Annotated in this window: 61 protein-coding genes and 2 tRNA genes (1 of these 63 running past the window's edge); 30 read left to right on the top strand and 33 right to left on the bottom strand. The window is 58.8% G+C overall.

What is annotated here, in order from left to right:
* Positions 1-104: 104 nt before the first annotated feature.
* The 3 genes from DXY37_RS11870 to DXY37_RS11880 are packed head-to-tail and all read right to left on the bottom strand — an operon-like array spanning position 105 to position 3,111.
* Positions 105-1,109: a glycine betaine ABC transporter substrate-binding protein gene (locus tag DXY37_RS11870; RefSeq protein WP_244277126.1), complete on the bottom strand. Its 1,005-nt coding sequence runs from the start codon at positions 1,107-1,109 to the stop codon at positions 105-107.
* Entirely contained in the window at positions 1,082-1,981 is a 900-nt protein-coding gene (locus DXY37_RS11875; protein WP_371638173.1) for an ABC transporter permease, read from the bottom strand. Before DXY37_RS11875 ends, DXY37_RS11870 begins: the two co-directional genes overlap by 28 nt.
* On the bottom strand, positions 1,978-3,111 hold the full coding sequence (locus DXY37_RS11880) for a glycine betaine/L-proline ABC transporter ATP-binding protein (protein ID WP_115127026.1): 1,134 nt from the start codon (positions 3,109-3,111) through the stop codon (positions 1,978-1,980). The genes DXY37_RS11875 and DXY37_RS11880 overlap by 4 nt, the downstream gene beginning before the upstream one ends.
* Before the next feature lie 246 nt (positions 3,112-3,357).
* Between DXY37_RS11880 and DXY37_RS11885 the strand changes: the two genes are divergently transcribed.
* From DXY37_RS11885 to aroC, 4 genes are read left to right on the top strand one after another with little or no spacing between them, the layout of a single operon-like run.
* Positions 3,358-4,200, top strand: coding sequence for a class I SAM-dependent methyltransferase (locus tag DXY37_RS11885; RefSeq protein ID WP_115126876.1), 843 nt, complete (start codon positions 3,358-3,360; stop codon positions 4,198-4,200).
* 3 nt (positions 4,201-4,203) lie between these two features.
* Positions 4,204-5,061 carry a cyclopropane-fatty-acyl-phospholipid synthase family protein gene (locus tag DXY37_RS11890; RefSeq protein WP_115126877.1) on the top strand — a complete coding sequence of 286 codons (858 nt, stop codon included), beginning with the start codon at positions 4,204-4,206 and terminating at the stop codon, positions 5,059-5,061.
* Between the two features lie 44 nt (positions 5,062-5,105).
* Positions 5,106-5,564, top strand: coding sequence for a cupin domain-containing protein (locus tag DXY37_RS11895; protein ID WP_115127027.1), 459 nt, complete (start codon positions 5,106-5,108; stop codon positions 5,562-5,564).
* A gap of 34 nt (positions 5,565-5,598) precedes the next feature.
* Positions 5,599-6,687 carry a chorismate synthase gene (gene aroC, locus DXY37_RS11900; protein WP_115126878.1) on the top strand — a complete coding sequence of 363 codons (1,089 nt, stop codon included), beginning with the start codon at positions 5,599-5,601 and terminating at the stop codon, positions 6,685-6,687.
* A gap of 16 nt (positions 6,688-6,703) precedes the next feature.
* Here aroC and DXY37_RS11905 read toward each other — a convergent pair whose 3' ends face one another.
* From DXY37_RS11905 to DXY37_RS11940, 8 genes are all read right to left on the bottom strand, one after another.
* Positions 6,704-7,375, bottom strand: a complete 672-nt coding sequence (locus DXY37_RS11905; protein WP_115126879.1) for a hypothetical protein — start codon at positions 7,373-7,375, stop codon at positions 6,704-6,706.
* A 52-nt stretch (positions 7,376-7,427) separates the two neighbouring features.
* Positions 7,428-8,081: a bifunctional 4-hydroxy-2-oxoglutarate aldolase/2-dehydro-3-deoxy-phosphogluconate aldolase gene (locus DXY37_RS11910; RefSeq protein ID WP_115126880.1), complete on the bottom strand. Its 654-nt coding sequence runs from the start codon at positions 8,079-8,081 to the stop codon at positions 7,428-7,430.
* Positions 8,056-9,909: an ATP-dependent zinc metalloprotease FtsH gene (gene ftsH / locus DXY37_RS11915; protein WP_115126881.1), complete on the bottom strand. Its 1,854-nt coding sequence runs from the start codon at positions 9,907-9,909 to the stop codon at positions 8,056-8,058. Before ftsH ends, DXY37_RS11910 begins: the two co-directional genes overlap by 26 nt.
* A gap of 46 nt (positions 9,910-9,955) precedes the next feature.
* The gene (gene sat / locus DXY37_RS11920) at positions 9,956-11,122 is read right to left on the bottom strand and encodes a sulfate adenylyltransferase (RefSeq protein WP_115126882.1); all 1,167 of its coding nucleotides are present in this window, start codon (positions 11,120-11,122) and stop codon (positions 9,956-9,958) included.
* A gap of 128 nt (positions 11,123-11,250) precedes the next feature.
* Positions 11,251-12,072 carry a photosystem II manganese-stabilizing polypeptide gene (gene psbO / locus DXY37_RS11925; protein WP_115126883.1) on the bottom strand — a complete coding sequence of 274 codons (822 nt, stop codon included), beginning with the start codon at positions 12,070-12,072 and terminating at the stop codon, positions 11,251-11,253.
* 34 nt (positions 12,073-12,106) lie between these two features.
* Positions 12,107-12,337 carry a hypothetical protein gene (locus DXY37_RS13525; protein ID WP_170951896.1) on the bottom strand — a complete coding sequence of 77 codons (231 nt, stop codon included), beginning with the start codon at positions 12,335-12,337 and terminating at the stop codon, positions 12,107-12,109.
* 40 nt (positions 12,338-12,377) lie between these two features.
* Positions 12,378-13,640, bottom strand: coding sequence for a bifunctional phosphopantothenoylcysteine decarboxylase/phosphopantothenate--cysteine ligase CoaBC (coaBC, locus tag DXY37_RS11935; RefSeq protein WP_115126885.1), 1,263 nt, complete (start codon positions 13,638-13,640; stop codon positions 12,378-12,380).
* 4 nt (positions 13,641-13,644) lie between these two features.
* The gene (locus tag DXY37_RS11940) at positions 13,645-13,848 is read right to left on the bottom strand and encodes a DUF2555 domain-containing protein (protein ID WP_115126886.1); all 204 of its coding nucleotides are present in this window, start codon (positions 13,846-13,848) and stop codon (positions 13,645-13,647) included.
* A gap of 71 nt (positions 13,849-13,919) precedes the next feature.
* Between DXY37_RS11940 and DXY37_RS11945 the strand changes: the two genes are divergently transcribed.
* The 6 genes from DXY37_RS11945 (at position 13,920) to DXY37_RS11965 (ending at position 16,750) form a co-directional block, all read left to right on the top strand.
* Positions 13,920-13,992 (top strand) — tRNA-Ala (locus DXY37_RS11945).
* A gap of 10 nt (positions 13,993-14,002) precedes the next feature.
* The gene (locus DXY37_RS11950) at positions 14,003-14,176 is read left to right on the top strand and encodes a PCP reductase family protein (RefSeq protein WP_115126887.1); all 174 of its coding nucleotides are present in this window, start codon (positions 14,003-14,005) and stop codon (positions 14,174-14,176) included.
* 3 nt (positions 14,177-14,179) lie between these two features.
* A complete protein-coding gene (locus DXY37_RS13530) occupies positions 14,180-14,332 on the top strand; it encodes a hypothetical protein (RefSeq protein ID WP_170951895.1) in 153 nt (50 codons plus the stop codon).
* A gap of 65 nt (positions 14,333-14,397) precedes the next feature.
* Positions 14,398-14,598: a hypothetical protein gene (locus DXY37_RS11955; RefSeq protein ID WP_006042295.1), complete on the top strand. Its 201-nt coding sequence runs from the start codon at positions 14,398-14,400 to the stop codon at positions 14,596-14,598.
* Positions 14,599-14,953: 355 nt separating this feature from the next.
* Positions 14,954-15,166 carry a DUF565 domain-containing protein gene (locus DXY37_RS13810; protein WP_369818483.1) on the top strand — a complete coding sequence of 71 codons (213 nt, stop codon included), beginning with the start codon at positions 14,954-14,956 and terminating at the stop codon, positions 15,164-15,166.
* 78 nt (positions 15,167-15,244) lie between these two features.
* Positions 15,245-16,750 (top strand): NAD(P)/FAD-dependent oxidoreductase, encoded by a 1,506-nt coding sequence (locus DXY37_RS11965; RefSeq protein ID WP_115126888.1) that lies wholly within the window; start codon positions 15,245-15,247, stop codon positions 16,748-16,750.
* On the opposite strand, the gene DXY37_RS11970 is transcribed toward DXY37_RS11965, so the two are convergent.
* The gene (locus DXY37_RS11970; RefSeq protein ID WP_115126889.1) at positions 16,699-17,739 is read right to left on the bottom strand and encodes an aspartate carbamoyltransferase catalytic subunit; all 1,041 of its coding nucleotides are present in this window, start codon (positions 17,737-17,739) and stop codon (positions 16,699-16,701) included. The two genes, DXY37_RS11965 and DXY37_RS11970, sit on opposite strands and share 52 nt — an antisense overlap.
* Positions 17,708-18,385, bottom strand: coding sequence for a DNA-3-methyladenine glycosylase (locus DXY37_RS11975; RefSeq protein ID WP_244277130.1), 678 nt, complete (start codon positions 18,383-18,385; stop codon positions 17,708-17,710). The genes DXY37_RS11970 and DXY37_RS11975 overlap by 32 nt, the downstream gene beginning before the upstream one ends.
* 224 nt (positions 18,386-18,609) lie before the next feature.
* On the opposite strand from DXY37_RS11975, the gene DXY37_RS11980 reads away from it, so the two are divergent.
* Genes DXY37_RS11980 through gatC form a run of 4 tightly spaced genes read left to right on the top strand, consistent with a single transcriptional unit; the run spans position 18,610 to position 20,664 of the window.
* Positions 18,610-19,386 carry a queuosine precursor transporter gene (locus tag DXY37_RS11980; RefSeq protein ID WP_115126891.1) on the top strand — a complete coding sequence of 259 codons (777 nt, stop codon included), beginning with the start codon at positions 18,610-18,612 and terminating at the stop codon, positions 19,384-19,386.
* Positions 19,387-19,390: 4 nt separating this feature from the next.
* The gene (locus DXY37_RS13535) at positions 19,391-19,534 is read left to right on the top strand and encodes a hypothetical protein (protein WP_170951897.1); all 144 of its coding nucleotides are present in this window, start codon (positions 19,391-19,393) and stop codon (positions 19,532-19,534) included.
* Between the two features lie 51 nt (positions 19,535-19,585).
* Positions 19,586-20,374, top strand: coding sequence for a creatininase family protein (locus DXY37_RS11985; protein ID WP_115126892.1), 789 nt, complete (start codon positions 19,586-19,588; stop codon positions 20,372-20,374).
* Positions 20,371-20,664, top strand: coding sequence for an Asp-tRNA(Asn)/Glu-tRNA(Gln) amidotransferase subunit GatC (gene gatC, locus DXY37_RS11990; protein WP_115126893.1), 294 nt, complete (start codon positions 20,371-20,373; stop codon positions 20,662-20,664). Before DXY37_RS11985 ends, gatC begins: the two co-directional genes overlap by 4 nt.
* On the opposite strand, the gene crtR is transcribed toward gatC, so the two are convergent.
* Both crtR and DXY37_RS12000 read right to left on the bottom strand, forming a co-directional pair.
* Positions 20,665-21,699: a beta-carotene hydroxylase gene (crtR, locus tag DXY37_RS11995; RefSeq protein WP_115126894.1), complete on the bottom strand. Its 1,035-nt coding sequence runs from the start codon at positions 21,697-21,699 to the stop codon at positions 20,665-20,667. It lies immediately after the preceding gene.
* A gap of 54 nt (positions 21,700-21,753) precedes the next feature.
* Positions 21,754-21,835 (bottom strand) — tRNA-Leu (locus DXY37_RS12000).
* Between the two features lie 54 nt (positions 21,836-21,889).
* On the opposite strand from DXY37_RS12000, the gene DXY37_RS12005 reads away from it, so the two are divergent.
* The gene (locus DXY37_RS12005) at positions 21,890-22,426 is read left to right on the top strand and encodes a Ycf66 family protein (RefSeq protein WP_115126895.1); all 537 of its coding nucleotides are present in this window, start codon (positions 21,890-21,892) and stop codon (positions 22,424-22,426) included.
* A 22-nt stretch (positions 22,427-22,448) separates the two neighbouring features.
* Positions 22,449-25,358: an isoleucine--tRNA ligase gene (ileS, locus tag DXY37_RS12010; RefSeq protein ID WP_115126896.1), complete on the top strand. Its 2,910-nt coding sequence runs from the start codon at positions 22,449-22,451 to the stop codon at positions 25,356-25,358.
* On the opposite strand, the gene DXY37_RS12015 is transcribed toward ileS, so the two are convergent.
* Both DXY37_RS12015 and DXY37_RS12020 read right to left on the bottom strand, forming a co-directional pair.
* Positions 25,359-25,652: a hypothetical protein gene (locus DXY37_RS12015; protein ID WP_115126897.1), complete on the bottom strand. Its 294-nt coding sequence runs from the start codon at positions 25,650-25,652 to the stop codon at positions 25,359-25,361.
* 2 nt (positions 25,653-25,654) lie between these two features.
* Positions 25,655-26,266 carry a DUF3177 family protein gene (locus DXY37_RS12020; protein ID WP_115126898.1) on the bottom strand — a complete coding sequence of 204 codons (612 nt, stop codon included), beginning with the start codon at positions 26,264-26,266 and terminating at the stop codon, positions 25,655-25,657.
* A gap of 70 nt (positions 26,267-26,336) precedes the next feature.
* Between DXY37_RS12020 and DXY37_RS12025 the strand changes: the two genes are divergently transcribed.
* The 4 genes from DXY37_RS12025 to DXY37_RS12040 are packed head-to-tail and all read left to right on the top strand — an operon-like array spanning position 26,337 to position 30,626.
* Positions 26,337-27,641, top strand: coding sequence for an FIST N-terminal domain-containing protein (locus DXY37_RS12025; RefSeq protein ID WP_115127028.1), 1,305 nt, complete (start codon positions 26,337-26,339; stop codon positions 27,639-27,641).
* Positions 27,641-28,348, top strand: coding sequence for a tRNA (guanosine(46)-N7)-methyltransferase TrmB (gene trmB / locus DXY37_RS12030; protein WP_115126899.1), 708 nt, complete (start codon positions 27,641-27,643; stop codon positions 28,346-28,348). The genes DXY37_RS12025 and trmB overlap by 1 nt, the downstream gene beginning before the upstream one ends.
* Complete coding sequence (locus DXY37_RS12035; RefSeq protein WP_115126900.1) at positions 28,348-29,646, top strand: IctB family putative bicarbonate transporter; 1,299 nt, start codon at positions 28,348-28,350, stop codon at positions 29,644-29,646. Before trmB ends, DXY37_RS12035 begins: the two co-directional genes overlap by 1 nt.
* Positions 29,643-30,626 carry a BadF/BadG/BcrA/BcrD ATPase family protein gene (locus DXY37_RS12040; RefSeq protein ID WP_115126901.1) on the top strand — a complete coding sequence of 328 codons (984 nt, stop codon included), beginning with the start codon at positions 29,643-29,645 and terminating at the stop codon, positions 30,624-30,626. The genes DXY37_RS12035 and DXY37_RS12040 overlap by 4 nt, the downstream gene beginning before the upstream one ends.
* Here the strand turns inward: DXY37_RS12040 and glmM are convergent.
* The gene (glmM, locus tag DXY37_RS12045) at positions 30,613-32,001 is read right to left on the bottom strand and encodes a phosphoglucosamine mutase (RefSeq protein WP_115126902.1); all 1,389 of its coding nucleotides are present in this window, start codon (positions 31,999-32,001) and stop codon (positions 30,613-30,615) included. The two genes, DXY37_RS12040 and glmM, sit on opposite strands and share 14 nt — an antisense overlap.
* A gap of 86 nt (positions 32,002-32,087) precedes the next feature.
* Positions 32,088-32,291 (bottom strand): hypothetical protein, encoded by a 204-nt coding sequence (locus DXY37_RS12050; protein WP_115126903.1) that lies wholly within the window; start codon positions 32,289-32,291, stop codon positions 32,088-32,090.
* A 25-nt stretch (positions 32,292-32,316) separates the two neighbouring features.
* Between DXY37_RS12050 and DXY37_RS12055 the strand changes: the two genes are divergently transcribed.
* The gene (locus DXY37_RS12055; RefSeq protein WP_115126904.1) at positions 32,317-34,398 is read left to right on the top strand and encodes a lytic transglycosylase domain-containing protein; all 2,082 of its coding nucleotides are present in this window, start codon (positions 32,317-32,319) and stop codon (positions 34,396-34,398) included.
* Here DXY37_RS12055 and DXY37_RS12060 read toward each other — a convergent pair.
* The gene (locus tag DXY37_RS12060; RefSeq protein ID WP_115126905.1) at positions 34,360-34,869 is read right to left on the bottom strand and encodes a hypothetical protein; all 510 of its coding nucleotides are present in this window, start codon (positions 34,867-34,869) and stop codon (positions 34,360-34,362) included. The two genes, DXY37_RS12055 and DXY37_RS12060, sit on opposite strands and share 39 nt — an antisense overlap.
* Before the next feature lie 121 nt (positions 34,870-34,990).
* Between DXY37_RS12060 and DXY37_RS12065 the strand changes: the two genes are divergently transcribed.
* Both DXY37_RS12065 and thyX read left to right on the top strand, forming a co-directional pair.
* Positions 34,991-35,536 (top strand): thioredoxin domain-containing protein, encoded by a 546-nt coding sequence (locus tag DXY37_RS12065; protein ID WP_115126906.1) that lies wholly within the window; start codon positions 34,991-34,993, stop codon positions 35,534-35,536.
* Between the two features lie 68 nt (positions 35,537-35,604).
* Entirely contained in the window at positions 35,605-36,330 is a 726-nt protein-coding gene (gene thyX / locus DXY37_RS12070; protein ID WP_115126907.1) for an FAD-dependent thymidylate synthase, read from the top strand.
* A 28-nt stretch (positions 36,331-36,358) separates the two neighbouring features.
* Here the strand turns inward: thyX and dcd are convergent, their stop codons facing one another.
* Together dcd and DXY37_RS12080 are read right to left on the bottom strand one after the other, a co-directional pair.
* Positions 36,359-36,952 (bottom strand): dCTP deaminase, encoded by a 594-nt coding sequence (dcd, locus tag DXY37_RS12075; protein WP_115126908.1) that lies wholly within the window; start codon positions 36,950-36,952, stop codon positions 36,359-36,361.
* Positions 36,952-37,560 carry a cob(I)yrinic acid a,c-diamide adenosyltransferase gene (locus tag DXY37_RS12080; protein ID WP_115127029.1) on the bottom strand — a complete coding sequence of 203 codons (609 nt, stop codon included), beginning with the start codon at positions 37,558-37,560 and terminating at the stop codon, positions 36,952-36,954. The genes dcd and DXY37_RS12080 overlap by 1 nt, the downstream gene beginning before the upstream one ends.
* 143 nt (positions 37,561-37,703) lie before the next feature.
* Here DXY37_RS12080 and rph point away from each other — a divergent pair, with 143 nt between their 5' ends.
* The 4 genes from rph to DXY37_RS12100 all read left to right on the top strand — a co-directional run bounded on the left by rph (position 37,704) and on the right by DXY37_RS12100 (position 40,943).
* Entirely contained in the window at positions 37,704-38,429 is a 726-nt protein-coding gene (gene rph / locus DXY37_RS12085; protein WP_115126909.1) for a ribonuclease PH, read from the top strand.
* A gap of 75 nt (positions 38,430-38,504) precedes the next feature.
* Positions 38,505-39,239 (top strand): global nitrogen regulator NtcA, encoded by a 735-nt coding sequence (gene ntcA / locus DXY37_RS12090; RefSeq protein WP_067098506.1) that lies wholly within the window; start codon positions 38,505-38,507, stop codon positions 39,237-39,239.
* Between the two features lie 58 nt (positions 39,240-39,297).
* Positions 39,298-40,509, top strand: coding sequence for a DUF3084 domain-containing protein (locus DXY37_RS12095; protein WP_115126910.1), 1,212 nt, complete (start codon positions 39,298-39,300; stop codon positions 40,507-40,509).
* Complete coding sequence (locus DXY37_RS12100) at positions 40,506-40,943, top strand: resolvase (protein ID WP_115126911.1); 438 nt, start codon at positions 40,506-40,508, stop codon at positions 40,941-40,943. Before DXY37_RS12095 ends, DXY37_RS12100 begins: the two co-directional genes overlap by 4 nt.
* Here DXY37_RS12100 and DXY37_RS12105 read toward each other — a convergent pair.
* Genes DXY37_RS12105 through psbH form a run of 4 tightly spaced genes read right to left on the bottom strand, consistent with a single transcriptional unit; the run spans position 40,921 to position 42,276 of the window.
* Entirely contained in the window at positions 40,921-41,178 is a 258-nt protein-coding gene (locus DXY37_RS12105) for a DUF3146 family protein (protein WP_115126912.1), read from the bottom strand. The genes DXY37_RS12100 and DXY37_RS12105 overlap by 23 nt on opposite strands.
* Positions 41,178-41,807 (bottom strand): aminoacyl-tRNA hydrolase, encoded by a 630-nt coding sequence (gene pth, locus DXY37_RS12110; protein WP_115127030.1) that lies wholly within the window; start codon positions 41,805-41,807, stop codon positions 41,178-41,180. Before pth ends, DXY37_RS12105 begins: the two co-directional genes overlap by 1 nt.
* A 6-nt stretch (positions 41,808-41,813) precedes the next feature.
* A complete protein-coding gene (locus tag DXY37_RS12115) occupies positions 41,814-42,053 on the bottom strand; it encodes a TatA/E family twin arginine-targeting protein translocase (protein ID WP_115126913.1) in 240 nt (79 codons plus the stop codon).
* Between the two features lie 22 nt (positions 42,054-42,075).
* A complete protein-coding gene (gene psbH, locus DXY37_RS12120) occupies positions 42,076-42,276 on the bottom strand; it encodes a photosystem II reaction center phosphoprotein PsbH (protein WP_066904734.1) in 201 nt (66 codons plus the stop codon).
* 86 nt (positions 42,277-42,362) lie between these two features.
* Here psbH and psbN point away from each other — a divergent pair, with 86 nt between their 5' ends.
* Positions 42,363-42,503, top strand: a complete 141-nt coding sequence (gene psbN, locus DXY37_RS12125; protein ID WP_115126914.1) for a photosystem II reaction center protein PsbN — start codon at positions 42,363-42,365, stop codon at positions 42,501-42,503.
* On the opposite strand, the gene DXY37_RS12130 is transcribed toward psbN, so the two are convergent.
* Positions 42,491-45,481 (bottom strand): alpha-mannosidase, encoded by a 2,991-nt coding sequence (locus DXY37_RS12130; protein ID WP_115127031.1) that lies wholly within the window; start codon positions 45,479-45,481, stop codon positions 42,491-42,493. The genes psbN and DXY37_RS12130 overlap by 13 nt on opposite strands.
* 61 nt (positions 45,482-45,542) lie before the next feature.
* Between DXY37_RS12130 and DXY37_RS12135 the strand changes: the two genes are divergently transcribed.
* Entirely contained in the window at positions 45,543-45,662 is a 120-nt protein-coding gene (locus DXY37_RS12135; protein ID WP_006172424.1) for a photosystem II reaction center protein I, read from the top strand.
* A gap of 112 nt (positions 45,663-45,774) precedes the next feature.
* Positions 45,775-49,005 (top strand): DUF3769 domain-containing protein, encoded by a 3,231-nt coding sequence (locus DXY37_RS12140; protein WP_244277132.1) that lies wholly within the window; start codon positions 45,775-45,777, stop codon positions 49,003-49,005.
* Between the two features lie 12 nt (positions 49,006-49,017).
* Here DXY37_RS12140 and DXY37_RS12145 read toward each other — a convergent pair whose 3' ends face one another.
* The 6 genes from DXY37_RS12145 to glyA form a co-directional block, all read right to left on the bottom strand.
* Positions 49,018-49,491: a pentapeptide repeat-containing protein gene (locus DXY37_RS12145; RefSeq protein ID WP_115126915.1), complete on the bottom strand. Its 474-nt coding sequence runs from the start codon at positions 49,489-49,491 to the stop codon at positions 49,018-49,020.
* An 80-nt stretch (positions 49,492-49,571) separates the two neighbouring features.
* Complete coding sequence (locus tag DXY37_RS12150) at positions 49,572-50,186, bottom strand: 3-isopropylmalate dehydratase small subunit 2 (RefSeq protein WP_115126916.1); 615 nt, start codon at positions 50,184-50,186, stop codon at positions 49,572-49,574.
* A gap of 62 nt (positions 50,187-50,248) precedes the next feature.
* Positions 50,249-51,652 carry a 3-isopropylmalate dehydratase large subunit gene (gene leuC / locus DXY37_RS12155; RefSeq protein WP_115126917.1) on the bottom strand — a complete coding sequence of 468 codons (1,404 nt, stop codon included), beginning with the start codon at positions 51,650-51,652 and terminating at the stop codon, positions 50,249-50,251.
* 43 nt (positions 51,653-51,695) lie between these two features.
* Entirely contained in the window at positions 51,696-52,967 is a 1,272-nt protein-coding gene (locus DXY37_RS12160) for a competence/damage-inducible protein A (RefSeq protein WP_115126918.1), read from the bottom strand.
* The gene (locus DXY37_RS12165; RefSeq protein ID WP_115126919.1) at positions 52,960-54,105 is read right to left on the bottom strand and encodes an MraY family glycosyltransferase; all 1,146 of its coding nucleotides are present in this window, start codon (positions 54,103-54,105) and stop codon (positions 52,960-52,962) included. The genes DXY37_RS12160 and DXY37_RS12165 overlap by 8 nt, the downstream gene beginning before the upstream one ends.
* A 90-nt stretch (positions 54,106-54,195) precedes the next feature.
* Positions 54,196-54,605: the end of a serine hydroxymethyltransferase gene (gene glyA, locus DXY37_RS12170; RefSeq protein WP_115126920.1), read on the bottom strand. Its footprint extends 880 nt past the window's final position; the window shows 410 of its 1,290 coding nt (coding positions 881-1,290); its start codon lies beyond the right edge, outside the window; its stop codon occupies positions 54,196-54,198.

Here is a 54,605-nt window from a genome sequence, read left to right on the forward strand (position 1 = left end):
ACGATTCAGGTCAACTGAATCGGAAAGCCCCCTCTCACGAGGGGGCTTTTTGCTGGCTAGCTGGTCGGTCAGTGAGCTGTTGGGTCAGTGAGCAATGCAACGGCTCAGGTTGCCGACATCTCTCCAGTAACCCAATACCGAACCCGTGCCGGATGAGAGGCGATGTAGTCATCCACTGCAGCCTCAGCCGTCTGATCATTGGCCTGCAACAGCAAATCCGACATCTCCTGATCGGGCAAATGGAAGCGAGTCAGGAAACCAGCCAGATCTTGCATATCTAAATCCAGCTGAGGGCGACCGAGCGCATGAATCCACTCAATACCGCCAAACACCCGTTGTGGATCCTGAAGGAAACGCAACCTGTAACGAGCGAACATCCAATGCGGCGTCCAGCTGGTGACCACCACCCACCGTTGCTTGCGAATGGCCTGATCAAGCACCGCCGTCATGGCAGCACTGCTTGACGCAACCAGCTCCAGATCGTTGAGGCGATAGTTCTTGAGTGCCTCAGCCGAAGCCTGATTCAGGCCCGAGCCAGGATCAATCCCCTGCACGCGGTTGTCGAACCGCCCCGCCAGGGAAGGGTCGCGTAAGTCAGGAATCGCAGAAAGCTCCGAGGCAGGCACGTAATCCGGCACCACCCAGCCCAGACGGCCTGAATACATCGAACCGAAATCGACAACCCGATCGCGCACCCGCCGGTAATAGTCACGGTGCGTCAACGGCAACCATGCCATCAGCATCAGATCCAGATCACCGCGAGCGATGGAGGCGTACTGGATACCGATGTCGGCAAGCACGCGCTCAACATTCACGTCGTAAGCCTGTTGGATCACTCTCTGAGCAATGAGGCTCACCACTTCAGCGTCAGCCCAGGGTGACCAACCAAGGCGCAGTGTGGGTCTTGCGGATGCAGAACTGGGCAGCGAGCTGCGGGAGCCCGCCACACCTCCCTTGCCAGCGGGGGGCGAAAAGCTCACCGAGGAGGATGGTGCACTGAGCTTGACCAAGCTGGCTGCGGAGATCCCCGCGACCCCCAGGCCTCCGAGCAGGACAGCTCGTCGTCGGATCTGTCGACCGCTCATGACGACCTCCAAACAGCCATCCATGCGCGCAGGCGTTGTTGAAGTGATGATCCGCGTCGCCCGGCGAAGCTCTGACTGAGACGGTCGAGGATCACCGCCAAGATCACCACGGCGATCCCACCTTCAAACCCCATCCCCACATCAAGCTGCTGAATCCCACGCAACACCACATCACCGAGACCTCCGCCACCGATCATCGAAGCGATCACGACCATTGAAAGAGACAACATGATCGTCTGATTGACCCCGGTCATCACGGTGGAAATGGCACTGGGCATCTGCACCTTCCAGAGCAACTGGCGATCGCTGCAGCCGAAGGAGCGACCGGCTTCGATCAGGTCATCCGGAACCTGGATGATTCCCAGATGCGTGAGACGGACCACCGGCGGCATGGCGAAGATCAAAGTGGCGAGAATCGAAGGAACTGCACCCGTGCTGAACAACATCACTGCTGGAATCAGATAAACAAAAGCAGGCATCGTCTGCATCAGGTCCAAACAGGGACGTACCAGCCTCCAGACCAATCGTGAACGTGCCGAGAGAATGCCCAGCGGCAGGCCGATCAACAGAGCCAGACCGGAGGCTGTGATCACCAGCGAAAGGGTGGCGATCATCTCGCTCCAAAGCGCCATGGAGAGCACCACATTGAAGCCGAGCAGCACGAACAGCGCGAACCCACCATTGACTCGCCAAAACCCCAGCGCCGCGGTGATCAGAGCGAACATCCAGGCCGGTGGCCACTCCAACACCATTTCAGTGACAGAGACCAGGGCCAGCACCGACACCTTGATCAGATCAAACAATCCCTGGGCGTTGGCCAACAACCACTCAACAGAAAGATCGATCGCCTGACCAAGCCAACCGGGTTGATGAGCAGCAGCAAGGATCAGCGTCAACCGCCTGCCTCCATTGCGAGCAGCAACTGACGCGCGCTGATCACGCCCAGCAGCCGTTGCTCGTCATCCAGCACGGGCACTGGCTCAGAACTGGTTGCCACCACATCAATGGCCGCCTTCACCGATGTGCCTATCGACAATGTCTTGATGGCAGCCATGTCGACCCAGCCGAGACCTGGTCGGATCAGACCGCGAAAATGCTGCAGACGATCCGTCACATACATCGTGACGACCCCGTCATCAGGCAGAGGTTCGCCCACATCGCAAACACTCAGACGAGGAGGAGGCTGCACAATCGCTTCCACTGTCAGAACGGACGCCACATCGACGTCGCGGAAAAAGCGTCTGACCTCGTTATTGGCTGGATGCTGCAGCAACCGCTGAGCGGTATCGCACTGCAATAGACGCCCGGCCTGCATCAAGGCAATCCGGTCACCGATCCTGATTGCCTCATCAAGATCATGGGAAATGAACACCACCGTGCGACGGTGCTCGGCCTGCAGGTCCAGCAACAGATCCTGCATGTCCTTGCGGATCAAAGGGTCCAAGGCAGAGAAGGCCTCATCCATCAGCAAAATCGGCGGGTCAAGGGCCAGAGCCCTAGCTAAACCGACCCTTTGCTGCATACCGCCTGACAGCTCGCGTGGTCTTTTACGGGCCTCTGCGGCCAGTCCTACACGCTCAAGAGCCTGCATGGCGCGATCAGTCCTCGCCTTGCGAGCCATGCCCGCAACCTCAAGACCAAAAGCAGCATTTTCAAGCACGTTGCGATGTGGGAAGAGCGCGAACGACTGAAAAACCATCGCCATCTGATGACACCGCAGCTCCGCGAGCTGGGGTGCCGTCATCGAGTTCAGCGAACGGCCCTTGACAGTCACCTCCCCCTCGCAGGGGGTGATCAGACCATTCATCATCCTCAGCAAGGTGGATTTACCTGAGCCAGAAAGACCCATCACCACAAAGATCTCGCCGGCACGAACCTCCATCGAGACATCCTGGACAGCAGCCCGCACGCCGCGACTGGCATGAAGATCCTCAGGATCCGCACCTGAGCGCAGCTGCTCAATCAACTCTGCAGAGGATTTGCCAAACAGCTTCCAGACCGACTCGATGGAGATCTCTGACTGCACTTCAGAGCCTCCGCCCAAGCCTGAGCTGCTTATAGCAGTGGCCTGACCTGCTGATCAGCGGTCAGTCACCATCCGTTTTCCACAAAGCATTCATCTTCGTAGCTGACAGCTTCAAACGCCGTGATTAGGTTGCGAATTGAGCCAGTTTCGCAATGTCGATACAGCTCAGAGGGTCGGTAACGAGCTGTCAGACAGCGCCGCTGCTGTCCTTCGCACCGCCCCCGCGCAGTAGAGGAGCCGACCGGCATGACCACACTCAGAAGCCACCCTTCAGCGGAATCCGGTGATGCGCAACGCTTCGGGCAGCGACCCGAACGCGTCCGGGAAACGGATCATTATCAGCAGGAATACATTGAGCAATTCGCAGACCGCTGGGATCGCCTGATTGATTGGGATGCCAGGGAAGAAGCTGAAGGCAACTTCTTTGTGCGCCTACTGCACGAGCACGGCGCCCGCTCGGTCCTGGATGTGGCGACAGGCACGGGCTTCCATTCCGTCCGTCTGTTACGCGAGGGCTTCGATGTGGTGAGCGTGGATGGCAGCCCCAACATGCTTGCCCGTGCCTTCAAAAACGCCCGGGAACGCGATCTGCTGATGCGCACGGTTCATGCGGACTGGCGCTTTCTGAACCGCGACATTCACGGCGAGTACGACGCCGTGATCTGCCTGGGTAACTCATTCACCCACCTGTTCCGCGAACGAGACCGTCGAAAGGCCTTGGCCGAGTACTACGCGGTGCTGAAGCACAACGGCATTCTGATTCTTGATCACCGCAACTATGACCGCCTGCTGGAGGGAACCTCCACAAGCGGCAAGAGCAATGTCTATTGCGGTAAAGACGTTGAAGTGGGACCGGAACACGTCGACGATGGACTGGCCCGTTTCCGTTATGCCTTCAGCGATGGAAGCACCTATCACCTGAACATGTTCCCGCTGCGGCAAGGCTATGTGCGGCGCCTGATGCGAGAGGTGGGCTTCCAGCGGATCACCAGCTATGGCGACTATCAACGCGGCCACGATGATCCCGACTTCTACGTGCATGTCGCTGAGAAGGAATATCTGTTCGACACCGACATCACAGCGATCTGAGCGATGACGAGCACCTATTCCGCAGCAGCCAGCACCGCGGCCAACTACTACGACAGTGATGATGCCGATCGGTTTTACGCAGGCATCTGGGGCGGCGAGGACATTCACATCGGCCTTTATGAGAGTGCGGAGGAACCGATCGCAACCGCAAGCCGTCGCACTGTCGACGCCTTAATCGCCTTGATCGGCCAGCCTCTTCCCCCGAACCAAGCGACCACACTGAGGGTGGTGGACTTCGGGTCTGGCTACGGGGGAGCCGCTAGGAGACTCTGCAGCAGCCCTGGGATCCGGGTGGATGCCATCAACATCTCTGCAGTTGAGAACAACCGACATCGGCTGCTCAATCAAGAGGCCGGCCTCTCTGAGTGCATCACCGTTCACGATGCTTCCTTCGAGGCAGTTCCCCTCCCCGATAGCTGCGCCGATGTGATTTGGAGTCAGGACGCGATTCTCCACTCCGGTGACCGACGGACGGTGATGCAGGAAGCAGCACGTTTGCTGAAACCTGGTGGCGTGATGGTGATGACCGACCCCATGGCAGCCGATGGTGTCAATGCTGATTCACTGACGGCGATTCTCAGTCGCATTCACCTTGCAGATCTCGGATCCCCAGAGCGGTATCACCGCTGGGCTACCGAGGCAGGGCTAACGCGTACGGCATGGCATGACCGCACACCGATGCTGATTGAGCACTACAAAAGGGTCCGCCTGGAGTTGCGACGACGCCGTGAGGATTTGGAAAGCAGCATCACGCCGGCTTATCTGGAGCGGATGGATGCCGGGCTAGGCCATTGGGTTGATGGTGGCCACTCAGGGAAACTTAGCTGGGGCTTGATGCGTTTCAGCAAACCCCTGAACTGATGGAGCCAATCTCAGAGGAGACCCCATCTTCGAGCCACTCACCGATGGAGGTCGTCCATCAACTGATTCAGGACTGGAGCCTCGAACCCCATCCAGAGGGTGGCTGGTTCCGTGAGCTCTATCGGAGCTCATCACTGGTCACCCGTGCCGATGGCCAGCAACGAACAGCCATCACCAGCATCCTCTACCTGCTGGATGCGGGGTCCAGAAGCCGTTGGCATGCAGTGCATCAGGCCGATGAGGTCTGGACCCATCTCCAGGGAACACCCTTGAGTCTCTGGACTCTTGAACCAGACGGAGGCCAAGCCATGCAGCATGTGCTCTCGATGCATAATCCTGTTCACGTGGTGCCCGCAGGCCACTGGATGGCCGCACGCGCGGAGGGGCATTACTCCCTGGTGAGCTGCTGTGTAGGACCAGGTTTCGACTTCAACGACTTCGAGATGCTTCGGGACCGGCCGGCTTCTGAACAGCCTTCAGGGGCCCTGAGCGAGCTGATCTGAGCTCTCTTACGCTCGAACGAGAGAAAGCATTCCATTGGGCAGCAGTTTCGGCACCCTGTTCCGCATCAGCACCTTCGGCGAGTCCCATGGCGGCGGGGTCGGCGTGATCCTGGAGGGTTGCCCGCCACGACTGGAACTCGACGTGCCAGCGATTCAGGCCGAACTAGACCGGCGCAAACCAGGCCAGAGCAAAATCACCACACCGCGCAAGGAAGCCGATCAGGTGGAGATCCTGAGCGGTGTCATGGATGGCATGACCCTGGGCACACCGATTGCCATGGTGGTGCGCAACAAAGATCAGCGACCCCAGGATTACCAGGAGATGGAGGTTGCCTTTCGACCCTCCCACGCCGATGCCACCTATCAAGCGAAATACGGCATTCAGGCGCGCAGCGGCGGCGGCAGGGCATCGGCGCGCGAAACGATCGGCCGCGTGGCGGCTGGTGCCATTGCCAGGCAGTTGCTGAGCAAGGTCCATGGCACGGAGGTCCTGGCCTGGGTCCGGCGCATTCATGACCTCGAAGCCACGGTGGACATCAATGCTGTGAACCGCGAAGCCGTGGAAGCCAACATCGTGCGATGTCCGGATGCTGCGATGTCCGATCGGATGATCGAGCGGATTGAGGCGATCGGCCGCGAGGGCGACTCCTGTGGAGGTCTGATCGAATGCGTTGTACGCAGGCCTCCTGTGGGCCTTGGGATGCCTGTGTTCGACAAGCTGGAAGCAGATCTGGCTAAGGCGGTGATGTCACTACCCGCGACCAAAGGGTTCGAAATCGGCTCAGGTTTCGCCGGCACACGGCTGAAAGGGAGCGAGCACAACGATGCCTTTCTGCCCAGCGACGAAGGCCGGCTGCGCACAGCCACCAACAATTCCGGTGGAATTCAGGGAGGCATCAGCAACGGCGAGCCGATTGTGATCCGGGTGGCCTTCAAGCCCACCGCAACGATCCGCAAAGAGCAGCAAACAATCAACGATCGCGGACAGGCCACAACCCTCGCCGCGAAAGGTCGACATGACCCGTGTGTGCTGCCCAGAGCCGTGCCGATGGTGGAGGCCATGGTGAATCTGGTTCTGGCCGACCACCTGCTCAGACAACAGGGTCAGTGCAGCCTCTGGTGAGGCTGCACTTGTTGATTCAGCTGCGAGCCGGAGACGTAATGCCGCTTGCGCTCCCCAGCTGAGCTGCGGCCTTGGCCATGCGTCCGGCCACTGACCCGGATGCCGATGACTTGGTCGCCTTGCGGGCACGACGAGCCGAGCGTGGCTTGCTCGCAGTGCTCACGGTTGTCGACGTTGTCGTCGTCTTTTTGGCGGCTCTCGTCATGGCCGGCTTCCGTGAAGCGGATTTCTTCACGGAAGTCTTGGCGACTGCAGCTTTCGCTGCGGGAGCCTTGGCCGTGGAAGCCTTCACGGCAGCACGCTTTTTGGCAGCGGGCTTTTTGGCCACAGATTTCTTGGCCGCAGGCTTTTTAGCGGCAGGCTTTTTGGCAGCTGACTGACGTGCAGGCTTACCAGTGGACTGGCGGTTGCGATGGCTCAACACCATCACCCACTCCTCGTCGCTGAGTGAAGAGGGTTTGCTGCCATGGGCATTGGCCAGCTTGGCGGCCTTTTCAATGTCCTGAATGAGATTGACCCAGGAGGTTGAGAAACGCTTGTCGGACTGCGAGCGAGCCCCGCTTTCGACAAGGGTCTCCACGACGCCGGAGGCGGTGACCTTCTTGCGACGTCGATTGAAAATTTCCTTCTGCAACTGAGCGATCAAAGCATCAGCTTTGTCGCTCAACTTGATGGATAGCTGAGACATCGTTCCTGAAACATCTCTCTTATCTGTAGCAGATGGGTCTCATCGCTACCACTCATGCGCCAATCCAGGCGGCAAGGGAGGGATCAAAATCATTGTTTTCGAACACAGTTCGACCAAGCGCGATGGCGTCATATCCAGCATCGAGCCAGGAGTAGAGGTCACCGGCACGCAAGCCTCCAGCAGCAATCATGAAAGGGAGATTCCCCATCGGCGCAGCGATCTGACGATAAAAGCTGCGCCCAACCACGCTTGCCGGAAACAACTTCACCAAACGACAACCCAGATCACAGGCTTGCCTGATCTCGGAGGGAGTCATCACACCTGGGACCAACAAAAAATCAAGCTGCTTCGCTTGTTGCTGTAACTCCCGATCCAACAGCGGCGACATGGCGTAGCTGAATCCAAGCTCAGCAACCTGCTGCAGAGCCGATTGCTGCGTGATCGATGCCGCTCCAAGGGACAGACGTGGATGACGAGACCTCGCTGCGATCGCAAGATCACGCCAGCGGGGATGATCAATCCATGCGATCTCTACATGCTGAACACCCGCCTCTACCAGCTGATCGAGCTGACGGCAGAGACGGGTGGTAATAAAAACTGCCTCCAGATCAATGCGTTCTGGACGCAAAACAACCAGAAGGGGTTGGATCCGCAACGAGCGAATCAACCCCAGATCAGTTTCAGACGTATTCGGCAATACGGACATCACTGCGGATCAGCAGTTCCTGAAACTCTTCGGCATCCACAGTTTCCTGGTCCACAAGCATGTCTGCGAGCTCATCGAGCACAGAGCGGTTGTCGACAAGAACCTTGGTGGCACGCTTGTAGGCCAGAGCAACAAGATCAGAAACTTCTTCGTCGATGGTTGCCGCAGTGTCTTCAGAGAAATCACGTTCAGCCGCGATATCACGTCCGAGGAACATGCCTCCCTGGGAACGACCAAGGGCTACAGGACCGAGTTTGTCGCTCATCCCGAAGCGGGTGATCATCTGTCTTGCAGTTGAAGCAACTTGCTGGAGGTCATTGGAAGCACCTGTGGTGACTTCGTCCTCTCCGTAGACGATCTCTTCAGCAACACGACCGCCGAGCGCAACGGCCATCTGGTTCTGCAGGTAAGTGCGGGAATACAGGCCTGACTCCATCCGCTCCTCACTGGGAGTAAAGAAGGTCAGACCGCCGGCATTTCCACGGGGAATGATCGAAATCTTCTGAACCGGGTCGTAGTCAGGCATAAGGGCACCAACCAGAGCATGACCAGCCTCGTGATAGGCAACGAGCCGCTTACGGCGATCACTCATCACGCTGTCCTTTTTCTCAGGACCCGCCATCACCCGCTCGATGGCATCACTGATCTCGTCATTACTGACTTCGCTCAGATCACGCCTGGCAGCAAGGATTGCAGCTTCGTTTAGCAGGTTGGACAGATCGGCCCCCGTATAGCCAGGAGTTCGGCGAGCCACCTTGTCGAGGTCGACATCTTTGGACAGCGTCTTGCCGCGGGCATGCACTCCGAGGATCTGTAGACGACCTGCGTAGTCGGGTCGATCCACCGTGACCTGACGGTCAAAACGTCCCGGACGCATCAGAGCTGAGTCGAGGACATCAGGGCGGTTGGTGGCCGCAACAATGATGATTCCGGTGTTGCCCTCGAAACCATCCATTTCGGTGAGCAACTGATTCAGTGTCTGTTCACGCTCGTCATTGCCTCCACCCATGCCAGCTCCACGCTGGCGACCGACCGCATCGATTTCGTCGATAAAAATGATGCAGGGTGCGTTTTTCTTCGCCTGTTCAAAAAGATCGCGAACACGGCTCGCTCCAACGCCGACAAACATCTCGACAAACTCCGAACCAGAGATCGAGAAGAAAGGAACGCTGGCCTCACCAGCCACAGCTTTGGCAAGAAGAGTCTTACCGGTACCTGGAGGGCCGACCAGCAGAACACCTTTAGGGATCGTGGCTCCTACTGCGGTGAAGCGGTCAGGGTTCTTGAGGAAGTCAACAACTTCAGTGAGTTCGAGCTTGGCTCCTTCAACACCCGCAACGTCACCAAAAGTGGTTTGCGTGGAAGGCTCCATTTGCACACGAGCCTTGCTTTTGCCAAAGTTCATGGCCTGATTACCGCCGCCGCCACCGGACTGGGCACGACGGAAGAGGAAAAACAACCCACCCAGCAGGAGCAAGGGGAAGATCAGGCTTGAAGCGGCCTGCTGCCAAGCGCCAGGCTGGCGGGAGGGCTGAACAGCGATATCAACGTTGTGATCGGTGAGCAGCTTGAGGAGGTCCTTGTCGGGCGCGAGATTCACCTCAGCGCGGCGACCATCGGTCTCGACAACTTGAGCAGTACCACGATCGGGGGAAAGAAGCACTCTGCTGACCTGATCTTCCTGGACCCTCTCTACAAAATCGCTGTAGCGAAGTGAGCGTGCCTCGGGTTGAGGGTTACCAGCGCCACCAAAGAAAGCCGGTGCGATGACAACGATCGCGAGCACGAGGAGGGCACCAAGGCCGATGTTCCGCCAACGTTTGTTCAAGGGTCTTCCGCCTCTGATGAAGGAATGTTAATAGGTAGTTGAGAGCTCAGGTGGACCGGAGTACATCCACGACGCTCTTGAAGGCAAACCACTCGGGGATCTCTTCACCGCTGCGCAGCATCTTGCGGAACTGAGTGCCGCTGAGCTTCTTCACGTGCAGCCCTCTGGCCTCGGCGTGTTCCGCGGTGACGTAGCCCTCCTCCTCGGTGTAGACGAGGTTGAGAGAGGGCACGGTTTCCATCGTGAGCTCAGGCGCACACTCCTTGGCAAAGTTCTGAGCGTCGTAGGGACCGTAGAAGTCATCACCGCTCAGGGAAGACTTACAGCCGGCCATGTCACGCCCAATGATGAAGTGGGTACAGCCGTAATTACGGCGAATGATCATGTGCTGCAAAGCCTCACGGGGGCCTGCCATATGCATGGCGTAGGGCAGGTAAGCCCAGCGGATCCGAGCGTTATCCACCTCGGCCGCAAGTCGCTCGTAGGTCTGGAATCGAACAGCTCCAGGAATGTCATCCTGCTGGGTGGGCCCGCAGGTTGGATGCACTAGCACCACTGCGTTCTCACTGACGTTGCTGGCATGCAGGGCCCGAGTGAACAGCTCGTAATGGGCTCTGTGGATGGGATTGCGACACTGGAAGGCCACAACGTCCTCTCCTTCAGGAAGGCCAGCACGGACCTCAGCCGGGGTTTTGCAGGGGAACACACGCGACGGCAGTTCAAGGCCCTGAATCAGACCACCGAGGTAGAAACGGCGACGCTCTGTGGCGATCATGCGCACAGCTGGATGTTCCAGGGATGTGGTGCCGTAGCAACCCTTGGCCTCAATGACCTTGTCTGGCTCCCACTTGTCCTCAACGGTGAGCACAGCAAGATCCTGGCCCTTGTAGGTGAGCAGAATCTTCTGCCCGACTGTGATGTCCTCACGGTCGGTGTCCATCACGATCGGCAGTCCGAAGAGATACCCCGAGGTGGTGCGGTTTCCGGCCACCACGGCGTCGTAGTCGGCATGGTGCATAAAACCCCTTTCAGGGGAGAAGCCACCGACCACCAGCAGCTCAACGTCACAGGCATTGCGATCGGAGCATTCGATGCTGCTGCTGGCTGAGGCCTTCACTGCAGCTTTGTCACCCTCTGGAACCATCAAATCAACCAGGGTGCCGCCATAGGGAGCGATCACACCGGTCTGAGAGGAAGGGGAGCTGGCAGTCATGACAGGCCGGAGTGGATTGGAAAGACGGCGCGATTCTCCCAGACAACAGCCTGAGACTTCAGCGAACAGGGGTCACAACAAAAAAGGGGCCGAAGCCCCTCGTTGCTGAGCGAACTGTTTTGAAGCAATCAGGCTTCTTCCAGCTGGCCGTAAAGCTCTCCGGTGATCTTCACGTCAACAACTTCACGACCACCCATATCGGAGTCGGAAGGCTGAATGGCGGAGAACACTCCAGCGAATTCGCCGGTTTCGGGATCGACTTTAGTGATGGACAGGCTCATCACACCCTGGCCGTCGATGTAGCGCTTCTTGTTTTCCTTATCGAGCTTCTGGTAATCACCACCGAGGCCGATCAGGCCCTGGGGATAGTCCACACCGGTTGTGAGAGCACGACCCTTGGGATCGATGAAGTTACTGGTGCGGTAGCTCGGTGTGCGGTACTCACCTTCGAAGTCCGTGCTGGTGGTGATGGCAGCGCCCTCAGCCTCAGCCTTGAGGTTCTTGCTGGAGAAGGTGAACGGGAACTCCTCACCACCGGGAACCAGAACGGTGATGGGCTGGAAGTCAATACCCCCTTCTTCTTTGAAGGAGAGGCCGTTCTGACCGACAACGAGGTCTCCGTAGACCTGGTCAAGACTTGAGGTGTAACGGGTAAGGATCTTGCCCTCAACGAACTGGGCTTCCTGACGCTTGTTAGCAGGCTCACCTTTGACGAAGACCTGGCTGGGATGCATGCAGATCGCAGTCAGCTGATAGTCGTTGCCGGGAGTCAGCGGAATGGAACCACGAGCGGATTCAGGCAGCGTGGGGCAATCATTCGCCTTGCCGGTGTTACGGATGTCGTCGTACGTGATGTTCGAGCGATCAACTGCCTGAGCATCTCCGCTGCAGGCAGTGACGAAGGTCAGACAGAAAGCCAGCACAAGGGCCAGCAGAGGACGGATGCGCATGGAGGAAAAGCCGAAACGCCGGCTGTTGACGAAGTCAACCGGTCAGGCGGATCTTACAGGTGTCAAACGGCCGCACAGGCTTGCCTTTTGCACGTCTCAACAACGTGAAGTGTTCTCCATGCAACACGACGGCAGTGAAACCATCCAGGACGATGCGTTTTGGGCAAGCCTTCAGGAACCGCCCAAAGCTGTTCGCATTGTTTAAAACGATAGATCGCAGCAGCAGCTGGCCCTCTTTCGCCCGCCTGCAACTGCGCACATTCATCGACCTTCTGGAGCAGGACCCCGCCGATATGGCTGCTTGATCAAGAGGGCTGCTTGATCTCTGACAGTCGATCCAGCAAGCGATGAGACAACACGAGCTTGTCTTCGAGGAGACAGATCTGATGGCGATCGCCTGGACCCAAAAGCCAGCCGGCGTTCTGATCACTGTCGAGCCCCTGACCGATTCGGTCTACAGGATTGACCATCAACAAATCACAGCCCTTGGCCTGAAACTTTCGGCGACCGAGCTCAAGCAGTTGCTCATCGGTTCCTGTCAGGGCGGCAAAACCCAGCACAGACTGACCCGCGGGGCGCCTACTCACCAGTGACTGAAGCAGATCAGGCACTGGCTCCCAACCACCCTCCAGCGACTCAATCAGCTGGTCTTTCGGCAGCTTCTCAACATCAGTGGGACTGGTACGGCGCAAATCGGCGACAGCAGCGCACATCAACACCGCATCTGCTTTCGGCTGCAGCTGTTGGATCCTGTCGTCCATGGCGGCACTTCCCACCACTGCATGACACTGCAGACCTTCCAACCAGGACGGCGGAACTTGCAGCGGGCCATGCACCAAATCAACGGTGGCACCGCGCAGATGAGCGGCCTGAGCCAACAGAACACCCATGCGGCCACTGCTGCGGTTAGAGAGAACGCGGACACAGTCCAAAGCTTCCAGAGTTGGACCGGCGCTCACCAGCACATGCCTCCCGCGCCAGTCGGATTTGAGGTGGCCCTCAGCATCGGCTTGCAAGAGGGCGCTGGCGGCAGCCAGTTCAATCCTGACGGGATCAGCCATGCGGCCCGTACCCAGACGGTCACAGGCAAGCAGACCGCCCTCAGGCGCCAGGGGCAGCACTCGAGGATCGTCAAGCAGAAGGCCCCAATTGCGCTGCACAGCTGGGTGTGTCCACATGGCTGTGTTCATCGCTGGCGCCGCCAGAACTGGGCACTCACAAGCCAGAAGAAGGCTGGCCAGCAATCCCTCACCATCACCCTGCACCCAGCGGGACAGTGATGTTGCACTGAGCGGGGCCACCACCACGAGATCCGCCCATTCAGCCAGTTCGATATGCAGTGGGCGAGGGCACGCAGGGTCCCACTGGTCGGCGTCCTGCAAGCAGGGTTGACGACTGAGCGTTGCCAGAGCCACCGGGCTCACCAAACGGGCAGCACTTTCAGTGAGCACACAGCGGACCTGAGCCCCGGCCTGCACAAGCGCGCTGACCAACAGCGGAGTCTTGACAGCCGCAATACTCCCAGAGGCAGCGACCAGCACCCGTCGTCCTTTGAGTAGCCCCGGCATTGGCTCAGTCCTCGTCGAAGGGTTCCTGATCGATCAAATGGACGTATGGAGCGGTGAGCTCCGGTCGATGAATGGCGAGGGCTCTCAAGAGATGCCAGTCATTCAGACCTTCAAAAGGTGTTGGGTAGTCGTCGTACTCCAAACGGCGCGCCAGTGTCGCAACAGATGCCTCATCAAATGAAGCCAGTCGCTCCGGAGTGATCAGCATTCAGGCATGAAGCACTGATGATCATTTTGCCTTCGAGTGCGTTGGAAAACCGGCGCTAAGTTGCTCTGCCCGGGGAATTAGCTCAGCTGGTAGAGCGCTGCGATCGCACCGCAGAGGTCAGGGGTTCGAATCCCCTATTCTCCATCGAGGTCTCATGAGATCAGGGTTGAATTGGAGTGCTGATGCAGAACAGTCGCTCAAGGAAGTTCCTTTTTTTGTGCGACCAGCTGTTCGCCGCAGAGTTGAATCAATGGCACAGGAGTGCCAGCTCGACTTCATCGATTCAGCGTTTTACGCCGAAGCCAGGGCGAAATTTGAGAAGCGCTGAATCATGATCAGGCCCACACTTGGCTATCGACAGGCGATCAGGCCTTCACTGCTGCTGGCGCTCAGCATCACGGCCTGTCTTTCAGTGCTCGTCAGACCTTCCGCTCTTTTGACCTACGGTCTGATTCTTCTGGCAGGTGGCCTTTCCCGCCGCTGATTAACGCACTTGAGAGCGTTCATTCAGGCCATGCGGTAAAAGAGAGGCTGAGAAAGCCACGATTGATGTCTCAGTCGAAAAGAGAACAGGTAGTGAGCCATCTGCGCTACATCCGCCAAGAACTCCGCGAAATGCATCAGGGCGTCATGGAAGACGGCCTGCTGCCAGAAGCCGGTGAAGTGCGAGGCGTCATGGCCCAAATGGAAGCGCTACTTGAACTACTGGAAGGCAAAAGCTCTCGCAAAGCAAAAGCTGAATCCGACTGAATCTTCAAGTTTCCACTTGCCAAGCAGAGCTGTTCAGGCTTTTCTACGAAAACAACCAGGTCATCAACCGGACAATTTTGGGCTTTTTGCATCAAAAGCCTCAATATGTAGCGGTTGATAGAGGCAATCACCCCATAGATGGTGTATACATTGGAGAGCAGGGTTCGGGCCGGGTGATGGGGATCATCGGTTGTTGTCCCTGCCTCTCTTTGAAGAGGTTGCAAAGTTGACAGCGCGTCTTCAAGCAACTCGACTTCAGCGAACATTCGGAGAAGCTGCGACCAGGCTGGACCTGTGGGCGACTAATCCATGGAGACGAACATCACTCCTTCTCATCGCGCTAACAGGAAGTTTCATGATCGGGAACGGCGTTGCTTCCGTCTCTGGTGCTCTCAATCTGATGGACCCTGTGGCAGCGATGCTGACCGTGGGGCTGATGGAACTGATGGTGCGGGCGAGAAGGCACTGGGCCAAAGATCGCGGCAGTCACTTAGGTCGACAATTGCTCGACATGACACGAATTGGGCTGCTTTATGGCCTCCTACTAGAGGGATTCAAGTTGCTTTAACCCGCTTCAAGTGATTGAAGGCGCAGACAAAACTGTTTGGCATCCATACGCTGAATTCAGATTGTCAAGGTTGTATCCATGGCTGGAGAGCATTACTACCTCGAGCTGGATCCACCCGAAGAGCGTCTGAGAAACGCGCCCCACGTAGTCATTGTGGGCGGCGGATTTGCGGGTGTTCGTGCCTGCAAGGCTCTGGCCAAGGCAGACGTTCGCATCACCCTGATCGACAAACGCAACTTCAATCTGTTCCAACCTCTGCTCTATCAGGTTGCGACGGGACTGGTCTCCAGTGGTGATGTAGCGACTCCGCTGCGGCAGCTGGTTGGAAGCCAAAGCAATGTGCAGGTTTTGCTTGGGGAAGTCACTGAGATCAAGGCTGAAGACAAGCAGATCATCTTCAGCGGCAAGGCCTACAGCTATGACCACCTTGTGCTGGCAACAGGATCGGGAAGCACCTTCTTCGGTCATGAAGAGTGGCGGACCTTTGCCCCACCGATGAAAATTCTTGAACACGCCGAGGAGATTCGGCGGCGTCTGCTGATGGCCATGGAGCAGGCCGAACAGACTCCTGACCCTGAGGCACGTCGTTTCCTGCAGACAGTCGTGATCGTTGGGGGAGGGCCCTCCGGTTGCGAAATGGCTGGAGCCGCTTCGGAGCTGATGCGCAATGCCATGCGCAAGGAATTCCGCCAGCTGAATCTGGAAGACACCAGGATCGTTGTGGTCGACCCAGGCGACCGCGTACTGAGAGCGATGCCGGAAGAGCTATCTCAGGCTGCACAGAAAACTTTGTCGGCTCTCGGTGTGGAGTTTCTATTCAAAGGGCGTGTGCAGAGCATGCAACCCGGTGAAGTGATTGTGGGAACACCAGATGGTGAGCTCAAGCTGCAGGCAGCAACAGTGATCTGGACCGCCGGAGTACGGCCATCTCATCTCGGCCGCAAGTTGGCGGATTCCGTGGGCTGCAAGACGGACCGTGCCGGCCGCGTGATTGTGGAGCCAGATTTCTCCATGAAGGATCATCCCGAGATCCGGGTGGTGGGCGATCTCTGCTGCTACAAGCACACTCGAGATGGAAATCAACTGCCTGGAATGGCAGGGCCTGCAACCCAGGCCGGAGGGTTTGTGGGCAAAGACATCGCCGCAATTGTGGCCGGAGGATCACGGCCGAACTTCAGCTGGTTTGATTTCGGCAGCATGGCCGTACTGGATCGTGTCGATGCGGTCGCAGACTTGCGTGGATTCAAATTCAAGGGCGGTCTTGGCTGGCTGCTTTGGGCCGCTGCTCACCTCGCCTTCATGCCCAATGAGGAGAATCGCTTCTCATTGCTCCTGAAATGGATCTTTGCGGTGGTCTCTCAGGCCAGAGCTTCGATGTTGCTGACGGGCATGCCTAGTCAGCACATGGGCTTGGATGCTCCGGATGCTGCGTTCCCGATGGCACCAGGAGTAGGCCCATCCATCTCAGAGCCCGGAGCAGCACTGCGGGCAGCGATGGACTACTACTCCAATCAGGTTTCCGGTCTTTCGCCTCAACCCAAAGCAGGAGAGTCCACAGAGGATTCCGCCGCTGCCATCAAATAAAGCAAGGCCATCCTGATTGGGATTCCATTGCTCACCTGACTCTCCACCAGGTTGGCGTTCAGGTCATCAAGCAGGGCCCCACTCATCTCGACCCCCCTATTGACCGGGCCTGGGTGCAGTACCGGGATTGAGGCTCCGCATCGAGCCAATCGATCATGGCTGAGACCGTAATCACGGTGGTAACGATCAAGCCCACTGAGCAGGTGCTGACGCATGCGTTCCTTCTGCAAGCGCAGGGTCATCACCGCATCCGCCCCCTTGAGTGCGGCATCTAGGTCGCGGCAGATCGTCAACGACCCGCGTTTGTCAACAGGATCGCTGGCCTGGCCTGGAGGTGGTTCAGCGAGGAAATCGGCGAACGCATCTGGCAGCAAAGTGGGCGGACCGCAGAGCACGACCTCTGCACCACAAGCCGTCAAAGCCCAGAGATTCGAGCGCGCCACACGTGAGTGCAGGATGTCTCCCACGATCACAATCCGACGACCTTGCAAAGACTCGAGGCGGAGATTGCTGGCATCAAAGTGATAAGCAAGCGTGTAGAGATCCAGCAGTCCTTGACTGGGGTGGCTGTGCAAGCCATCACCGGCATTGAGGATCACGGTGCGCTCACCCGTGCGCTCCAAAGCTTCAGCCAGCTGCCGAGGCACACCAGTACAGCGGTGCCTCACCACCAGCATGTCAGCGCCCATCGCTACATAGGTGCGGGCGGTATCGAGCAGTGATTCCCCCTTGCTGAGCGAACTACTGGAAGGCGAAAAACTGGAGACGTCTGCAGAAAGGCGCTTGGCAGCCAGCTCGAAACTGCTGCGGGTCCGCGTGCTGGGCTCAAAAAAGAGGGTGGCCACCAAGCGACCCTGCAGCGCAGGCAGGCGACGAGCACCTGTGGCCGGCATCGATCTGAAGCGATGAGCCAACTCCAGAACAGTCGCGAAGTCCTCTAACGAAAAGGCCGCGAGATCAAGGATGTGTCGGTGTGTCCAGGCGCTCAACTGGCCTCACCTCACTGAGACCCATCGTAGAGGCGCACAGCTCAGCTGCCCAGCTTGGGTTGGGTCGCAAGGCTTCACTGGGTTTCGGGGAACGATCCCCGCGAGCCCGTTTGCTAACGCTGCGACTGGCCTGCAGGTACCAGCGCAGAGGCAGATCCTCGCCCTGACTGACCCCGATCCGGGTGGTGGTGACCACAGCAGGTTCGCTCAGCTCGGCGGGGCGAGAGGCCAACCAGAGATCACCGCCTCCACAGACCGACAAAGCATCACAACGGCGATCGATTCCGAAACGGCGGGCTAACAAGCCCGGTCCGGCCGCAACCCGTTCGGGTTCATCGGGAAGCGCCACAGCCCTTAACAACACTCCGTTCGCCCATTCGGGACGATCGGTCACCACATTCACGCAGTGGTGAATGCCATAGCTCACGTACACGTAGAAACGACCAGGCTCACCAAACAGCGTTTCGTTCTGCGGTGAACGGCGGCGGTAACCGTGACAGGCAGGTTCATCCTGCGAATACGCCTCCGTTTCCACAATCACGCCCCAAAGCAAACATCCATCTGCCTGACGTTTCACCAGCCGGCAGCCCACCAGCTCAGGTCCCACCACCTCAGCAGGGCGGCAGAAGAAGGTCTGGGGCAGCACTGGGCAATTGGAAGTGATGAGCTGAGTGACGATGAGTGTTCTTTGAGCAACAGCGTCAATGCGCTTCCTGCAGCTTTGCAGTGGAGATTCAGGTGCTTAGGCCGATTCCAAAGACTCCGAAACATATTGGCGATTGGCAGCGTGATGGCCCCCGACCAAGACGTCAGGGCAACAGCAAGCGCACGCAGAACCTGGCAGCCTGAAAGCATTGGTGATTGTCACGGATGAATCCTGCGCTTCAGCAACGGCGTGAGTTCTGCTTTCTAGTGCTTGCCGGGCTGTTTCTAGGGACGCTGGGCATGCTCAACATTCTTGGCCTGACCCGCTTCCTTGAACTGGGGCACATTGGTTCCTGGCCAGTTGTGGTGGCCGTGGGTGCTCTGCCTTACCCGATCACCTTTCTCTGCACGGATCTAATCAGTGAGCTCTGGGGCGAGAAGAGGGCCGCGCAGGTGGTTTGGGTTGGCCTGCTGCTCAATGGCTGGGTCGTGCTGATCCTTTGGCTGGGAGGAGTTTTGCCAGGAGTGGAAGGCGCGCCTGATGCCACCTTCTTCGACATCCAACGCCTGGCCTTCGGATCAGTCATCGCCTCCATGGCTGCCTATCTGACGGCTCAGTTCGTGGATGTGCGCATGTTCCATTTCTGGAAAAGAGTGAGCAATGGCAAGGCACTGTGGCTGCGCAACAACGGCTCCACGCTGGTGAGCCAGTTGGTGGACACGAGCGCTGTAGTGCTGATCAGCCATTACGCCTCGGGCGTTCTCCCCGTGCGTCCGGGCGAACCGGTGGCTCCGCAACTGATTTCGTTCATCGCCAGCGGCTATTTGTTCAAGTCGGCCGCTGCACTAGCGGACACCCTGCCATTCATCTGGATCACTGGTCGACTGAGACAGTGGCTTGAGATCCCCCACAGCGGCAGTGAGATCGGGGGCGATGACGATCCCTGCATGCAAGTGATGACAAGCACCAATCCGCTGTCAGGCTTGGAGAAACCGATCTAAAGCCATGGATGCTGCACTCTCCGGTTTCAACCTGGGAACGGTGTTGCTGTTCAGCAGCGGCTTCTTCGTGGTGACCACGTTCTTGTTCGGCACCATGGGCGGCTACTACAACACTGATCAATACGACGGCAACGGCACAGCGCACTAAAGCCAGCTCTCACGATCCACGATCGATCATCAAGCCAACGCCACGTTCGGCATGCCTTCCATCCTCCCCGGCCCGGCCGCTAACAACGACACCATTCGCCTGGCCCTGCAGAGCTGGCCTGACGTTGATCAGTACCTGCAGAGCTGCAAAGGAATCATTGTTCCGCTTGGATCCACTGAGCAACACGGCCCGACAGGAGCCATCGGCACCGACGCCCTGACCGCCGAGGCCGTAGCTCTTGAGCTCGGACGGCTGAGCGGCGTCCTGGTCACGCCTGTGCAAGCTTTCGGCATGGCCGAACACCATCTTGGATTTGCAGGCACCATGAGCCTTCAGCCCGCAACCTTGCTGGCTGTGATGCATGACCTTGTGATCTCACTGGCCACCCACGGCTTCGAGCGGATCCTTGTGGTGAACGGTCATGGCGGCAACATCGCCACAAGCAAGGCAGCCTTCGCTCAGGCCTATGGCACCGCAGCAAGCCGCAACCTGGAGGTTGCCCCGCGTTTGCGCTGCAGGCTGGCGAACTGGTTCATGGCCGGTCCGGTGATGAGGCGAGCCCGTGAGCTCTATGGCGACCGCGAAGGACAGCACGCCACCCCCAGCGAGATTGCCGTCACCCTGCATCTCCACGACAGCCTGATCAGCAAGCAGAGATCGCTGCCAGATCCAGCACCCTGCGGATCGATTCATGGGCCTGCGGACTTCCGCCGCCGCTACCCCGACGGACGCATGGGATCAGACCCTTTTCTGGCCAGACCAGAACACGGCCTGGAGCTCTTGAACACGGCAGCGAAGGCGTTGCGCGAGGATCTGGAAACTTTTCTCGCCGCTGCATGAGCAAGATCACCGCCGACGACGTGCGCAAGGTGGCCCATCTGGCCCGCCTCGATCTGCCTGAGGAGAAAATCACGACCTACACAGGGCAGCTCGAGCGGATTCTCGATTATGTGGATCAGCTCCAGGGCGTGGACACCGAAGGTGTTCCTCCCACCACCCGTGCGGTGGAAGTGGTGAATGCCACCAGAACAGACAAGGTGGAACCCACCCAGGTGCGAGAAGAACTTCTGGAACAGGCACCTTTGAGAGAAGGAGACTTCTTCCGAGTGCCAAAAATCCTGGCCGAATGATCAGCGAGAGGAAGAGGACGAACGCTTTGACTCGGTTTTAATCGCAATCTCGTTAACAAATCCCAGCCAGGGTCTTTGTAGCCGACGCAAAGGCATAAATCTGGCGACACGGCGCATTTTTCCCCTGCGGCGTTTGTGGCTACGAACCCCAACAAGAATGTCGTAGAGAAAGTTATATCCATCGCGGCGTGTTTCAAAAATTCCCAGCCGCTGCGGGGAGCCTTTGGAATCCAATAAAGGCTTAGTTGCTTCATAGGCAGGTTTGTAATCAAACCAGGGAATCGATGGCCATAGATGATGGATGAGGTGATAGTTCTGACCCATGATCAACCAATTCATGAGCCGGCCTGGATAGATCCTGGAGTTCTTCCAGCGATTACGCGATGTAAAAGGTCGGTGGGGTAAGTAATCAAAAAACAGACCGAGAGTCACTCCAACCATGAGAGCTGGAGCAAACCAGCAGTTGAAGACAAAGGGAAGAAACTGAAATTTGGCCGCAGCAACAACAATCACCAGAAAAATACTGCGCTCGAAACCCCACTGCATTAATTCCCAGCGCTTCCACAATCTGCGCTGAAAGAAAAACCACTCGTGATAGAAAAATCGTGGAGCGATTAACCACAGAGGTCCGAAGGTGCTCACGATGTGATCCGGATCATTATTGGGATCATTCACATGGGCGTGATGCTCGAGATGAACCCTGGTGAAAACAGGGAAACTGAAGCCGAGCAACAGTGCTGAGCCATGCCCCATGGCCTGATTGATCCAGGGGACAGGATGCGCTGATTTATGGCAGGCGTCATGGATGACGGTGCCCTCTAAGTGCAGAGCCAGAAAACCGGTTGCCAACAACACTGGTAGGGGCCATCCCGCCACAAACCAACCCCAGATGGTCAATGCGGCCAGCACATAACCACCAAGAAACAACCCCACGGTGAGGTTCAACGCTGCAGGTGGTGCCAAGAATTCCCTCGGCACAGAGCGCAGACGAGTCTGAGCGCCTTGCGTTGCAGGTTGTCCGAGGGCCTGTGTCATCAACGAGGGGAGATTGGCTGACCGCAGTAAGTGGAACCAAATTAGGGAAACGGATGCCCACCGGGGGACTTGAACCCCCACGACCGAAGCCACTGGTACCTAAAACCAGCGCGTCTACCAATTCCGCCAGATGGGCAGGTTGCAACTCTAGGCAGGCAACCAGAATGCACCCAGACATGCTGCTTCTTTGATGCTGGCCACAATCGCTGGAGACCTTTGTCTGCTGTTGGGCCTGGCGGTCCTGCTGCTGCCATTGCTCGCCACGGAACTGAGTCGGCCCAGAGACGGGATCTGGGGAGGCATTGTGCTGCTGCTCGGCCTGGTTTTGGTCACCAGTAGTGACCGCCTGCGCGGTGCACCGATGCTCGCCGTCATCTGCAGCGCTTTGCTGATAAGTCGACTCGGCGCAGAGGTGGCCCAATCACGCTGGCAACGACTCAGCCAAGAGGAGCAACAGCGACTGCAGTCAAAAGAACGTTGGGCGACGAGCGCGCAACAGCTCAGCACGTCGGTCACCACATTGCTGACCAATCTGCAGGCTGCTATCGGCAGCCTGAAAACCGAACCACCTGCTGACAATCGTGAAGAGGGCAGTAGCCGCAGCGGCAAACGCTGGGTTCGCCCTGAGCACTCCAATCAGCCAGACACCACGGAGGACGCACTTTCAACAACCCTGGAGAAGCCCAAGGAAGCAACGGCACCCAACTTGGCCAGCGAGGACGGATAATTCCGTCTGCAGCTGCCCAACCGTGAGCAAGGAGACGCGCGACGCCAACGCCGAAGGACGTCCCTCCTACAAGGACACGCTCAACCTGCTGCAGACCAGCTTCGGCATGCGCGCCAATGCCGTGAAGCGAGAACCAGAGCTGCAGTCGTTCTGGAGTGAGAACGGGATCGACCTGAAGCTGGGCCTGCAGAACTCAGGGCCGATCTTCACCCTGCACGACGGACCGCCTTACGCCAATGGCCCCCTGCATATGGGCCATGCCTTGAACAAGGTTCTCAAGGATGTGATCAATAAATATCAGATCCTGCGAGGACGCAAGGTTCGTTACATCCCTGGCTGGGACTGCCATGGCCTACCGATCGAACTGAAGGTTCTGCAGTCGATGGATCAGGATCAGCGCCAAGCGCTCACACCGATCAAGCTGCGCAAAAAGGCCGCCGTCTATGCCCGCAAGCAGGTGAACGGCCAGATGAAAGGGTTTCAGCGTTGGGGGATCTGGGCCGACTGGCAAGAGCCTTACCTCACCCTGCAAAAGAACTACGAAGCCGCCCAGATCAAGGTCTTCGGCGAGATGGTGCTCAAAGGGCACATCTACAGGGGTCTCAAACCGGTGCATTGGAGCCCCAGCTCGCAGACAGCACTAGCAGAGGCAGAGCTCGAGTACCCCGATGGCCACACCAGCCCCAGCGTTTACGTCGCCTTCCCGGCGGTTGAACTACCCGCACCGCTGCGCGACGCCCTCAGCACAGAGGGCATCGAATTGCCCGGTGATGCCGACGCACTCGGGAAGACCCTTCAGGTGGCGATCTGGACCACAACCCCCTGGACGCTTCCGGCCAACCTGGCGGTCTCCGTCAATGAACGCCTGGACTATGCCCTCGTCGACGATGGCGAGGGGCGGCTGCTTGTGGTGGCCGCTGACCTGATCGACTCCCTCGCCACAACGCTGGAGCGACCACTCGTCCGCAAAGCCACGGTGAAGGGAGCGCTGCTTTCCGGACTGACGTACCGCCATCCCTTGCTGGACCGCACCAGCCCCGTTGTGCTCGGCGGTGAATACATCACGACAGAATCGGGCACAGGCCTCGTGCACACGGCACCAGGCCATGGAGTCGACGACTTTCACACAGGCCAGAAAAATGGCCTACCTGTTCTGTGCCCTGTCGACGAAGCTGGCACGCTCACGGACGAGGCGGGACCCTTCGCCGGTCTCAATGTCCTGAAGGACGCCAACCCAGTGATCATCGACGCGCTCGAGACGGCAGGGGCACTGCTGAAGCAAGAGACCTACGGACACCGCTACCCCTATGACTGGCGCACCAAAAAGCCCACGATCTTCCGTGCCACCGAACAGTGGTTCGCCTCCGTCGATGGCTTCCGTCAGCAGGCCCTGGATGCCATCGATCGAGTCGAGTGGACACCCGCTTCAGGTCGAAACCGCATTGAGGCGATGGTCAAGGAACGGGGCGACTGGTGCATCTCCCGACAGCGCACCTGGGGTGTGCCGATCCCCGTCTTCTACAACCGCAGTGGAGGCGACGTCCTGCTCAACGCCGACACCCTCGCGCACATCGAAGCACTGATCGCCGAACACGGTGCCGATGTTTGGTGGGAAAAAGACGAAGCTGATCTTCTGCCTCCCGCCTATGCCGATCAGGCTGAGCAATGGCGCAAGGGCACCGACACCATGGATGTGTGGTTCGACTCCGGCTCCAGTTGGGCCGCAGTCTCGAGCCCACAAGAGGGCCTTGGCTATCCCGCCGATCTGTACCTGGAGGGCTCTGACCAACATCGCGGCTGGTTCCAGAGCTCATTGCTGACATCCGTGGCAGTCAATGGTCATGCCCCCTACCAGCGAGTGCTCACTCACGGTTTCGCCTTGGATGAAAAAGGTCGCAAGATGAGTAAATCGTTGGGCAACGTTGTTGACCCGATGGTGATCATCGAGGGCGGCAAGAACCAGAAGCAAGAACCTGCCTACGGCGCTGATGTGCTGCGCCTGTGGGTGAGCTCGGTTGACTACTCCGCTGATGTGCCGATCGGTGCCGGCATCCTTCGCCAACTCGCGGATGTCTACCGCAAGGTGCGCAACACCAGCCGCTACCTACTGGGCAACCTCCACGACTTCAATCCAGCCGACGACGCCATTCCTGTGGAGAAGCTGCCGTTGCTGGACCGCTGGATGCTGCAGCGAACTGCGGAGGTGATGGATGAGATCACGGAAGCGTTCGAGAGCTTTGAATTCTTCCGCTTCTTCCAACTACTGCAGAACTTCTGCGTGACCGACCTGTCGAACTTTTATCTCGACATCGCCAAGGACAGGCTCTATGTGAGCGCACCCTCCGACCGACGACGACGGAGCTGTCAGACCGTGATGTCGCTGATCATCGAACGACTGGCTGGTCTGATCGCTCCTGTGCTGTGCCACATGGCCGAGGACATCTGGCAGAACCTGCCCTACGAGGTAGAGGAGACATCGGTTTTCCAGCGCGGTTGGCCAACTGTTCCAGCCGAATGGCGCGATCCCAGCCTCAGTGAACCGATCCAGCGATTGCGAGAGCTGCGTGCTGCGGTGAACAGAGTTTTGGAGGACTGCCGAAGCAGACAGGAACTGGGGGCATCGCTGGAGGCAGCCGTCAGAATCGAAACTCGCAACCCAGAGCTGGAGTCAGCCCTCAACTGGTTGAACGAGAACGGCGATGCGGAGGCTGATGGTCTGCGCGACTGGCTGCTGGTCTCTCAGCTGCAATTAGGAGGAGAGCCCTGGGCCGAACTCCTCGCCGACCAGACAGACGACACCGCGATCATCGAGGTGAGCAGAGCCCGTGGGATCAAATGCGAACGCTGTTGGCACTACGAGAGTGATGTGGGCCAGCACACCCAGCATCCAACCCTGTGCGGACGCTGTTGCAATGTTCTGAATCGTCGCTGATCACCAGCTGGCCTGAGCCAGCAGTTCTTCCGGATTCACAGGCCCGACAAGCCTGGTTTCGCCGGAGGGGTCCAGCGGGCCCTGCAGCAATTCCGCCCAATCCAAGCGCGTGCCATCGGGGAGAACCGATGCATCTGGATCGAAGGCTGTGGAATGGGTTGTGCTGCTGCTGAAGCCACGAAAGATCAACAGTTCAAACGGCTCATCCAACACAAACCCGTGCAACCTCACCACCCGATCAGGGCTCAGACGCGTGCGCTCTTCCAGCTCCTGAACGAGGGCGGTGGATTCCATGATCAGAAATCCCCCGCGACACGTCCCTGCTTGGGAAGACGCACCAGAGCCCACTGCAGCAGACCGACGACGTAAGCCACAAGAGCCACATAGCCGATGAAGGCCGCCACGGCCATCGTCCACTCACCACCGAAGACGAAGTCGAACACACGCTCAGCGACTCGATGCAGCCCCTGGGGCGCCTCCAGCCAAAGCCGACAGGAATCGGTCTCGAGCTGACGGGTGCAACCCAGTGCAGAACCCGACATCACAGCGGCGAACAAGGCGAAGAGTGTGAGGGCCCATCGCCAGACCCGCACCGTGAACGGCAGAGCGCGCCCCGGAGGGCTATCGGCCAGCTCCTCATTGAGGTCAACCCAGAACCAAAGAGACGCAGCCATCAGCAGAGGCGCCAGAAATGCCGTGAAATAGCCGATAGGCCGTTGATCAGTCAGCAACAGCACGCTGATCGCCAGCAGACTTGCCACTTTCCAGTAGATCCCTAGCAACCTCACCAAGGCAGGGTCGCGTCGAAGCCCCGACCAGATCAGAAGCACAAGCGGAATGCCCAAAGCAATCGTCGCCCCGAGGCGATAGGTGAGCCACACCAGGGTGCGTGTTGTGAAATCGGACACCGACCAGGGACATCAGAAGGCCATTATCACGGTCATCCAGCAGGTCAACAGGATTGGTAAGGTCCAATCCATGGTTCCGTTCAATCCTCTCGACTGGTTCCGGAGCCGCGGGCTGCAGGCTCAATGCCGACATGCCCTGTCCAGCAAGTCTTCTCTTGAAGATGCTGCAAGGGAAGTCACCAGTGCTCTGGGCTCGAATGAGGCCGATCTGGCCCTCGTGTTCATCTCGAGTCATTTCGCGAGCGATCTGACCCGCCTACTGCCGCTGTTGCAAAAACGCCTGAACGCCAAACACTGGCTCGGATGTCTGGGCGGTGGTGTCGTTGGCACCACAACCGCAGGCAAAGCCCATGAAGTAGAACGCACGCCAGCACTCAGCGTCAGTCTCCTTAACCTTCCTGGAGCTGAACTGAACAGCTTCCGTCTCGACAGCAGCCAACTGCCCGATCTTGATGGAGCCGCCCAGAACTGGCAGGACTGGGTGGGGGTGAACCCTGACCACAGCCGTTCAATGCTGCTGCTGCTCGATCCCGGCTGTCATGCCATCAACGATCTCGTGAGCGGACTGGATTACGCCTACCCCGGCATCGCCAAAGTCGGAGGCATCGCCGTACCTCACAACGCCGATCATGGTTCTCTGCTCTATGGAGATCAGGTCATCGGTGGCGCGGTAGGACTGAGCATCGGCGGCACCTGGAGCCTGGATCCAGTGGTCGCCCAGGGATGCCGACCGATTGGACCGGTCTTCGCCATCGAACAGGCTCAACGCAACGTTCTGCTCGAACTGAGCGACGGTGATCGCAGGGCCAGTCCAGTGGCCTGCTTACAGCGCGTGCTTGCCGATCTCAGCGCCGAAGACAGGGAATTGGTGCAGCACTCACTGTTTCTGGGTGTGGAGCGGGAGCATTTCATTGCCGATGCCATGCTCGCTGGCCTGAATCAGGGTGGCGTCTCAACTGATCGCCCCGAAAGGTCCTTTCTGGTGCGCAATCTGATCGGCGTGGATCCACGCAACGGCGCGGTTGCCGTTGCCGATCGCGTGCGTGCCGGACAAAACGTGCAGTTCCAGCTGCGTGAAGCGCAGGCCTCAAGACAGGAAGCCCGCCAGCTGTTGCAGACCAGACGCGATCAAGGCAGCGACGCCACACCGTTAATGGGACTCCTCTTCGCATGTCTGGGCCGGGGCAACGGCTTGTTTGGCAGCCCCGATGGCGATGTCAGCATCGCTCGCGATGTGTTTCCACAACTCCCGGTTGCCGGCAGCTTCTGCAACGGCGAAATCGGCCCCCTGGGAGGAGCCACGCATTTTCATGGCTACACCGCCTGCTGGGGCCTGTTGCGCTGCGATCCTTCCGAAGGTGCAACGCGATCCTGATGCGGCAGCACGTCAATCCCCTCAGCCGCTTCTTTCAGCTGCCTCTGGAATTGCCCGGTCCCGATCAGCTGTTTGACATCGCCAATCGCCCCATCCATTTGGACATCGGCTGCGCCCGGGGCGTCTGTCTACTTGAGCTGTCAGCACTGAAACCAGACTGGAATCATCTGGGTGTGGAAATCAGGCGTCCGCTCGTGCTGGCAGCCCAGCGTGACCGCGACAAACTCGAGCGTCACAATCTCCATTACCTCTTTTGCAATGCCAACATCAGCCTTGAGGGCTGGCTTGCGGAGCTGACCGCGGATCAACTGCAGCTGGTGAGCATCCAGTTTCCGGATCCCTGGTTCAAGCGGCGACACCGCAAGCGCCGGGTGATGCAACCCTCGCTACTGCTCGCCATCGCTGCCGCTCTCAGTCCCAGTCGCGAGCTGTTTCTGCAAAGCGATGTTCTGGAAGTGGTGGAACCGATGGTCACACTGGTCGAACTGAGCGGTTGCTTCGACCGCCCCGACGAAGACACGCGTCCCTGGCGCACCAACAACCCTCTACCGGTGCCTACCGAACGCGAACGCTACGTGCAAGAGCAGGGCCTTCCTGCCTACAGAGTGCTTTACCGGCGCAACGAACAGCCACTGCCAGAGCTGAAAGAACTGGAGATCGCCTGGCAACGGGTCGATAATCCCGCTGATGTTCCTCTCAATCACTGATGGCTGAGGCTTCGGCCCCTACCCCTTGGTTGCTGCGCTGGCAAGGACTTCTACCAGGTTCAGCGGCACAGCAGAAGCGCCTAAGCGATCTGGCGGGGATCGTCCTGATCCTGCTGATGGCCGGACTTCCAGTCCTCACGCGTGCTGGTCTGGGCCTGATCGTGCTGGCCTGCGGAGCCCTTTGGGTGCTCTGGTCACTCACCAGAACTCCCTCTCACATCGGCTCGATCAGTGGCTGGCTGCTCCTATTCCTGGCTGTGGCCGTTCTGGCCACAGGTCTTTCACCGGTCCCGAGCGCCGCCGCCAAAGGTCTGCTCAAACTGATCAGCTACCTTGGGGTCTATGCCCTGATGCGCCAGCTACTGAGTGTCGGGCCTCAGTGGTGGGACCGCTTGGTGGCGGCATTGCTTGGCGGATCTTTGCTGAGCAGCCTGCTGGCATTACGCCAGCTGTATGCCACCACAGAGGAATTGGCTCGCTGGGCCGATCCCAACTCGGTGGCGGAGGGCACCATCCGCATCTACGGGCCACTGGGCAATCCCAATCTCCTGGCGGGGTACCTGGTGCCAATCCTGCCCATTGCCGTCGTGGCAATGATTCGCTGGCGTGGCTGGGGGGCCAGGCTCTACGCAGCCACAGCAGTGGTCCTCGGCTGCGCTTCAACGCTGTTCAGCTATAGCCGCGGTGGCTGGCTTGGGATTGTGGCTTCAGTCGGTGTGCTGATGCTGCTCCTGCTGCTTCGGTACATCCGAAACTGGCCAGCGCTCTGGCGACGGCTTCTTCCCCTCGCCCTGCTCGTCATTACTGGCGTGGTACTGGCCGTTGCCGCCACACAGGTGGAACCGATCCGTACCAGAGTCGCCAGCCTGCTGGCAGGTCGAGGCGACAGTTCCAACAATTTCCGGATCAACGTCTGGCTCGCGGCGATCGACATGATCCAAGATCGTCCTTGGCTGGGCATCGGCCCTGGCAATGCAGTCTTCAACAGCGTTTACCCCCTTTACCAGCAACCGAAATTCAACGCTCTCAGTGCCTATTCAGTGCCGCTTGAAATCCTGGTTGAGACCGGCATCCCTGGCCTGCTCGCCTGTCTGGGGCTAGGGGTTGCCAGCCTTCGTAACGGTTGGCGTGCCATGACTGCAGACGCAGAGCTTGCTCTTCCCTGCCTGGGCTGCCTCGCAGCCATCGCTGGTCTGCTAATCCAGGGTGCTGCCGACACCATCTTCTTCCGTCCTGAAGTGCAAATCAGCGGCTGGTTTTGCCTGGCCACCCTGAGCCAAATGCGCCGAGAGCCTTGAACAAGCAAGTTCCCATCCTGGCTGGATTTGATGCCGGACAGACCCAATGCCGTTGCCGATTGAGTGCTTGGGAGAACGGCAAACTTCGAACGGTCGGCGATGGTTCAGGGCCAGGAGTGAGCCATCTGGATGCTGCTGACGGAGAAGAGCGCTTTCGTTCTGCCATCCGCTTCAGCCTCGACAGAGCCCGACTCGACTGGACTCAGCGATGCGGTCGGGAACCCAACAAGTCAGAGCCAATCTTTGCTGCAGCCATTGGAGCCAGTGGCATCGAGGCTGGAACGCCCCTGCAGGAGAGGGGAGGAGCGCTACTCGCTTCAGAACTGCAACTGCCCGAAGCCCGCTGTCTGGCAACCGGCGATGAACGCACCGCCTTGCGAGGCGCATTCCCCGATCAGGCGGGCATCGTGCTGATCAGCGGCACCGGAATGATCGTGGTGGGCCGCAACGCCAACGGTCGCGAGCATCGTTGCGGTGGCTGGGGCTGGCGTCTGGATGGCGCAGGCTCCGCCTTTGATATCGGCCACGAGGCGCTTCAACTCAGCGTGAAGATGGCCGATGGCCGTGCTCCTGATGGGACCCTGCGCCAACGGCTCTGGGATGCGCTGAGCTGTCGCAGCGCCGCCGACCTCAAAGCACTCTTGGTCAGCCCAAACCATGGGGTTGCCGACCACGCGAGGCTGGCACCGCTGGTCGACGAAGCAGCCGCACAAGGAGATACCGCTGCTCGGGCAATCCTGCAACGATCTGCCTCCGCACTCGCTCAGGCAGCAGCAGCCACCGCGAAGGCACTCGATCTACACACCCCATCACTAGCTGCACGCGGGGGAGCACTGGAGCACTTGGCGGAGTTCCGCCAACTCGTTCACCAAACAGTGTTCGACTTACTACCAGGGAGCAACTGGCCATCGGCACCAGGGGATGCCTGTGATGGTGCACTGGCCTGCGCAGTGGATCGTTCCCCCCTTAAGCCACATTGAGATGGCGGTCAGCCGCTTCAGCCAAGCGACCGGTCCAGAGATCCACCACATCCGCCTCGGCCGCTTCCACCATCACCCGCAAAAGAGGCTCGGTGCCACTTGCGCGCACCAGCACCCTGCCGTCTTCGGCCATCGAGCGTTCTGCTTCGTCGACCAGCTCTCGCAGCTGAGCGCACTCGGCCCAACCCTTACGACGGTTGAGGTCTGTCACCCTGACGTTCACCAACTTTTGTGGATAGGCCTGGAAGCTGCGATCCAGCCAGTCCGCGAGAGTCATCTGCTGGCCATGGCAAAGGGTGGCGAGCTGAAGCGCCGTGAGAACCCCATCACCGGCGAGTCCATGGGCAGAAGAGAGGATGTGGCCGGACTGTTCCCCACCCAGGGCTGCACCACTACTCACCATGGCCGCGTGCACATGCTGATCGCCGACAGGAGTCCGCTCCAGCTGACCACCTCTGGCCTGCCAGGCCCGCTCAAATCCGAGGTTGGACATCACCGTGGCCACCAGGCGCTGATCAGGCAGAGATCCGCTGTCTTGAAGCACAGACCCCCAGAGATAAAGCACATGGTCACCATCAACCACGCGACCACGACCATCCACTGCAAGCATTCGATCGGCATCACCGTCGAAGGCGAAGCCCATGGCCGCACCGCGTTCGATCACCGCCTCGCGCAGCGGTCCGAGATGGGTGGATCCACAGCCCACATTGATGCGTTCGCCGTCGGCGATGCCGTGCAGCACGGTGAGATCGGCCCCAAGTGCGCGGAAGACCTCTGCACCGCAGGCGGTTGCTGAACCCCAGCACAGATCGAGCACGATCGGTACCCCATCCAAACGTTGATGCTGAACGCTGCTCAGCAGACTGTCGCGATAGTGCTGCAGCAATTCAGCGCGGTGGCTTGCAGCGCCACAACCGCTCATCGGCCCAGCAGCATCAGCCTCTCCACGTAGACCGGATTCGATGCGGCGTTGCAACGCGGAGCCCAGCTTGCTGCCGTCTGGCCCAAACACCTTGATGCCGTTGTCTTCCGGCGGGTTGTGACTTGCAGAAACCATCAGTCCGCCTGATGCCTGAAAGCGACGGACCAGACCGGGAACTGCAGGTGTGGGGCAAAGGCCAAGAGTCCAGACTTCACGACCTGCAGCAGTCAGACCGGCGGTCAGAGCGGCCACAACCATCGAACCGCTGCAGCGGGAATCCATCCCGATCAGAACGGGACCATCGGGCGGCAAGACACGCCCGCACCAGAAACCCACCTGCAACGCCAAAGCGGGTGTGATCGCTGTACCGACACGACCCCGCAGACCATCAGTCCCGAAACTGACCTCAGGGGAGTGAAGTGAACCGAGCGGCTGGGCGGCGGAAGAGGCCATGTGGTCTCATTTGTGGACTGAACCTTAAGAGCCCTGAGACAGCCGATCACTGAACCAGTGACAGGGCCACAGCCGCACGATGCCAATCAGTTCCATCGCTGGGGCACAAGCAGCAGAGCTGCCAGTTCCAGCAGAGCCCATAAACCCATCATCAGCACCACCCAGCCAGGCAACCACTGCAATGGCCAGAGCCAGCGCAGGCCCCAAACCGCAAAAGCCATTCCTAAAGCCACAACCAGGCGCAAGCGTTGGCGCTGGCCAGGTCGCTGTTGCCGACGCTGAGCAACCATCCAGTTCGATCCTGCTGGGCACAGAATGCCAGCAGTTTCCAGCCACGGCTTGAACACTCGAGAGACCCGCGGACCGCTACTTCTCGGCGGCACCACGCTTCTGACTGTTCTGGCAATCTTGGGTGGTCGTGTGCTCTTGCGCAGTCAACACCATCCGATCACGCCGGAGCTGAGTGATGCGCAGCTCTGGACGCACTACCGCTGGTCCGGGAACCCTGAGCAGCGGCGCGAAGCCGCCCTGATGCTGGGCAGCCGCAGCGGCGAGTCTCCACAACGGCGCAGACGCCTCCTCACCGGCCAGGGCTGGGGGCCAGCTCCAATGGCCGCTGTGGCTTTGAAACAACAAGCTCTGGCGGCAAAGTCACTGGGCCGCGATCAGGAGGAGCAACAACACTGGCGTGATCTACTTCGACGTTTCCCAACGTCAACGGCCAGTGCCGATGCCCGCTATCACCTTGCTGATCACCAACCGAAACTGAAGGAGGAGCTACTCAGACTTCAACCCGGCCATCCAGCCTCTCTGGCGGCTGCCGCAGAACTGCCGGACGACGCCGACCAAGCCTTGATCCAATCCAGTGCCTTGCATCTGGCACGCTGGGGAGCCAGCTGGCCTGGAGCGGATCGGCTGCTTCGCAAGGCCTGTGGCGCCATCACAGGGGTAGGACTTAAGCAGCAGCAGCGGCTGAAACTGGCAGCGGCCCTGGCTGAGCTTGGTGATAGCCAGTCCGCTGAACTTTGCCTACAGGGAACACCCCTGGCACCGCCTCAGGCACTGTCGATCGGGCGCACACTACTTCGAGGCAATGAGAAACAACAGCAACGCGGTGAAGCGATGTTGCTGCAGCTTGCCAAGGATCATCCAGACAGCCAGGAGGCACTGAACTCCGCAGCGCTGCTGAGCGAGCCTTTGCGTCCGAAACAGGCATTGATCGATGCTTTGCCTGAATCTCTCCAAAAACGATCAGCCGATGTGGCCGCAGCCCGGGTTCGTCTCGCAGGGGGCGAAGGAGGGCTGGTGGTGCTGCAACGCTGGCCAGGCCATCCAGCCAGCTGGCAACTGCAGTGGGATCTCGCTCGCGAAGCATTGCTCACAGGTGAGTGGGAACTGGCACGGTCATGGCTGACTGCGATTCCCGCGGAACAACTGCCTGACCCCTTGCGTGCGCGCCAACAATTCTGGCTGGGGATGAGCATGGGCAAGCTTGGAGATCGCAAAGGTGGCCAAGAGATCTGGCAGTCGCTGACGCGTCAGCAGCCACCCGGCTATTACACCTGGCGAGCTCAGGCCAGGCTGGGATCTGGAAACCTGCCGGCTCTCTCGGGCGGCAAGATCCTTGCGGCTACAAAGGCTGAACGCCTGAAATCTGTTCAACGCTGGAGCCCTCTCAACAGCGGCAGTCCCTTGGTTGACCAGCTCTGGCGCCTTGAGATGCATCAGGAAGCCTGGGAAACCTGGCGCAGCGCAGCAGCAAACGCCACTCCATCCCCGCAACAGCTCCTACTGGAGGGACGACTGCGGCTAGGGGTGAATGACCACTGGACCGGTCTCAACCGTTTGTGGCGAGCCAATCTGAGACTGGTGTCCCCAGCCTGCGAGGCACGTCAGCTACTGCACAACAGCCTTCACCCCCGACCGCTCCTGCCTCTGTTCCTTGCAGCTTCAGAGCAAGAAGAGGTGCGATTGGAGCTGCTTCTGGCTATTGCTCGACAGGAATCTCGTTTCTCCCCAGGTGTGGCTTCACCCGTTGGTGCCGTGGGACTGTTGCAGCTGATGCCGACCACTGCGGCCGAAGTGGCGGGCGAAAAGCTCAGTGCCGCTCAATTGCGCGAGCCAGACCGCAGTGCAGTGCTCGGGGCTCGCTACTTAGGAGGTCTCCTGCACCAATGGCAGGGCAATCCCTGGCTGACGGTTGCCAGCTACAACGCCGGGCCTGGGGCAGCGGAATCTTGGGTCAGTGGTGAACTTGATGAAGACCCTGAGCTGTGGGTCGAACGCATTCCATACCCTGAAACCCGTCTCTACACCAAGAAGGTGCTCGGCAATCTCTGGGCGTACCTGAACAACAGTTCAACCAACGATGCCAGCACTGATCGCTGCAGCCAGTGAACTCGGGGGATCGGGCAGATCATGGCCAATCCAGATGCCTCCGATCACGATCACTGCAAGCCAGAACGCCATCAGTTGCGGAGGCGGAACCACTTTGATGCGACTGAGATCGAGGCGCGCCAGCAATGTCGCAGACCCCAAAATCAACACATCCGACAACAAGCTCAGACTGAGAACGTAGAGCCCCACTGTGATTAACAGCGTGAGCGTGACCACCAGGCTGAGCACGCGACTCGACGCCATCAGCATTGACAGCTGACGGAGCAGTAGGTCGGGCATGGTGCAGATCACCACCACCACGACCGCCTGAATCATCTCTAACGCCCAGAAAGTGCTCACCGAAATCGAATGGGCCTGGGCCAGCCAAGCCTCCTGGATCGCCCAGTGATGGCCCAGGAACAGCGACACCACGAACAGAACGATCAGCAGCGGAGCCCGAAGCGGTAACAGCAGGAAACGCAAGACGGACATCGGCTTGGAGGCAGATTCGCGGCGGACAAACGTCGATCAACGACGCGATCATCTGCGGTCAAACGCTAGCAACAGCAAGCGGTTTGTCCTGTCAGAGTGGTGGCATTGATGTCAGTCCGCGATGACCGACAGCGCTTCAAGCTCCAGCCTCAGCACAATGCAGAAAGTTCTACTGCTGGTCTCAGCCCTGGTCCTGGCTGTCAGCCTTTTCCTGGTGCGCAACGGCGGTTCCATCGAATCGCCACTTGATCAGCTCGCCAGACGGTCGTTATCGCCAGAAGTGGCACTCAGCAACGGTAGGCCCACAATCCTCGAGTTCTATGCCGACTGGTGTGAGGTCTGCCGCGAAATGGCTCCAGCGATGCTGGAGGTCGAACAAAGTCACAGTGCCGACCTGGATGTGGTTCTGGTCAACATCGACAATCCGCGCTGGCTTGACCTGACCGATCGCTACGACGTTACTGGGATCCCTCAGCTGAATCTGTTCTCCGCAGACGGCACAATGCGGGGTCGCTCGCTCGGAGCACGCACTGAAACCGAGCTGAATTCGATCGCCAATGCCTTGATCGACGGCAGCCCAATTCCAGCTCTCACTGGCGTGGGCAGCACGAGTGCTCTACCGCAAACCGCCTTGGCGGATTCCACCGGTCCAAGAAGCCACTCCTAAATGCGGTCGATGCTGACCGGAGAGGCGATGATCGACCGAACATCCCGTACCCGCAACCTCAAAACCTCATGGATTCCCGCTTCCGGGTCGAACTGATCGCCGCCACGCCCAATCCTCAACAGAGCGTGTATGCCGGCATGCACCAGGACTACAGCGAAGGGTTCGTGGTGATGGAACGCGACCAGTGGCCGAACGAAACGAGGGCTGGAGAAATTTGCATCAAGCGGTTGCTTGGTGGAATGAAGGGCCATTACGGCCCACTGGAACATGCTCAGATCGTGTTGAACGTTGGCTGGTTCCCTCACTCGGTCATGCAGCAGGCGCGAACCCACCGAGTGGGCGTGAGCTTTGATGTGCAATCGATGCGTTACACGGGTGAGCGCATCTGTAGAGCAGCTGAAGGGAAACTCGATCTCGAGGAAGTGTTCTACCTGCGGCCGGTCGGGGAATACCGAGACCGACTAGGCAAGAAATACACCTACGTCGATGAGCAACGAAGCATTGATCTCAAACTCTGCCAACAAGCCGCGGAGCGCTATCGCGATCTGTTGCGCGATGGCTTTTCCGAGGAACATGCCCGTGGGATCCTTCCGTTCGACTACCGACAACACTTTGTTGTCAGCTTCAGTCTTCGAGCCTTCCTTCACTTCCTAGACCTACGTTCGAAACTCGACGCGCAACAGGAAATCAGAGAGCTTTGTGACCTGATGTGGCCCCATCTTCAAAACTGGGCACCTGAGTTTGCTGACTGGTACGAGAAAAATCGCTTGCACAAGGCGCGCCTGGCGCCCTGAATCGGAAGACGATCGCGACCCGCCTGACTTAAACCTTGGCCAGTGTTACCCGCTCGGGTTGATGCTGGTATTTACCCTGCCGATCGCTGTAAGTGGTGTCGCAGGGATCGCCTTCAAAGAACAACAGCTGGCAGATGCCTTCATTGGCATAGATGCGGCAGTCAGCTCCTGAACTGTTACTGAATTCAAGCGTGAGATGCCCTTCCCAGCTGGCTTCAGCCGGTGTGGTGTTCACAATGATGCCTAGCCGCGCATAGGTGCTCTTACCAAGGCAGATCACGGTGATGTTCGGCGGAACTTTCATCTTTTCAAGAGCCACTCCCAGGCCGTAGGAATGAGCGGGAAGGATGAAATAGTCACCATCGTCATCATGGTGAAGCTCGGTTGGTTCAAGGTTTCCAGGATTGAACCGCTTGGGGTTCATCACAGTTCCAGGAACATGCTTGAAGATCAGAAATTCCTGAGGCGACAACCGCAGGTCGTAGCCATATGAGGAACATCCGAAGCTGAGCACAGGTGCCAGCTTCTGCTCAGGGTCGAGATGGCGAATCAACCCTTTCTGGAAGGGTTCGAGCATGCCAGCGGCAGCCTGTTCAGTGATCCAACGGTCATTTTTGAGCATCAGAAACCTTTGCGCAGTTCCGTCACTTGGTCGGCTAATCCCATGAGAGAGTCCGGAATCGACGGTCCTGTGATGATCACATCCATGGAACCAGGACGTGCATCCAGGCCTTCACGAACCTCAGATTCGTTGAGGTAGCCGAGATCTATGGCCAAGCCAAGTTCATCCAAAACCAACTGATCAAGATCGCCGCTAGCCAGGTGGCGACGACAGATCTGCCAGACCGCTTGGACAGCATCCACAGTTGTGGGGTCTGCTGAGCTGGCCTGATCCGAAAGACATCCCATCACAGCAGGTCTCATCCAGACCATGCGATCGCAAAGAGTGATCGCCGCATTAGGGCCCTGAGCCACACCACCTTTGAGGAACTGCATCACTGCAACACGACTACCAAGCCCAGCAGAACGCAAGGCTTGACTCAAAACTGTCCCGAAACTTCCTCGATAAGGGGCGGTATGCACATGCAACTGCCCTTCTGGAGCCACCAGATGCAGGGGCTGCTGTGGCTGGAGCGATGGCAGAGGATGCAAACCCGCACGGTTCAGAACCCGATGATCGGCACCGCTCTGCTGGCGGGGTCGATGGCTTGGGCTCAGGCTGGCGGTCATCTCGGTCGCTTCCATGTGACTGGAATCGAATCGACCCAGCGGAATTTGAATCTAGCGGCGAAAGCGCAAATCACAATCCCTTTGACACCATCCCTGGTGTCTCTACGCCAACTGGCAGGCTCAAGATCCCGATCCGGTTCCCCATGAACGAGACCCAGCGCAACGATGGCCGCCAACCCGCCGACCTCAGGTCCTTCTCGATCGACTGGGATCCCATGGGCTTCGCTCTGAGCTCTGTGATAGTGCACACCGGACGCACCACCGTGCTCTGCAGCGTCTGCCATGAAGAAGGCGTCCCGCGCTGGCGACGGGATCAGGGCCTGGGATGGCTCAGCGCTGAATATCGCCTGCTGCCGGGATCCACCCCTGATCGCCAGCGCAGGGAACTGATGAAACTGTCAGGACGTACCCAGGAGATCCAGCGCCTGATCGGCCGCAGTCTTCGCGCGGCAATCGACATGAAGGCGTTGGGTGAGAACACCCTGCTGATCGACTGCGATGTGATTCAGGCGGATGCGGGAACACGGACTGCAGCGATTACGGGGGCATGGCTCGCCCTGCAAAAGGCCTGCGAGCGGTTGGTTGCACAAGGTCGCATCAGCACTCATCCGGTCATCAACCAGGTGGCGGCTGTCTCTGTGGGACTGATCGAGGGGCATGCTCTGCTGGACTTGGACTACAGCGAAGACAGTCGGGCAGATGTGGATCTCAATGTGGTGATGAACAACTCCGGCGACCTATTGGAGTTGCAGGGCACTGCCGAAGGTGCACCATTCAGTCGCCAGCAGCTCAACAGCCTTCTGGACCTTGCCGAACCAGGGTTGACGCAGCTCATGGCTGCACAGCTGGATGCGCTCCATGAAGACTGAGCCAGGAGAACCGTGTTCGTTGCTACAGGGTGACCGCGCATCGCTCCTTAACTTCCCCGCATTGATGCGTTGGTCATGGCCGAAGTAATGCGCGGCTTTAGTCGGACTGCTCCCCAGCCTGGGCGTTCTGCAGAAACAAGCCTGACCAATGCGCCCAACCCTGCCAGCCGCACCCTGCTGGAAGTGATCCGTGATCTGGAAGGTGCCAGCACCGAAATGGTGGAACGGAACAAGACCATCTTTTTCCCAGGAGACCCGGCCGAGCGCGTCTATCTGATCCGACGAGGAGCTGTGCGTTTATCGAGGGTTTATGAGTCGGGTGAAGAGATCACCGTTGCCCTGCTGAGAGAAAACAGCCTGTTTGGCGTTCTCTCACTGCTCACCGGACATCGCTCCGATCGGTTTTATCACTCCGTGGCCTTCACCAGAGTGGAAATGGTGACAGCCCCAGCGAGCTCTGTACGCCAGGCGATCGAAGCGAACACCAGCGTGGGATTGCTTTTACTTCAGGGTCTCTCCAGCCGAATTCTGCAGACCGAGACGATGATTGAAACCCTCACGCACCGGGACATGTCCTCCCGGTTGGTGAGTTTTCTGCTTGTCCTCTGCAGAGACTTCGGGATGCCTGGCCCCCAGGGCATCACCATTGACCTGCGTTTGTCTCATCAGGCCATCGCTGAAGCGATCGGATCCACGCGTGTCACGATCACGCGTCTACTTGGCGATCTACGCAATTCAGGGCTGGTCGAAATTGACCGCAAGAAGATCACTGTTCTGGATCCGATTGCACTAGCCAAACGTTTCAGTTAACCCCGCGACAGGTGAAGATGGGCAGCACCTCAGCGGCCTGCCGCATGTTTGACGCATCGTGACCGGCTGGCTGCTGCTGCTTTCCCTGCTGATCCTCGGGGGCGTGCTCTCCACTCTTGGTGACCGACTGGGTTCGAGGGTCGGCAAAGCCCGGCTGAGCCTTTTCGGTCTTCGCCCACGTCAAACCGCGGTGGTGATCACTGTGCTCACGGGGAGCCTGATTAGTGCCTTGTCGCTTGGGCTGATGCTGCTGGTGAGCCGCCAGCTGCGCGTTGGTCTGTTTGAACTCAATGACCTCGAAGCCCGCCTGCGCAGCAGCCGCTCAGACCTGAAGGGAAGCCGCAAGGCTCAGCGCAAGGCACGGCAGCAACTCGAAGAGGCTCGGGCCGATGAAATCAAAGCCAGAAAGATCCTGGCGGATGCGCAGGCACGAGCCGGGGAGCTGCGCAGCACACTTCAACCCCTTCAGGAGCAGACACGCCGACTTGAGGCAGAACGGCAGAGACTCAGCCAGGACGTGCGCAACCGCGATGCGGAAATCCAACGCACGGATGATGAACTTCGAGCAGTGCGTCAACGCATCAGCTCAGGCGAAGCGGAGCTCCAGCAATTGGAGAAGAACCTGATAGCGCTGCGACGTGGAGATGTGGCCATCAGCAGTGGCCAGCCGCTGGCCACTGTCACGCTCAAGCTGGATCGTCCTGATCAAGCCCGGCAAGTGATTGACCAGGTGCTGCGGGAAGCCAATCTGCAGGCTTTTCAGAAGGTTCTGCCCGAACAGGCTCCTGATCGTCAGATCATCCTCGTACCCCGCCAGGACATTGAAAGGCTGGAACAAGCCATCCGAAAGCCTGGCACCTGGGTGGTGCTACTGCGCTCAGCGGCCAATGTGTTGCGCGGTGAGAGCGTGGTGTACGCCTTCCCGGATGTACGTCCCAATGTGGCCATCACCATTGAGGGAGAAGTTCTGGCCAAAACCACTCTTGCCAGCCAGGACACGAATCCAGAAGCGGTGCGAAACCTCATCAACCTTCTGCTGGCGTCGACTCTGTCGGAGGTGCGACGAAGAGGGTCCCTGAGTCAAGGCCTTCAATTTGATACCAACGCCGTCAACAGGCTCGCTCGGGAGCTGACCAAGCGCAGCGGTGGACGGGTTGATCTCGAGGCAATTGCGGTGCGGCGTAGTGAAACCGCTGATCCCATTGCCATCGAGCTGCGTCCAAGCCGCCCACTGCGCCCAACATCCACGCTTGAGGAAGAGAGTCCATGAACCGGATCGTCTCGGTTGACCCAGGGCGCAACAAGTGCGGCCTGGTCCTTGTCGATTGCACCAGAGACTGCGTTATCGAAGGGCACGTTGTGGCAACCGAATCGGTGCTGGACACCCTCCAGTGCTGGAGGCAGGACGCACCGATTGAATGCTTGATGCTGGGGAATGGCACAGCCAGCAACAGCTTGAGACACCAGCTTCCTGAAGATCTTCCCGTCAGAGTGGTGGATGAGCGCGGCACCACACTTCAGGCACGCAAGCGCTACTGGCAGCTATGGCCCCCAACAGGATGGCGGCGATTGATGCCCCGAGGCCTGCTGCTGCCCCCCAGCGAACTGGATGCCGTTGCAGCCCTGGTGATTCTTGAATCGGAGCTCGGCCGCAAGATCCTTTGGCCTGGTCCCGCCCCACTCAGAAACGGGCCCGCACAGTGAAGCTGTAGTCACCACCGGCTTCCAACCTGTAGTCGGATTTCACAAGAAAGCGAAGCAAGGCGTCGTGGATCAAGGCTCTGCCCAGGGAGGGCTCCACACTCAACTCCCCCCGATCAAACAACCAGTGGAAGGTCCAGGTGAAGCCACCCGCCTGAACCTCTCCTTGCAGACACTTGTCTCGGAAGCTGTGGTGGTGCACCCGAAGATGAGCCGTCGTGACAGGCAGGCGTGCCATCAGGCCGGATCGCCATCAAGATCAGGCACCAGATTCACAGCATTGATGGCGTTCCCAGCCCGATCCATGCCTTGTCGCTGAATGTGATCGAGGCCGGACAACACTTCCCTCAGTACGTCTTGGAGCAGAGGTTCCTCAGACCGGTTGAACTGACCAAGCACATGGGACACCGTGCGGGCACGCCGTTCCTCAGGATTGCGACCAGGAGCACCAATGCCGATGCGAAGGCGAGCGAACTCCTGGGTGCCGAGATGCTGAATGGTGCTTTTCAAGCCGTTATGTCCACCGGCACCACCTCGCGCACGCAGGCGCAACCGTCCGAGCGGCAAGTCCATGTCATCGACGAGCACGATCAGCTGATGAATCCCAAGATCAAACCAATCCAGCGCTGCACGGATCGAACGACCACTGTCATTCATGTAGGTCTGTGGCATCAGCAGCCTGAGTCGAGCGCTACCGGAGCCGATATCAGCGAGATCACCCTGAAGCTTTGACATCGGCTTAAAACGCCCACCCTCACGAGATGTGAGCAACTCAAGAGCCATGAATCCCACGTTGTGCCGTGTCGAGGCATATTTTTCACCGGGGTTGCCCAGACCGACCACCAGACGGAGGTCACCACGCTCGATCACCGATCAATCCTCAGAAGCCTTGGGAGACGGGGCTGGGTCTGAAGACGAGGAGGGTGGAAGTTCCTCAGGATCAGCCATCGCTTTGCTGATTTCGCGTTCGAATTCTTTGGAGGCTGTCTGAAATCCTTTCAGCGTTTTGCCGAGCGTCCGGCCAAATTCTGGCAAACGCTTCGGTCCGAACACCAAGAGCGCAACGGCTCCGATGACGGCCATCTCAGGAAGTCCGATGCCGAAGATATTCATGGAAAGTGATGAGCGTGCCGAATCAGGCGCCGCCGTTCCAGTTCACGTTGATTCCTTCAAGGATCAGAGACTGGTTATAGAGCTGAAGGATCACCAGCAGGAAAACCAGAAACAGCACCATGAAGATGCCCATAACAGGGGTGGTTCCCCAGCCGGGGACAACCTTGCCGTACTCGGAGTTGAGGGGACGGAGCAGATCGCCCAAACGAGTGCGTTGTGCCATAGCGGCCCTGAGGTCTCGGGTGAAGTTCAGTCCCGATACTGTAGGGGTCCCGGCCCTGATCAGGGCCGATCCTGTCGAGAGATGTGATGGAAAGCTCTTCCCCGGCGCTGTCGGTGTCGATCGCGGTGTTAACAGCCCTGCTTGGACTGACCGGTTTTGGCGTTTACACAGCCTTCGGACCACCCTCGAAGCGTCTGGACGATCCCTTCGACGATCACGACGACTGAGGGACTAAGCGCAGCTCTTGCAACGCACCTGGGTTAATTGTTGTGGACTGTTGTCCATCCTGAATCAACCAGCCCTGATCGCCAGGCGACCAGGTCACCCTTGCGCTCCCTGGGTTCAACAGCTGAACTAGAACGGCATGTTGAACCGCATCAGCGGATTGATCCGGTCGGATCGAGACCGGTACCAGCTGCTGAGGCAGAGCAGGGAATCCATACCAGCGACGACAGGATTTGATCGGTCCCAACCAACCCGGTTCACGAAAGCGAATCGCCGCCTGCGCAAGACCATCGCGATACCAACCGCTTGAAACAGGCATCAGTGCCAGGCGGTGACGATGTAGTCGCTGATCCGCTGATGGATCAGGCCAAGTCGGCCCACGTAGTAATGAGATTCCCAGATGATGCGGGCCGGCATCAACCCCCTGAGGGCCGTCAAGCAAGACGCCAAGCCCACCACCAGGGCCAGCTTCCTCACTGGCCAACCAGGAAATCACAGGAACCTCCCAGCGAGCATGCTCGCTGGCCGTCAAGGCAACAGCGGGTCGTTCGATCACACCGCCGCTGGTGTCCGCAGCCCAACGCACCGCTGACCTGGCAAGGGGACAGACCACGCGAAGCAGTTCATGGATCTGACGCCAGTCGATCGTCATTTGCAATTCAACGGCAGGGCTGTCGGCTCGCAGCAGCACGTCGATGCGCAGCGCACTGCTCTCGATCGAGCTGCGCATCACGACCCTGGCCACCAGCGGGCCCTGCTCCACCAACTCCAGCTGCCAATCAGCAGCCATCGGCAGTGGGTGCTGCGGATAATCCACAGCCAGATCCCAGGCATCCCAGAACTCACCCCGGTCGCGATAGCGCCGGAACTGCACTGGTTCCGAGAGCTGATCAACACCCTGCTCGTCCTGCAGGCGGGTCAGTCCCCTGCGGTCCAGCTCAAGCGTGAGCAGACCGTTGCATAGGCGCCAGCTCTGCTCGGCGATGCGCTGAACCCGAACCGAATTCCGCACAACAGGAGCAGCCATCACAGATGCTGAAGCAACGGCTGGTGCATCTGGATGACACTCCAGAGGCAGTGCCATCACCCCCTGAGCCTCCGGCAACTGCACCCACAGATCCCCACCTGGAGCAACTTGTGTTGGCAGGTTGTTGCCCTCACATGACCACCGACCGCGAGGCAGCCGCACCAGTGGAGACCAGCGCTGCAGTGGCTGCAGCCCGCACCATGCCCAGCGTTGACAAGCCTTATCAGGCGCTGAGTCCGCGGGCGACACACGACTGAGCAATTGATGAAGACCTGCAGTCCTCAGCACTGCCACACATCGGCGGGCAGCTCGCCACTGGGGCTCAGCCTGATCAAACACTTCAGGAATCGAGGTTCCAGGAAGAATGTCGTGGAACTGTTGGAACAGCAGTACCTGCCAGTCACTCCGCTGCGTGGGTTTTGCTCCAAGGGCCTCCACCAGATCAGCCTCCCGCAGCAACCGCTCCAGGGTGCGGTTGTGTCGTTTCTGATCTGGGCGAGAAGTGGCACAACCCCGATGCAGTTCCAGGTACAGCTCGTCCTTCCAGACGGGTAACGCTGACCTGAGCGGCTCAAGCTGCTTCAGGTAGTCACGCACCGTCCCAGCGCGACGTGGGGCGGCCTGTGGATGGTCTTGCCAGAGCTGCATCTCTTCCAGCATTTCCCTGGTCGGCCCACCGCCGTGATCACCAACCCCGGGCAACCACAGGGCCTGGTCGACTCCCGTGTTGACCTGAAAGCGCTGCTGTTCTTGATGCATGGCCATTGGATCGGCATCTGTGCCGATGCCTGGCAACATCAACGCCAGCAGCTCCGTGCCGCCGCGGCCGCGCCAGCGAAACAGACGGTGCGGAAAAACATTGGTGGCATTCCACGCCAACTTGTGTGTGCAGAACCAGCGAACGCCAGTGGCGTGGGCAACGGCAGGCAGCCCGGACCCAAACCCGAAACTGTCCGGCAACCAGGCCAAATCGTGAGACCACTCCGGAAACAATCTCTGACTGGACTCCTGACCCAATGAAAATTGCCGCCAAAGTGAGGCCGTGCTCACAAGCACACAGTCGGTTTCAACCCAGGGACCGTTGATGGGCTCCCAACGACCCAGACGACTGGCCTGCTGAATGCGTACAAACAATGCAGGGCGGTGGCGCTCCATCCACTCATAAAGAGCTGGGGTTGAGTGGGCGAAATGCAGCTCCGGGAAGAGCTCCATCAAGTCCAAAGCGGAGTGGAAGGTGCGTTCCGCCGCCTGCCAGGTGTCAGCAACAGGCCACAACCAGGCCAGATCCAGATGAGCATGCCCAACCCAGTGCAATCCACCAGCGGCATGAGCCAGCCCTGCAAGGTGTTGATCAACCTGAACCACCGCCTCAGTGGATAGCGGATCGCAATGAAGCCACGACTCAGGCAGCGTCTCTGCCTTGATGCCTGTGAGATCAAGAGCCTGAGGAAGCAGACATGCCTGCGGATCAACAGAGGGCACTGCGGGCTCCCGGACCAGATCACTGGTGATCAGTGCACCATCGTCATGACAAGGACTGCGCAGCTCCAGCAGCAACCTCAGGCCCGCTCCCTCATTCCAGTGAACCGGCAGCTTCCAGCGGCAACGGGTGTCGAACAGGTCCCCTTCATGCACGAGAACCCCATCCACCCAGAGACGCACCTGGTCTGCCCACCAACTGAGAACAAGCCTTTCAAGGCTGTCTTCGCACTGCTGCCAGTGCTTTGGCCAGGTGATGGTCTGCTCAATTCGCAACCAGACGCCCCCTCTTGGCCAGATCAACAGTCCACGCTTCGCCCAGTCAGGTCGATGCTGCGCTCCCCAAGGCTCTTCAAGGACGGATTGCCTGTGGAAATCACCGCATCGATGCCAAAAAGAGAGCAGATCGAGGCGGCTGCGACTTCGAAACGTTTCAATCCACGCCAATCGCCGGGGCTGTAGAGGGGGCTGCATCGTGAATTCACAACCTTGACCCATAAGATGATGGCTCTATCCCAGACGCCGGTCGGTCTCCATGCTCGCCCTCAAGATCTCCGTTTACTCGGTCGTCTTCTTTTTTATCGGGATCTTCGTCTTTGGTTTTCTGGCGAGTGACCCCAGCCGCACCCCGAGTCGCAAGGACCTGGAAGATTGAGTGCAGAGGTGATCTGAGCGAACGACGTTCAGGGGTCACGACGAACACTGGTCATTTCAGGACTCAGGCTGATCTTGCTCATGTGAGGATCGGCGGCCACTCCTAAGCGGATTTGCCAGCTTCCCGATCTCCCATCACGATCACGGGTCTGCTGGCTATGGCTGCAGTTCTCGGAGGCCCAGCACGGTCAGAAGGTTTCGAAGACCTGATCGAGTTCGGAGTCATTCCTCCCACGCGCCTGGAATCGCCTTCGGACAACAATGGCGATCGTGAGGTCTTAACAATCGAGGATGAACCCGGGGAGGTTGCGGAACAAGAGGCAGTCGTTCAGCCTCCACCTGAATTACGCCTGCGGGCCGAGCGCCAGACCTACGACGCCAGGCGTCAACTGTTGATCGTCGAAGGCAACGTGAGTGCTGTGATCAATGGCGGGGTGTTGCAAGCGGATCGCCTGGAGTTCGACACGACGTTCAACAGCCTGTTTGCTCGCGGCAGTGTTCGTTACCGCAAGGGCGAACAGTATTTCCAGGCCAGCAGCCTGCGATTCAGCTTGATCCAGGGCAGCGGATCGATGGAGGACGTCTACGGCGTTCTCGATCTCGATTCTGCTGCCGTTGATTTCAACCCACTATCAAACAACCCATCAGCCCCGACTCCCAACGCATCGCCATCAGGCCAAGTCGATACACAGAATCCAAACCCAAACAGGTTGCTGCCAGTTGTCGAGAGCACTGGGCTCGGATTCCCGACTGCCATTGACATCGAGCTTGACGCGTTCACAGCGAATCGGATCAGCCCGCAAGGTGATGGTGCCGGCTTCTGGGATCAGGAGCAGCCACTGCCAAGCGATGCATGGCTGGTTCAAGACACCAACCCAGCAGAGAGCAAGGCTGGAGAAGGCATGGCTTGCCCGCCGGCAATCCCAGAAATTCCCGACTGGCATCCGCACTCATGGGCCGTGACCGCCTGGGGCGGACAGATGATTGATTCCAACTTCGGAGACACCTTCCTATTTAACGGACGCATGCGCCCTGAGTATCTGCTTGGCGTCAGCATGCAAAAGCGCATCTGGCGAGCAGGGCCGCTGCAACTGGAACTCGAAGCCGATCTGTTCGCCCACAAGGCCTACAAACAGCAGGGTGGCCCGTTCAATCAGACCGTTCCCAACGCGAACACCCCAGCCCAGACGTTCGGCGAAGGCATCCTCGGCTTAGGTGCCCGCCTATGGGTTCAACCATGGCTCAGCCTTGGCTTCGTCGAAGGCATCAGCTACAACTCGGCAGTCAGTAATTACGAGCGCACCTACCGCGAGAATTACGCGAACCTGCTCAATTACCTCGCTTTTGAACTGGAAGCGGCGGTGTCTCCTGAGTTGTCCATGGTGGGGCGCATTCACCACCGCTCTGGTGCCTTCGGGACGTACAGCGGCGTGAAGGAAGGGAGCAACGCCTACCTGATTGGACTTCGCTACCGCTGGGGACAGGATCAACCTGAGCCAGTCAGTCCTGAAGCGCCACCTCCGTTGGGTTGCCAGGATTCCGACCGCGCAGCTCGAACTGGATCACAAAGCCTGAGCGAACAACTCGAAGACATCACACTGGGTAATCCTGTACGTGATTCAGATGCAAACTCTGCTGCTGCAGATGTCACAGAGGCTTCGGCGCAGTCCGATGAATCGAGCCTTTCTCCAGCCGAACAGGAGCAACGTCGCAGCGCAGCCATCGCAGCCATCGATCAACGGATCAGCAGTATTCAGCTGCAGCAGCGGTTAGTGATTGAACAAAGCAGAGGTGTCGCTGACAACGTCCGCAATAGCGAAGTGCTTTCCGCTAACCGATACGGCGGAGTGAAACCTTCTCAGCTCAACACTCGCGGGAAGACAAAATTCATCACCGGCGAAATCAGCCGTTGGCGAATCCAGGCAGCCCAGGTGAGCTTCACCCCTGAGGGCTGGACTGCCGACCGAATGAGCTTCACCAATGACCCCTTCACGCCTGCTCAGACCCGCATCGATGCAGAGGATGTTGTAGCCACAGAACAAGACAACGGAGACATCCTGATCAAGAGCCAGCGCAACCGCCTGATCGTCGAGGAACGTCTATCAATCCCAGTTTCCAGAACACAAAGAATTCAAAAACAAGAGGAAGTTGTTAACCGCTGGGTGCTTGGCATCGATAACGAAGACCGCAGCGGTTTCTTCGTGGGACGCGAGCTCAAGTCCATCAAACTCTCGGACAACATCACACTCGATCTGCAACCTCAGTTCCTGCTCCAGCGGGCGATTGACGGCAGCAACAACAGCTACGTTGCACCAAGCGAATCCATAGACAGCTTACAGGTCACACAAAGCAATGCCATCGGTGATCTGTTCGGCCTAGAAGCCGAACTCAGAGGCAGTGTGATGGGCTTGAACGTGGAGGCGGATGCCGATATCAGCACATTCAACCCAAACAATTTCATCAACGGCAGCCGTTTCTCTGGCGATGTAAATCACTTCATCACGCTGCCAGTGCTTGGCGAGGTGGAGACCCGTCTCTTCGGCGCCTATCGGTTCCGCGCCTGGAACGGCTCACTTGGTGAAACCGATGTTTACAGCGCCTACGGCGCATTCGTGGAGAAGAAGGGCGTCTGGGGATGGGGCAAGCTTTCAAACGATTACATCTGGCGCTTTGGCCTTGGTAACTACCAAGCGGAGAGCTTCACCAACACCAACCTCATCGACACTACTCGCGCCAATTTCTACGGGTCGATGAACAGTAGTTATCCACTTTGGCGCGGAGATCCGGCAGAATTAACACCGGAAGCGGCCTACCGGTACTCGCCAGTCGCCATCGTGCCGGGCCTGACTTTTCGCACGAATATGAACACAACCATTGCCGCTTTTGGTGACGGCAAAAGCCAGAGCACTGTCAGCATTACTGGAGGACCAACGCTCACTCTGGGCACGTTCAGCAAGCCTTTTCTTGACTACACCCAGATATCCGTCGCCGGTGGCGGCACCCTGAAACAGGGAGCCAGCCCGTTTGAATTCGATCAGTCGGTTGATCTCGCAACTCTGGGCGTCGGACTCACCCAACAGATTGCCGGACCTCTGCTTCTCAATGCAGGGGTTGGACTGAATGTGGATCCAGCCTCCAAGTTTTACGGCAATGTGATCAACTCGAATATCGAGCTGCGCTGGCAGCGTCGCAGTTATGACCTTGGTTTCTACTTCAACCCTTATGAAGGCATAGGAGGTTTCCGCTTCCGCCTCAATGACTTCAACTTCACAGGAACAGGGCGACCGTTCATCCCCTACACACCACGCAATCTGCCCAACGAGCTGGAAAGGCGACCGTTCTAAACAGAACCCGCTTTAGTTCGGACCACCCCCATAAATCAGATGGCTACCGGTGAGGTCTGCACCTGCAAACCGCATGCCATCGGTGCGCACATCTGGCGCATACGCATTAATCACCACAGCTCCGCGCAGATCAGCACGACGCAGGTCGGTTCTGGAGAGATCAGCATTACTAAGTTGCGCGCCTTGCAGGTCAGCGCCATCGAGACGGGCACCACTTAGGTCTGCCCCTTCAAGGTTGGCTTCACGCAAATCGGCGTTTCGGAGGTCGGCATCACGAAGGTCAGCGCCGATCAAATGGGCTCCCTGCAAACGAGCCGATCGCAAGTCACAGCCTGAACAGGCACCGCTGGTCAGCAATCGCTCCCTGGCAGATCCATGAGGCTGCACGAGCAATGGCTGAACAGGTTCAGCCTTCGTCACAGCAACAGGAATCAGTGTGCTGACCAGAAGGGCAGCGGTGAGCTGAACAGATCGGAACTGGTTCATGGCTGCAGTGCCTCTTTCTCAGTCTTAGACAATCTGGTCCCTGTCTGCCGTGGACCCTTGATCACCAGGTCTCAGCGATCTCAAAAACCATGCAGATAGGGGAGTGCCGCCATCGTGCGGGTGAGCTCCGCATCTCTTGACACCAGCTGCCCCGTGGCATCCCACTGGCCTGTGCGAAGCATGTCCAGAGAACCTGAAGCCAAAGAAATGGTCTGCGACGTTGATCCATCACTGAACGTGAGGGCCTGAAGGTCGAGCGTCCATTCAGCAGTGGGGTCCGCTGCTACCGCATCCTGAAGAGCGCAGATTTGATCAGGAGTGGCCGTGGCACAGGGAATGCCCAAAGCGAGGCAATTGCCTTGAAAAATTTCGGCATAACTCACACCCAGAACAGCACGTATCCCCCAGCGCATCAGTGCCTGCGGTGCATGTTCACGACTTGAACCACAGCCAAAATTGTCGTTAACAACCAGAATCGAAGCCCCTTGATGCACCGCCTGGTCAAACGGGTGTTCACCGGCCAGTTCCTTGCGGTCATCGGCAAAAGCCTGTTCCCCAAGAGCTTCAAAGCTCACACACTTAAGAAAGCGGGCTGGAATGATCCGGTCGGTATCGATGTCATCACCCCTAAGCACAAGGCCTCGGCCCGACACATGGCCGATTGGGCCTTGAGGGAAGGCGATGGTCTCAGTCATCACAGATCAATCAGCGTGGGGAGAAAGGTCAGCGGTGGAATGGAACTGAATGCGATTCACGCTCAGCTCAGCTGGCGCACATCGCTCACTCGACCCGCGATGGCAGCAGCGGCCACCATCGCGGGACTCATCAACAGAGTCCGGCCACTGGCGGAGCCCTGCCGACCCTTGAAGTTGCGATTGCTTGAACTCGCACTGATCTGGCTGCCCTCAAGACGGTCAGGGTTCATGGCCAGACACATAGAACATCCCGGCTCACGCCACTCAAAACCTGCCTCGCGAAACACCTGATCGAGGCCTTCCTTGATCGCGGCACGAGCCACCTGTTCTGAGCCAGGCACAACAAAGGCCTTGATTCCTTCAGCGACGTGCCGACCGCGAGCCACAGCAGCTGCGGCCTGAAGATCACTGAGACGACCGTTGGTGCAACTGCCAATGAAACAGACATCAACAGGCACTCCTTCAATCGGCTGTCCGGGAGCCAAGTCCATGTAGCGATAGGCCTCTTCAGCAATCGGGCGGTCGGCCGGATCAAGCTGCTCAGAGACAGGAACGCGTTCATCAACACCAATGCCCTGTCCTGGTGTGATCCCCCAGGTCACCGTGGGCGCGATGGCAGCCGCATCGAAGCGAATTTCATCATCGAAGGTCGCATCATCGTTCGACGCGAGTGAACTCCACCAGGCAACAGCACGGTCCCAAACGTCTGCTGCTGGAGCCTCAGCGCGACCCTTCAGGTAATCAAAAGTGATCTGATCAGGATTGACATACCCGCAGCGTGCACCTCCCTCAATCGCCATGTTGCAGAGGGTCATCCGCTCCTCCATGGAGAGAGCCTCAATCGCAGGCCCTGCGAATTCATAGGCGTAACCGACGCCGGCCTTCACCCCCAGAGTGCGAATCACATGGAGGATCAGATCCTTGGCGAAGACGCCATCAGTGAGTCGGTTCTCTACCCAGATCCGACGGACCTTCAACTTGCTCATGGCCAAGCTCTGACTGGCGAGCACATCACGCACTTGGCTCGTTCCAATACCGAAGGCAATCGCCCCGAATGCTCCATGCGTGGAGGTATGGGAATCACCGCAAGCAACGGTCATTCCTGGCTGGGTGAGGCCCAGTTCAGGTGCAATCACATGCACAATTCCCTGCCGACCACTTCCCAGTCCGTTGAGTGTGATGCCGTGACGCGCGCAATTGCGCTCGAGGGTGCTGAGCATCTCCTCGGCCAGAGGATCAGAAAACGGTCGCTCCTGACTGATGGTGGGAACGATGTGATCGACAGTGGCAACTGTGCGTTCTGGGCAGCGAACGGGAAGACCCTTGTCATCTAAGGCCGCGAAGGCCTGAGGACTCGTGACCTCATGAATCAGATGGAGGCCAATGAACAACTGCGTGGCACCTCCGGGAAGATCCGCGACGCAATGCAGATCCCAGACCTTGTCGTAGAGGGTTCCGCTGCTCATCTGATGTCAGCCGTCAACAGCCAACACTAATCGCCGACATCCATTACACAGCCTCCATCAGACGCAACCGCAATCGATTGAGAGCCTCTCCAACGCTTACGGTCTGGACCCAGTCTCGTCCGCGCGTTTCACCGAGACGGATGGGCTGACTGAAACAACCATCGGGACCGGCAACGGCGATGTAGACCAAGCCAACCGGCTTCTCCGCCGAACCACCTCCAGGGCCGGCAATGCCCGTCACCGCCATCGACCAGTCGCTTTCCGTGACGCGTCGTACACCCTCAGCCATGGCTTGAGCCACAGGATCACTGACCGCCCCGAACTGCTCAAGCAGCTCAGCTGATACGCCAAGAAGACGTTGTTTCAGGGCATTCGAGTAAGCGATCACACCACCCAGAAGAACGTCAGAGGATCCTGGGATCGCCGTGAGTTCGGCCCCCAAACCACCGCCGGTACAGGATTCCGCAACCGAGAGGGTTTGTTGCTGTTTGCGCAGATGTTCAAGAACAACCGACGCCAGCGACTGATCATCACAACCAAAACAGAGCGAGCCGGTGCGCTGACGCAGTTCAGCTTCGGTGGCATCCAGCAGCCGAAGCGACTCTGCTTCCGAAGTGGCGTGAGCGGTGACCCTCAGTTTGACCTCACCACGACCCGCATAGGGCGCCACCGTGGGGTTGCTCTGATCCAGCAGATCGTGAAGCTGTTCAGCCAGGGTGGATTCACCAATGCCCCAGAAACGCAGTAATCGACTGTTGAACAAACCTTTTGACAGCCCCGAGCGTTGAAACCAGGGCACTGCCGTGGCCTGCCACATGCTCCTCATCTCACTGGGGACCCCAGGGAAGGTGAGCACTGTGAATCCCTCAATCGGGGACCAGATCATTCCTGGAGCCGTTCCAGTGATATTGGGCAGCACATCCGCACCGCACGGCAGCAGAGCCTGCCGGCGCGTCTCGGCTCCAGGAGTACGCCCGCGACTGCGCGCTTTGGTTGTGATGTCGTCCCAGACCTCGGGACGCTCGTCCAACGGTGTGGAAAACGCTGCTGCAATTGCTTCCGTCGTCAAATCGTCGGGCGTTGGGCCCAATCCTCCAGTGGTGATCAACACCCGCGAACGACGCGAGATGGCCTGCACTTCAGCGATCAAGCGATCACGGTTGTCACCCACCACCGTCTGACGGAAGTGCGGCAATCCAAGAGCTGCCAGTTGCTCAGCCAGCCAGCGTGCATTGCCGTTGACGATGTTGCCGAGCAGGAGCTCAGTACCAATGCAGAGAATCTCCACCCCGGAAGGCGGGGAGGCATCAGCCACGGGAATCCGAGCAGCACGACTGGGCGCATTCTTCCTGAGGCTCTTGATCTGTCGCCTCGAGGAAAAGGTCGCTCTGGCGATGTCGCTGCATCACCATCACGGTTCCCACGAGAATTGCCGTGGCCAATCCCAGCCAGAGAAACCGCATTTCCACATTGGCCACCACCATGGCGATGGAGGCCAACCACTGCGTGAACACATAGATCAGCAGAACGGTGCGGCGGTGACTGAAACCCGCGCGCAGTAACCGGTGATGGAGATGGCGACGATCGGGATAAAAGGGTGAACGACCTGAGCGCAGGCGGCCCATGATCACCGCAGACATATCCGCCAAAGGCAGGGAGAGAATCAGCAGAGGCAGGAGCAAGCTGACCGTGGTCACTCCTTTGGCGGGACCGACGATGCTGATTGCCGCGAGGCTGAATCCCAGGAAATAGGAACCACCGTCGCCCATGAAAATCCGGGCCGGATTGAAATTGTGTCGCAGGAATCCGAAACAGCACCCAGCCAGTGCTGCAGCCAGGAAAGCCGCGGCCACCTGATGCAGAGAAAAGCTGACGGACACCAGGCCGATCGCAGCAATGCCGGCGACACCGGCCGCGAGTCCATCGAGGCCATCCAACCAGTTGATCGCATTGGTGATGCCAACCAGCCAGATCACCGTGGCTAAAAGACTGATCACATCCGGAAGGATGACGGCTTCGGCACTGCTGGAGAGCCAGGGAAGGTCAATCGCACCGATCTGAACACCCTGCGACCAGACCACCACAGCCACAGCCACTTGGCCGGCCAATCTCGGCCAGGGAGAAAGAGAAAAGAGGTCATCCGCCAGGCCGATCACGAAAAAGCACAGTGATCCAGCCAAGGTTGTCCAGATGAGCTGGTCGCGAGCCGGGGGCAACATCCCGAACCCCCCGAACAACCAGGTGAAACCAAGCGCCAAACAGAACCCCAGCACCATGGCAATGCCGCCGAGACGCACCATCGGAACACTGTGCTGTTTCCGAGCGTCGGGAGTATCAGTGAAACCGTGCCTGAGTCCGAGCCGCCTCACCAATGGCGCAATTGCTGTTGTGATCAACGTCGACGTGACGAAGATCCCGACAGCAAAGGCGAGGGGAGTACTCGCGAGAGTCAAACAAAACTCCGGAGGTGGCGACCAGGATGAGGCCGAAACATCAGGATCCTAGGCAGACCTCTATGAAGGATCCAGTGCTCCTTAGTCCAGTCAGGCAAGCGCCGGCTCCGCGGCGGCGGCGTAAAGGGGAAAACGGCTGCAAAGGCTGGCAACCGTCTGGAGACAACGAGCCTGAATGGCATCGTCCTCAGGATTGAGCAGTCGATCAGCGATCACATCCGCCACTTCACGGAAGGCCGCGACATCAAAGCCCCGTGTGGTGAGAGCTGCAGTACCCAGGCGCAGGCCGCTGGTCACGAAGGGGGATTCAGGGTCAAAGGGAACTGTGTTCTTGTTGGCGGTGATGTGGACATCACTCACGAGCAGATCCGCGACCTTTCCGGTCATGCCGATTCCCCTTAGATCAAGAAGAACCACATGGTTCTCGGTGCCACCGCTCACCACATCAATGCCGCGCTCGATCAAGCGCTCCGCCAGAGCGGCAGCATTGGCGACCACCT

This window comes from Synechococcus sp. GEYO, assembly GCF_900473955.1.
Taxonomy (GTDB): Bacteria; Cyanobacteriota; Cyanobacteriia; order PCC-6307; family Cyanobiaceae; genus Synechococcus_C.

What these genes read in the sequence shown, in the direction of transcription:
- DXY37_RS11870 (WP_244277126.1), bottom strand. Translation starts at nt 1,109, where the DNA reads ATGGATGGCTGTTTGGAGGTCGTCATGAGCGGTCGACAGATCCGACGA.
- DXY37_RS11885 (WP_115126876.1), top strand. Translation starts at nt 3,358, where the DNA reads ATGACCACACTCAGAAGCCACCCTTCAGCGGAATCCGGTGATGCGCAA.
- DXY37_RS11890 (WP_115126877.1), top strand. Translation starts at nt 4,204, where the DNA reads ATGACGAGCACCTATTCCGCAGCAGCCAGCACCGCGGCCAACTACTAC.
- DXY37_RS11895 (WP_115127027.1), top strand. Translation starts at nt 5,106, where the DNA reads ATGGAGGTCGTCCATCAACTGATTCAGGACTGGAGCCTCGAACCCCAT.
- DXY37_RS11905 (WP_115126879.1), bottom strand. Translation starts at nt 7,375, where the DNA reads ATGTCTCAGCTATCCATCAAGTTGAGCGACAAAGCTGATGCTTTGATC.
- DXY37_RS11910 (WP_115126880.1), bottom strand. Translation starts at nt 8,081, where the DNA reads ATGTCCGTATTGCCGAATACGTCTGAAACTGATCTGGGGTTGATTCGC.
- sat (WP_115126882.1), bottom strand. Translation starts at nt 11,122, where the DNA reads ATGACTGCCAGCTCCCCTTCCTCTCAGACCGGTGTGATCGCTCCCTAT.
- psbO (WP_115126883.1), bottom strand. Translation starts at nt 12,072, where the DNA reads ATGCGCATCCGTCCTCTGCTGGCCCTTGTGCTGGCTTTCTGTCTGACC.
- DXY37_RS13525 (WP_170951896.1), bottom strand. Translation starts at nt 12,337, where the DNA reads ATGAATGTGCGCAGTTGCAGGCGGGCGAAAGAGGGCCAGCTGCTGCTG.
- coaBC (WP_115126885.1), bottom strand. Translation starts at nt 13,640, where the DNA reads ATGCCGGGGCTACTCAAAGGACGACGGGTGCTGGTCGCTGCCTCTGGG.
- DXY37_RS11940 (WP_115126886.1), bottom strand. Translation starts at nt 13,848, where the DNA reads ATGCTGATCACTCCGGAGCGACTGGCTTCATTTGATGAGGCATCTGTT.
- DXY37_RS11950 (WP_115126887.1), top strand. Translation starts at nt 14,003, where the DNA reads ATGAGATCAGGGTTGAATTGGAGTGCTGATGCAGAACAGTCGCTCAAG.
- DXY37_RS13530 (WP_170951895.1), top strand. Translation starts at nt 14,180, where the DNA reads ATGATCAGGCCCACACTTGGCTATCGACAGGCGATCAGGCCTTCACTG.
- DXY37_RS11955 (WP_006042295.1), top strand. Translation starts at nt 14,398, where the DNA reads ATGTCTCAGTCGAAAAGAGAACAGGTAGTGAGCCATCTGCGCTACATC.
- DXY37_RS13810 (WP_369818483.1), top strand. Translation starts at nt 14,954, where the DNA reads ATGATCGGGAACGGCGTTGCTTCCGTCTCTGGTGCTCTCAATCTGATG.
- DXY37_RS11965 (WP_115126888.1), top strand. Translation starts at nt 15,245, where the DNA reads ATGGCTGGAGAGCATTACTACCTCGAGCTGGATCCACCCGAAGAGCGT.
- DXY37_RS11980 (WP_115126891.1), top strand. Translation starts at nt 18,610, where the DNA reads ATGAATCCTGCGCTTCAGCAACGGCGTGAGTTCTGCTTTCTAGTGCTT.
- DXY37_RS13535 (WP_170951897.1), top strand. Translation starts at nt 19,391, where the DNA reads ATGGATGCTGCACTCTCCGGTTTCAACCTGGGAACGGTGTTGCTGTTC.
- DXY37_RS11985 (WP_115126892.1), top strand. Translation starts at nt 19,586, where the DNA reads ATGCCTTCCATCCTCCCCGGCCCGGCCGCTAACAACGACACCATTCGC.
- gatC (WP_115126893.1), top strand. Translation starts at nt 20,371, where the DNA reads ATGAGCAAGATCACCGCCGACGACGTGCGCAAGGTGGCCCATCTGGCC.
- crtR (WP_115126894.1), bottom strand. Translation starts at nt 21,699, where the DNA reads ATGACACAGGCCCTCGGACAACCTGCAACGCAAGGCGCTCAGACTCGT.
- DXY37_RS12005 (WP_115126895.1), top strand. Translation starts at nt 21,890, where the DNA reads ATGCTGGCCACAATCGCTGGAGACCTTTGTCTGCTGTTGGGCCTGGCG.
- DXY37_RS12015 (WP_115126897.1), bottom strand. Translation starts at nt 25,652, where the DNA reads ATGGAATCCACCGCCCTCGTTCAGGAGCTGGAAGAGCGCACGCGTCTG.
- DXY37_RS12025 (WP_115127028.1), top strand. Translation starts at nt 26,337, where the DNA reads ATGGTTCCGTTCAATCCTCTCGACTGGTTCCGGAGCCGCGGGCTGCAG.
- trmB (WP_115126899.1), top strand. Translation starts at nt 27,641, where the DNA reads ATGCGGCAGCACGTCAATCCCCTCAGCCGCTTCTTTCAGCTGCCTCTG.
- DXY37_RS12035 (WP_115126900.1), top strand. Translation starts at nt 28,348, where the DNA reads ATGGCTGAGGCTTCGGCCCCTACCCCTTGGTTGCTGCGCTGGCAAGGA.
- glmM (WP_115126902.1), bottom strand. Translation starts at nt 32,001, where the DNA reads ATGGCCTCTTCCGCCGCCCAGCCGCTCGGTTCACTTCACTCCCCTGAG.
- DXY37_RS12050 (WP_115126903.1), bottom strand. Translation starts at nt 32,291, where the DNA reads ATGGTTGCTCAGCGTCGGCAACAGCGACCTGGCCAGCGCCAACGCTTG.
- DXY37_RS12055 (WP_115126904.1), top strand. Translation starts at nt 32,317, where the DNA reads ATGCCAGCAGTTTCCAGCCACGGCTTGAACACTCGAGAGACCCGCGGA.
- DXY37_RS12060 (WP_115126905.1), bottom strand. Translation starts at nt 34,869, where the DNA reads ATGTCCGTCTTGCGTTTCCTGCTGTTACCGCTTCGGGCTCCGCTGCTG.
- DXY37_RS12065 (WP_115126906.1), top strand. Translation starts at nt 34,991, where the DNA reads ATGACCGACAGCGCTTCAAGCTCCAGCCTCAGCACAATGCAGAAAGTT.
- thyX (WP_115126907.1), top strand. Translation starts at nt 35,605, where the DNA reads ATGGATTCCCGCTTCCGGGTCGAACTGATCGCCGCCACGCCCAATCCT.
- dcd (WP_115126908.1), bottom strand. Translation starts at nt 36,952, where the DNA reads ATGCTCAAAAATGACCGTTGGATCACTGAACAGGCTGCCGCTGGCATG.
- DXY37_RS12080 (WP_115127029.1), bottom strand. Translation starts at nt 37,560, where the DNA reads ATGACCGCCAGCCTGAGCCCAAGCCATCGACCCCGCCAGCAGAGCGGT.
- rph (WP_115126909.1), top strand. Translation starts at nt 37,704, where the DNA reads ATGAACGAGACCCAGCGCAACGATGGCCGCCAACCCGCCGACCTCAGG.
- ntcA (WP_067098506.1), top strand. Translation starts at nt 38,505, where the DNA reads ATGGCCGAAGTAATGCGCGGCTTTAGTCGGACTGCTCCCCAGCCTGGG.
- DXY37_RS12100 (WP_115126911.1), top strand. Translation starts at nt 40,506, where the DNA reads ATGAACCGGATCGTCTCGGTTGACCCAGGGCGCAACAAGTGCGGCCTG.
- DXY37_RS12105 (WP_115126912.1), bottom strand. Translation starts at nt 41,178, where the DNA reads ATGGCACGCCTGCCTGTCACGACGGCTCATCTTCGGGTGCACCACCAC.
- DXY37_RS12115 (WP_115126913.1), bottom strand. Translation starts at nt 42,053, where the DNA reads ATGAATATCTTCGGCATCGGACTTCCTGAGATGGCCGTCATCGGAGCC.
- psbH (WP_066904734.1), bottom strand. Translation starts at nt 42,276, where the DNA reads ATGGCACAACGCACTCGTTTGGGCGATCTGCTCCGTCCCCTCAACTCC.
- psbN (WP_115126914.1), top strand. Translation starts at nt 42,363, where the DNA reads ATGGAAAGCTCTTCCCCGGCGCTGTCGGTGTCGATCGCGGTGTTAACA.
- DXY37_RS12130 (WP_115127031.1), bottom strand. Translation starts at nt 45,481, where the DNA reads ATGCAGCCCCCTCTACAGCCCCGGCGATTGGCGTGGATTGAAACGTTT.
- DXY37_RS12135 (WP_006172424.1), top strand. Translation starts at nt 45,543, where the DNA reads ATGCTCGCCCTCAAGATCTCCGTTTACTCGGTCGTCTTCTTTTTTATC.
- DXY37_RS12145 (WP_115126915.1), bottom strand. Translation starts at nt 49,491, where the DNA reads ATGAACCAGTTCCGATCTGTTCAGCTCACCGCTGCCCTTCTGGTCAGC.
- DXY37_RS12150 (WP_115126916.1), bottom strand. Translation starts at nt 50,186, where the DNA reads ATGACTGAGACCATCGCCTTCCCTCAAGGCCCAATCGGCCATGTGTCG.
- leuC (WP_115126917.1), bottom strand. Translation starts at nt 51,652, where the DNA reads ATGAGCAGCGGAACCCTCTACGACAAGGTCTGGGATCTGCATTGCGTC.